Here is a 57,671-nt window from a genome sequence, read left to right on the forward strand (position 1 = left end):
TCACAATCTACAAGTACTTCAGTAAGTCAAAGTGATTCTACTTCAATTAGTAATAGTCAATCTATCAGTGCTTCTCAATCAACAAGTACTTCAGTAAGCCAGAGCGATTCTACTTCAATCAGCAATAGTCAATCAATCAGTGGATCACAATCAACAAGTACTTCAGTAAGTCAGAGCGATTCGACTTCAATTAGCAATAGTCAATCAATTAGTGCTTCACAATCTACAAGTACTTCAGTAAGTCAAAGTGATTCAACTTCAATTAGTAATAGTCAATCTATCAGTGCTTCTCAATCAACAAGTACTTCAGTAAGCCAGAGCGATTCTACTTCAATCAGCAACAGTCAATCAATCAGTGAATCACAATCAACAAGTACTTCTGTAAGCCAGAGTGATTCGACTTCAATTAGTAACAGTCAATCAACTAGTACATCAGCAAGTGAGAATGAATCTACTTCTGAATCAGTTAGTACAAGTGAAAGTACATCAGCATCTGCAAGTGATTCTGAATCTCTAAGTACTTCTGAATCAGAAAGCACATCAGCTTCATTGAGTGACAGTCAATCTGCAAGTACATCTGATTCATTGAATAGTAGTGAATCTACATCAAGCAGTGAAAGTGCTTCTACATCAGTAAGTTACGCAACTAGTGTTGCTACAAGCACTGCAGGTGGAGGAACAGCTTATCGTCAAGTTGTAGTTGATACTCGTGCTCCTTTACAAGTAGCTCCAAGAGTTAGTGAGGAAGAAGTTGTAGAGGATGATGTAACTCCTAAGGCTAAGGAAGAAACAATTGAAAAAGAAAAGATGCCTAAGTCAACATTGGATGTTGCTCATAGAGTATGGTGGTCTTGGATTCCAATCATTGGTGCTTTAATTTCTTCGAATGAGACTCGTAAGCGTCGTAAAGAAGAAAAAGAGAAGGAAAAAGAAGAAGAATCTAAAGATAAAAAGATGAAATAATGATAAAATAACAGTAACTAACTTTTAGTTGCTGTTATTTTTTTAGGAGTGGTGTTTATGAAGGAAAAGACGCATTTAGTTAGAAATCGATGTCTTTTTTCAATTGTTATTATTTTAATTTATTTTGTTTGTCATAGAATTCCATTGAATGGAATTGATATGAGTGCTTATGATAATTTAAGTTTGGATCTAGGTGCTGTATTGTCACTAGCTGTAAATGGTTCAAATAAACAATGTTATGTTATGAGTTTGGGTATTTCGCCTTATATTACAGCGAGTTTAATTGTAATGATTCTATTTGCGGTACGCTCAAAAGAGGCAAAGGCTCGAACGTCACCTAAGGCAATGAATTATTGGATTACGTCCATTACTTTTATTGTTGCGTTGGTTCAATCTATTTTTTATGCTCTTGGTTTAAAATATGTTGATCGTAATCTAATGAGTATTTTAGTAGTTATATTTGAACTGATGGCTGGTGCTAGTATTGCACAATATTTCTTAATGAAAAATCAAAAGTATGGTGTGGGTGGTTTTGCGCCGATTATCATTGTGAATATGACAGAAACTTTAGTTGGAATATTAATAAAATCTTCTCTTGACGCGTTAATGATTCCTCTAGCTATTTCTTTTGTGATGGTCATAATTATGATCTTTATGGAAATGCATGAGAAAAGAATACCTGTTCAAAGAGTGTCTGTGCATAATGTGCATGCCGAAAAGAATTATATGGCTATTAAATACAATCCAGTAGGATTTATGGCGTTAATGTTTGGTTCTGCAATTTTTATGATTCCACAATTGATTGTGGCTTTGATTCATCATTATCATAAATCTGAATTTATTAATTTTTTATTTAAGAATTTAAATATGTCTACCTTGTTTGGTATGCGTGTATATGTAGTCATGATGTTTGTGTTTACTATTCTATTAAGCTTATTATTTGTGAATCCAAAAGATTTATCGGATAACCTTCTACAAGTGGGGGATTGCATAGAGAATGTTCCTGCAGGTAAGCCTACACGTCGATATATTCGTAAATGGGTTTTAATATTGAGCTGTATTAGTGGTGGAATCATGTGTGGTTGTTTAAGTCTTTGTTTGTATTTACAGTATAAAGGTATTGTAGATGCATCAGTGGCTATGCTTCCAACTACGTTTATGATGCTTTCAGGATTTGTTTGTAGTATTTATTTAGAAATTCGTGCTTATCGTGACTTTGATTCATATAAGCCATTTATATAGGGGGTAGTATTTATGATGTATTTTGTACCTTCCTGGTATCATGGAAATGAATATAAAGAAAATGAACAATATTTTTATGTGCGTCGTGCAGTAACAGAATTTGATGATAGTGTTAAACAGATTCAGATGTTTAACCGAAATGACATTATGGATTATAAGATTTTGAATTTATCGTATAGTCCAAACTTTAGGCATTTCTTGCACCGCCAAAGTGTATTCCATGCACCTTATTGGTCTTGCTTTGATGCAGTACAAGAAATTAGACGTACAAAAGTAGATATTCTTTCCTATCATGATTTGATGTGGCCTGAACATACAGAATTTGTCTACACACCATTTTGTATTGTGGCGTATGTAAATAATAGGAAATATGCGGAAGTACATTTTGGTGAAGATGGAAATATGATTGAAGTGTTTTTATTTCAATCTGAAGTTATGATTCGTAAAAATGTATATGATGATCGTGGATTTTTATCTGTTACTATTATTTACGAGAATAATCAACCAATTTATGAACAGTATTTGGATGGAAAAGGGAATTGGAAAATGTGTCATTTCTTTGAGGATGGGCATATTGAAATCAATTCTGAGAATCCATTTTATTTGATAGATAATAAAAGACATAAGTTTAATTGCTTGAACTATGATTCCATGGAATCATTGATTGAAGAAGTATTTTCAACATATTTAGATGAAATGACTTCAACAGATGATATTTTCTGTTTGGCTATGCATGTACTACATCATGATATGTTAGAAAAATTATTTGAAAAACGTAAGACAATCTTATCTTTTTATCAAAATCGTTTGGAATTATTTGATGATGCTGAATTGAAGTCTTTGATTCAAAATACGAACTATTGTATTGTCGATTCTAAACATAAGATTTCTTTATTAGAAGATTATGCAGAAAAGAAACTTCCAATTGTAGATATTACGCCATTTGATACGCGTGCTGATTTTGGGATTAGTCAACAATTAACGGTTCAAAACATCTTGGTTCCAATTGATACGATTGAACAATCAAAATTTGAAGAATTGATTCTTTTATTCGCTAAGTATTTTGAAATAAATGAAACGGCTCGTGTTCATTTCTTTACTCGTAATGCGAATTGGGATCGTATAGATTCGGTTTTGAATTTTACTCGAGAAGTATTAAAAGTGAATGGACTAGATGAAAGATTAGCTCGTAAAGAAACGAATGATAAAGCGGAATTTGATTTAGACGAAGAAAAGAAAGTTCCAATTAAATTCTTCGTGGATCAATGTGTGGATGAATTAAGTATTTCTAAATGTATACGTGAACAGCGTATTATGGTGGATGTGACATCACGTCCAGATTTATATTTACAGATTTCATGTATTAGTAGTGCCATTCCACAAATTGTTTCTTTTAATACACAATATGTGCATGATGGAAAGAATGGCTTTATTGTCAAAGAAGTATCTGAAGTATTGAATGGTTTAAAATATTATTTGGATAATATTACGAATTGGAATAAGTGTATGATTTATTCTTATGAATTAGGTAAGGAATATAATACGGCAAGTTTAATTCGTAAGTGGAAGGGAGTTATGAAGCAAGTTGAACAAGATTAGTGTTTTACAAGTAGGAAATGAAGATTTAAGTTTAACACTTCATATTTCTGATAATGTAACTTGGAATTATGTAGACGATTTAAAAGAGGCTACAGAACGTGGTTATGATGTATGTGTTTTAAATCGTTGCGTCAATAAAGAAGAGGCATATATCTTATTAAAGAAGATTCGTGCATATACATTGTTTCTTTTGGATGATGTAGACGTAGACAAATGGACAAAATGGATTTGTACGTCAAGACGTGCGAAGGTGTTAAATATAGAAACTTTACAGGAATTTATTGATGAAGATATTCATTTATTTTATTCCTATACATATGGTGAGAAATTTGTTCCTCAAACACTATCTATTTCACAAAGCTTTAAAGGTAGTGTTTTCTGGAATGGATATTCAGGTGTTGAACTTGAAGGTGATTATGGGGATGATTTTTATCAAATCGCGTATTGGAGATATAATATCCCTCTATTTAAAGGCCAAACTTTAGATTTATGGTTAGAATATGAAAAGGATGAGTCTGTTTCGATTGAATTGAAAATCGAACAGTTTGAAGGTGGTTCACTTTCATCCTTACAGAATCGTTGGATCTATTCAGAAAAAGATTTAAGTTCAATTGTTCATTTAAGTAATGATAAGATAGACGGCCCTGTATTTATTTCTTTACTCGCAAAGGGTAAGGGGAAATTAAAAATAGTAGGTTTACATGATCGTCATTCACGTAAAGAATATGGATCATTTTTACCTGGAGGAATCCGTAAGGTTACATCCAAACGTGAAGAAGTCTTTATGTACTTTGATCCAGGAGATATGAAACCACCTTTGAATGTGTATTTTAGTGGTTATAAGACGCAAGAAGGTTTTGAAGGCTTCTATATGATGCGTAATATGGGAGCACCATTTTTGTTGATATCTGAAGCTCGATTAGAGGGTGGAGCCTTCTATTTGGGAGACAAAGAATATGAGAATCTTATTGTGTCTGGTATCCAAGATTGTTTGAAACAATTAGGTTTTGATAGGTCACAATTGATTTTGTCTGGACTTTCTATGGGAACCTTTGGCGCTTTATATAATGGTTGTAAATTAAGGCCACATGCGATTTTATTAGGTAAACCATTGGCTAGTTTAGGAGATATAGCTAGAAACGAGCGTATTTCTAGACCGGGAGGTTTCCCAACTTCTTTAGATGTGTTGTCAAAAAATTGTGGAGATATGAGTGAACAATCTATGGATGTATTGAATCATCGCTTTTGGGATTTGTTTGATCAAACGGATTGGTCTCAAACTAAATTTATCATTTCATATATGCTTGAAGATGATTATGATATGACGGCCTATGATCGTTTGATTTCACATATTGATGATATTGGTGTAGAAATTATTGGTAAGGGTGTTCATGGAAGACATAATGATGATACGTATAGTATTGTTGCGTGGTTTAAGAATCAATATGATGGTATTTTGAAGTCAGATTTTGGTAGAGGTGATTTAGATGAAGAATAAGGCTTGGAAAGTAGTATGGAATGAAGATACTTTTGGAACTTATCTTTATGGATCTAAAATCTGGTTTCATTCTCGTGAAGATATTGAATTTGAAAATGAATTAATGCCTCCAGGAACGGTTATTAAAGAGTGGTATTCCAAAGTAAATTATCAAATGATGCGTACAGAGCCATCTCTTCCAATTATTGATGGAGAGAGTTCTTATCATATTCAAGTGAATATGAGTGATTTTGAATCGTATTTAATACGAATGGTATTTTATGATCGTTATGAAAATGAGGCGGGTACACTAATTATTCGTGAACCGGAAATGGATTTTAAGTGTCCTTTAAAGACATATAGCTATCGTGTGCAGCTGATTAATGCGGGTGGTACTAAGATGCATTTTCATTCTTTTGTGATTACAGAAAAGGAAGGGTAAAATGAATAAAATTGATAAGAGATTACACTTTCTTTTGGGTAAAGTCAAAGAGGAGTGTAAAAAGGTTAAAGAACTTAGTAATTATGAATTGAAGAATAAAACGTTGGAATTCAAAGAACGTTTACATAATGGAGAAACAACAGATGATCTTCTTCCAGAAGCGTTTGCGGTGTGTTGTGAAGCCGATTATCGTGTATTAGGTATGTTTCCTTATGATGTACAGATTTTAGGTGGTATTGCACTTCATTTGTGCTATTTATGCGAAATGAATACGGGTGAAGGAAAAACTTTAACGGCAACAATGCCTATGTACTTAAATGGATTGACAGGAAAAAGTTCGATTTTGGTTACGGCAAATGAATATTTGGCCATTCGTGATGCCGAAGAGATGGGTCAGGTTTATAAGTTTTTAGGTTTGAGTGTAGAAGCGGGTGTAAAGCGTGATACAAATGAAAAGTTAGACAATGATTCAAAAAAGGATGTCTATAATGCGGATATTGTATATACAACGCATGGTGCACTTGGATTTGATTATTTATTAAATAACTTAGTACAGTCTAAAGAAGATCGTTTTATGCGAGACTTCTATTACGTAATTATTGATGAGGCGGATTCTGTATTATTAGATAGTGCAAGTATGCCTCTAGTTATTTCGGGTTCTCCTCGTGTTCAATCCAATTTATATGGTATTACTGATTTTTTTGTGACAACCTTAGTCGAAGATGTTCACTATGAAATTGAAGATAAAAAGGTATGGTTAACTAATAAAGGAATTGAATATGCGAAGCGTTATTTCCGTATTGAAAATTTATATAGTAAAGAAAATTTTGATGTTTTAAGACATGTTGTACTGGCATTAAGAGCTCATTTCTTAATGGAAAAAGATGTGGATTACGTCGCAACCGATGAGGGAGAAATTGTTCTTTTGGACAAGAGTACGGGGCGTAAAATGAAGGGTATGAAGCTTCGTGGAGGTTCTCATCAGGCTATTGAAGAAAAGGAACATTTGAAATTAAGTCAAGAACAGCGTTCGGTTGCTTCTATTACGTATCAAAACTTATTTAATTTATTTCCGAAGATGTCAGGTATGAGTGGTACAATCAAGGATGGTAAAGAGGAGCTTTTAGAAGTCTATAATAAAAGAGTGGTTGTGATTCCTCCGCGTAAGCCAATGATTCGTAAGGATATGCCGGACAAGTATTTTAAAACGAGTGAAGAACAGTTTGATGCGGTCATTCAGGAAACGGTTAAAAGACATAAAACTGGACAGCCTGTATTATTGATTGCTTCTTTAATTTCGGATACGGAAATGTTGTCAAAATTATTGGTTCAAGAAAATATTGAGCATAGTGTATTGAATGCGAATAATGCGTTCTGGGAAGCGGAAATCATTAAAGAGGCTGGTCAGAAAAATGTTGTGACAGTAGCTACTAGTATGGCTGGTCGTGGTACAGATATTCATTTGGGTCCGGGTGTTAAAGAACTTGGGGGCTTATGTGTATTAGGAATTGGTAGAATGAGTAATACACGTGATGAAAGACAGGCTAGAGGTCGTGCAGGACGTCAAGGAGAGCCAGGTGTATCCATTTTCTATACTTCATTAGAGGATGATGTATGTACGATTTTAGGTGAAGATTTCTTAGAGAAGTATATTGATAAAGGAAGATATATTTCTAAGCATCGAATCAAGAAATTAATAAATAAATCGCAAAAAATCAAGGATGAGTCGAGTGTTTCCCAAAGAAAAAGTTCAGTGGATTATGATAGTGTTATGAAGCGTCAAAGAACGATTATGTATAAGACAAGAAATGATTTGTTGGATGGAAAAAGTTTGGATGAGAATGTCTTGATTCAAATTTATAAACAGAATATCAATGAATATTTAAAAGAAAATAAGAAGATGGATGATTTTACAATGAACCGCTATATTTTGGATAATTTATCATATAGAATTAAAGAGCTTTCTGTTCCTTCAAAGAATCGAAAAGAGTATTTAAAAAATTATGCGGATATGGCATTTAAGGATAAGAAACAAGTATTGGGGAATCGTTTCTCTGAATATTGTCGTGTTTGTACATTAAAAGCTTTAGATGATGGTTGGATTGAAGAGGTTGACTACTTGCAGCAGTTGCAGGCAGCAATTTCTGGTCGTTCTACAGCGCAGCGTAATCTTTTATATGAATACCAAAGGGAGGCAAGACTTTCTTTTAGAGATATGGAAAAATCGATTAAAAAGGCGATGATTCGTAATATTTTATTGGGAGAAGTCTCATTTGGTAAAGACAATGAAATGATTATATTGTATCCTTAAAGAAAGGAGTTTTTGGGGTTATGATTTATAATTTTAATTTAGGCATTGGCTGGGCAAGTAGTGGTGTTGAATATGCCCAGATCTATCGTGCTCGGATGTTTCGTAATATTGGTGTCGATGCCAAGTTTGTGTTTACAGATATGTTTCCTTCTGAAAATATGGAACATATGACGAAGAATATTGGTTTTTTAGATTCGGAAGTTATTTGGCTATATACATTCTTTACGGATTTTAAAACAGCACCTGTTACATATACTTTAAGTGATTTAGAAAAGACATTTAGTAATACGGAATACACTAAATCTAGAGAAGGTAAGATTTGTCGTTATGTGTTTGGTGGAAGTAATAACTTTTATACAGCTTATATGGTCAATGATCATGATGATTTTGTGCATCGTGTTGAATTGGTTTCAAATGGATGTTTAATTCGTAAGGATTATTTTACCTATGGACGTGTATATTCAGAATATTATGCGCCATTAGATAATGCAGCACATTTATATCATCGTCGTTTCTTTAATGAAAATGGTAGTGTTGCCTATGAAGAAATCATTGATGATGATCGTGTGATGTATAAATTTAAAGATAAGATTCTTTGTTCAAAAGAGGAATTTGTAGGATATATGGTATCTCAATTACATTTAACGAAAGATGATGTCGTATTAATTGATCGTTCTACAGATATTGGTCAATCCATTCTAATGAATTGTAAGCCGGCAAGAGTGGGTACAGTCGTACATGCGGATCACTTTAGTGAAAAGGATACAAATGACGATTATATCTTATGGAATAATTTCTATGAATATGAATTTAATATGCATAAACATATTGATTTCTATATTTGTTCAACACAAGCACAGAGTGATTTGATGGTTCAACAATTTGAAAAATATTATGGTGTAACACCTTGTGTATATACCATTCCAGTAGGATCATTACCAGAATTAAAATATCCTAGTTCTACTCGTAAACCTTATTCATTAATTACGGCAAGTCGTTTGGCTAGTGAAAAACATGTGGATTGGATTTGTAAGGCTGTTATTCAAGCGCGCACTGAAGTGCCAGAATTATCGTTGGATATTTATGGTGAGGGTGGCGAAAAATCAAAGCTTGAAACGATTATTCGAGAAAATAATGCATCGAGTTATATTCATTTAATGGGGCAACATGATTTGAGTGAAGTGTATCAGAATTATGAGGCTTATGTTGCGGGAAGTACAAGTGAAGGTTTTGGACTGACTTTAATGGAAGCGGTTGGTGGAGGACTACCAATCATTGGTTTTGATGTTCGTTATGGAAATCCTACATTTGTTCGTGATGGCGAAAATGGATATTTAATACCTTTACCTGAAGAGGATAAGGATCGAATTGAAGCTTTAAGAAAGCGTATCGTTGATTTATTTAAACAAGACTTAGAGAAGTGTCATTCTGTATCTTATTTGGTAGCAAAGGATTTCTTAACTTCAAATGTACAGGAAAAATGGAGGGAAGCTGTATGTTAGAAACTCCAGTTTTATTATTAGAAAATTTTGACGAAGATAGTCAAATGTTGTATCAAAGCTTTAGAACTTCTGGCTTTGATGGTCCAGTTCTAACTTTTAGTGATGAAGGCTTTTTACCAGATGATGTGACAAGTATTTATACGTATTATTGTGGTAAAAAAGAAGGTGGTAAAGCTCGCTATTTCAATCAAATTGATGTACCGGATTATTGGGAAATCAAGGCGAGTAATTCCGGGGGTCAAGTCTTTGATTTGAATCATGAAAGAGGAAAGATTTTCTTCGCATCTCCTTTACATAAAAGACTTGTGAAGATTGTAGATTGGTATGATGATACGCATGTAGCTCGTGTTAGTGATCACTATAATAAATATGGTTTCATGTATGCCAAGACAATTTTTAATAAAAAAGGTCAATTGGTATCTCGTAGTTACTATGATGCTTCAGGCAATGAAAAAGTAGTAGAGAACTTTGTCACACATGACATTATTTTAAATCAGAACGATAAGGTATATATCTTTAAGAATAAAGTGGAATTTGCGAAACATTTATTTACTGAATTGGATATTTACCCAACTCGATTATTCTACAACTCCTTATCAAATCCGTTCTTTGTATCGGAAAGCTTAGAAGATCGAGAACATAGTGATGTCTTATTCTGGCAAGAAGGATATCGTGAAGATATTCCTGGTAATATGCAGGTTATCTTGGATGGGCATTCTAGAAGAACTTCAAAGATCTATGTTCAGAAAAAGGAAGCTTATGAAAAGCTTATTGAATTAGGGGCAAATAGGGATATTGTGAAACCACTTGGTTTTGTCTATAATTTTGAAAAAGAGAATGGACATTCTAATAATATCTTGATTTGTACAAATTCAGACCATATTGAAAAGTTGAATGAACTAGTTGTGGGTATGCCAAATATGAAATTTCATGTTTGTGCATTAACAGAAATGTCACAAAAGTTGATGTCTTTTGAAAAATATGATAATGTACATTTGTATCCAGGATGTAAGGCGAGTGAAATACTGAATTTGTTTAACACATGCGATTATTTTTTAGATATCAATTATGAAAATGAAATCGTAGATGCCACTAAAGAAGCATTCTTACATAACCTATTGATTCTTGGATTTAATCAAACGATTCATAATCGTAAGTATGTATTGCCAGATTTTGTCTTTGATGCGAATGATTATCAGAACATGATCCGTGTTATTCTTGATGCATCCCATCTAGATATGAATCTAGAAAGACAGCGTAATGTGGCAATGACACAAAATGTGCAAGATTATAAAAATGTTTAGAAGGGAAGAGATTTATGTTTAGTACATTTAACACATTGATGGTTATTATTGTTTTGGAGGTAATTTGTTGTCTATATAGCCTTGCGTTGGCTTATATGAGCGATAAAAAGTTTGGCAAGATCTTAAACTTCTTATTGGCTGCCATTTGGGCAATTGCAGCCATCTTAAACGTAGTTGGTTTTTAAGGCTTAGAATAAAATCTAAGCCTTTTTCTTGGGGAGAGTTATGCTAGATCAAATAATAAAAAAAATACAAAATAATCCTATCAGTTATGAAGGGTATCTTGAATATGGCAAATATTTAGAAAATGTGAATTTAAGACAAGCTTATTTAAGCTATGAGAATGCACTATTTTATTGCCATGATGAAATAATTCATAATAAAATCCAAAATAAATTAGATGAAATCACATATCGTCAAGGTAAAGTAGAACCAGCATCGATTGTGATTTTAAGTTACAACAACCGTCAATTAACTCAACAATGTATTGAAAGTATTCGAGAAACAACACCAGAATCGGCAAGAGAAATCGTAATTGTAGATAACAATTCACAAGATGATAGTGTTGAATATCTTAGACAACAAGATGATATTGTGTTAATTGAAAATGATTTTAATGCAGGATTTCCTGGTGGTTGTAACATTGGAATCAAAGCCTCTAAAAAAAAGAATGATATCTTCTTATTAAATAATGACACGATTTTATGTGCCAATAGTTTATATACTTTACGTATGGGACTTTATGAAAAAGAAAATTATGGATCTGCAGGTTCTGTGACAAACAATTGTGCAAATTTACAATCCGTATTTAAAAGTGATTCTATTGACGAATTAAAAGAATTTGGCTTAAAAAATAATGTTGTGAATAAAAGAAGCGAAATTAAGCTAATGTTGGTGGCTTTTGCGGTATTGATTAAACGACATGTACTAGAAAAAGTCGGTTATTTGGATGAAAGATTTTTCCCTGGTAATTTTGAAGATGATGATATATCGTTACGTATTTTAAAAGAAAATTATCAAAATGTATTAGTCTACAATTCATTTATAATTCATTTAGGCACTGTATCATTTAAAAAAGTGGATTATAACAGTATATTAATGAAAAATTATGACAAATTAGTAGATAAATATAATTTTAATGAGGATAATTGTTTTTTCTGTTTTACACATTCTGAATCAAACGAAGCTTTTTACTTGAATCGAATTAAAGAAGTAGAGAAAGAGAATGGTAAAATATTGGTCGTTAAAAGTGATCTAGGAGCGGCTATACTTCATGCTGCTTATTTATATCCTCAATTTGAATTTTATGGCTTAAATAATACAGTTTCATGTGCTACTATATCTACTCATTTAGAAGGAGTGAATATAGAACATTATTTTGATATCGAGAATAATCCGTTTAAATCTATTAAATTTGATTTTATTGTATTCGACAGTACTGTTATTCAAAAGGATGAATTTGAAAAATATATAACTGTATTAAAAAATATGATGAATGAGGATGGTAAAATGTTGATTAGGGCAAAAAATCAATCATTTTATATGAATTGGTATTCGATTTTAAAGGGTGAAACTGATTCTGGATTTAATCAAAATTCAATATATTGTAAAGATGTAAATTCTATGCTTTCAAAGCTAGATTTAAATGTTAAAACTTGGATCTTCTATTATGTAGATATACCAAATGAAATTAGGGAAGAAATTGATGCTATTCAAAATGTTGTTGGTATTCAAAATCGTATTGCTGTTGAAAATGTAGGCTACATTGTATATAAATGAGTTGTCTATATAGCCTTGCGTTGGCTTATATGAGCGATAAAAAGTTTGGTAAGATCTTAAACTTCTTATTGGCAGCTATTTGGGCAATTGCCGCTATCTTAAATGTAGTTGGATTCTAGTTTAACAAATGTGTCGTTCTTTCTGGTATGGAGAGAACGACTTTTTTAATAGAATAGAGTATAATAGTTTCAGGAGGATTTAATTATGATCTTAGTTATTGTTATTGTTGTTGTTTTAGTTTTATTAGTACTATTCTTTATGTCTAGCTACAATAAACTTGTTCGTTTATCTAATAGAGTGGATGAAGGCTTCTCTACAATGGATGTGTATCTAAAGAAGCGTTTTGATTTGATTCCTAACTTAGTTGAAACGGTAAAGGGATATGCGAAACATGAGGCTGAAACATTGAGTTCTGTTATTGCTCAAAGAAATATGGCAAAAACATCAAAGGATGTGATGGATAGTGAAAACAAAATCACAAATGCGATTCAGGGAATTTTTGCGGTGGCTGAACAATATCCGGATTTAAAGGCTAACACAAATTTTATGGATCTTCAAAACCAATTGAAGCATGTCGAAGAGGATATCGCAAATTCTCGTAAATACTACAATGCCTTAGTTCGTGAATATAATGATGTGATTATGAGTGTTCCTACAAATATTGTTGCAGGATTATTCCATTTTGAAAAGAAAACGATGTTTGAAGTGGCCAATGCTTCTGAAAGAGAAAATGTTCAAGTTAAATTTTAAGAGGGTCTTTGCCTTCTTATTCGCATTCATCCTTTGTTTTGGATGTATCGATGTATATGCTGATGATGGTGGGTATACGATTGATGACTATAAAGTAAATGCGATATATCATTCAAACAATACGATTGATGTAAAAGAAGTGATTAATGTTAATTTTTCAAGCAATCGTCATGGAATCTATCGTAATATTCCGGAAACGATGTATGTCAATCGGGATGAAAAGTATAAGTTAAGTATTAAGAATATTACGGTTCTAAATGATGAATATGAAGTGGATTATGATTCTGGAAATCGTGTGATTCAAATTGGGAGTGAAGACTATACGATCATTGGCCCACATACCTATACCTTGACTTATACGATTGTGATTCCAGAAGATTATCATTCCAATTTGGATTTTATTTATTATTCTGTGCTTGGAAATAATTGGGATACCACAATCAATCATTTTAGTTTTGATATTCAATTTGAAAAGGCTTTGACAGAAAAAGAGATGTCAAATATTCAAGTCTTTAGTGGAAACTTAGGAAATCAATCGAATGATTTAAATGTGACCCCAATCATTACTTCGACTTCTATTAGTGGTTCTGCCTATGATATTGGTCCTAAACAAGCCATTACAATCTTTAGCAAATTAAGAAAGAACTACTTTGTTGGGGCTAAACAAACCACTTCAAAAGTACCATTTGTCTTTTTAGGATTGGCCATTCTATTTGGTTTATATAGCTTAGTTCGTTGTCTTCTTTTAAAGAAAACGCATATTACTCCAATCGTGAATTTCTATCCACCAAAAGATATGGATCCTGCCATGGTTGGAACGATTGTCGATGAATCCGTGGATCAAGAGGATTTGATGGCATTGATTCCATATTGGGCTAGCAAGGGATATTTAACCATTTCTGAAACTTCGGATGATTTGATTCTAACGAAGGTAGAGGGTCATGAACCACCGGTTTTAAATCATCAGAAAAAGATTTATAAAGGCTTGTTCAAATATAAAGACAGTGTTAAATTGTCTAAGCTATCAAGTGATTTTGGGAAGGCTATAAATGATGCCAAGGAAGCCTTGAATAATGAGTTTAGTGGCGATAAGAAATTATCAAAAATTGATCATGGCTTTGTGACAACCATTCTAGCTATGATTTGTATGATTGTATGTATCTTATTTAATACTCGATATAGTATTGTTGATAATTTAATTGAAACCATTTTAGCAACATTTACCTTTGTGATTATGATGGTCATGAACTATTCTGCAGCCGCTTCTAGTGTATTTAATAAGAATAAACTAGGGATATTAAAGAAAGCATTGAGTGTGGCTCTAGTCTTGGTTGTTGTTTACTTTATCTATCGTCAGACACAATCCATTGTTTCTATAGTTTCCTTTGAATTTATGGTAATTGGAATTGTCGCAACAACATTGCCTATTCTATTTAGTTCAAAATTTAATGTGGTGAGTGACTACTTTAAAAGTGTAGCTGGCGATTTATTAGGCTTTAAAGACTTTATTGAAAAGGCTGAGGTACCACAATTGGAAAGATTATCAGAAGAGAATCCTTCGTATTATTATGATGTTATTCCCTATGCGATGGTTTTTGGATTATCTGAAATGTGGACAAAGAAATTTAGTACGATTCCTTTGGCACAACCAGATTGGTATGATTCATACTATTCAGATCCTTATACTTCTTATTTCTACTATAGAATGCTGACAAGAAGTATGTATGAACCAATCCATCAAAATTTATTGGATTATCAAACAGAACAAATGAAAAGTACAGCGGACAGCATGGGCTCTAGCTTTGGTGGCTTCTCTGGTGGAGGCGCCGGTGGCGGAGGCGGCGGAAGCTGGTAAGAGATGAACCGTGTATTGTGGTAAGTGTTATGCACCTACATTTTCTTGGTAACATGCAATTAGTTAGGATCACTAAAAGTTGGTTTTAAGAATTGTAGAGTTGAAAACTATGTGGGTGTTTAAAGGTTATCACTATCTCAGAGTCGAAATCCCTATGACTTTTAAAGTTTGATTTACTCTTGTCTAATTTTATATATTTGAAGAAAGTTACTAAATATTGGAATGTTGGAATGTAAACAAATTGATTAACTATATAGTAATCTAGGATATAATTTAAGGACAAGGTAGATACCTTAACAGTGGGTGTATCTCAGCCCAAAGTGAGAAATTTATTCAGTGAGCTTCTCTTAGCTCAAAATAAGAAATTTACAAGTGAGCGTTTCGCTGCTCTAAATGCGATCTTAACAAAAGCAGGGAATCTGAAATCCCTGCTATTTTTTTGTATATTAAGAAATTGGTTTCGGAGAAGATAAATTTTTAAAGTTAAAAATGACTGAATTATTTGGATTTAGACATTTATTGGTATGACAAAACAGACTATTGTAAATAGCCTCGTTTAGGATGGAACTCATATTGATTATAATTTTCTTTTATATATTCGCATCATTTCATCAATACATCTTTTTCTGTATGTTCTGTCATTCTTTGAGTTTTCTAAAGGATTGTATGTATAGGTATACTTAATTATAGATCCACATTTACATTGAATTGGGTCTTAGGTTAAAAGAATTAATCAAGTGTGTGCGGTATCTGAATTTATTGAGTTTGTTTTTAAGGCTTTAGTTCTTGTTTCACGAGAATAATCTTTATTCTTTTTGATTCCAAGAAGTGCATGAACTTTATCCAATGTTTTCTTAGAAGCATTGGCATAGAATCTATAATATCGAGTGGTTAAGAAATGGTAGTCTGGTATATGTATAATAAGGCGGTTAATAAAGTCGATCACATTATCTGTGACATCATATCTTTTCTCATCCTTATGATCATTGTAGAACCAGCTGACAGTCTTTGATTCTTTATTGTATTCTGTGATTCTGTTTTCAGCCATGGCAGGTCTAGCTGCATAGCGAATAAAGTAGTTTACACAAATAAACTCTTTAACAAAAAGATGCAATGATTTTAAACTTCTAGAAGAAAAATGTCGATTGTATAAGTAATTGATAAAAGTACATGAATTATTTATGAAAAGATAATAAAGTGTGAATTATTCATGGAAATATTAAAATTCGTAGAATGTTCCTAACTTAAAGGAAATCTACGAATTTTTCTTATCACCCATTGGCTGAAATCTTTATATAAGAAAAGCTCCTTTACTATATAGGTGACTAAACCAAAAAAGAAGGAGCCATTACTATGATATTCGTGTTGGATGCGTTTTGGAGTTTTTAATATACGAGATATAAGTGTCTTTGAAAAATCGTTCACCTTATACTAGTGTCGTATACGTCGTAAGTTTAAGGTGTAAATTTGCGAAAGGATTTATAAGCTTAGAATTACTTGGTATACAACATTTGAAAGTTGCAACAAATACGATGTAAGTTTGAGGTGAATTTAGCTTTGTGTTAAATCTGTCGTTTGACAATAAGGAAGTGATTCCAGTTAAATGTTTAAAATCATCTTTATTAAATTGAATTTCGAACATTTGATTGTCTTCGGTGGTAAGCTCAAAATAATGTCCGACCAATCGACTATATTTTCTCGTATCACTAACTCTCATATATATTTTAACTCCAAAAAATGGATACAACATTTGTATCCATTTCTATCTTCACTTAAACTGGTTTCATTCTGACTGCGCAGACTCGTTGTAAAAACAACAATCGGCTGGGTCTGTCAGGTAACCCATGACCTACGACTTTACTGGTTGTCGCCACCCTCGCTGTAATAACAGCACTAGGCTGAGCTTTTTGGACGGCTCAATATCCACAGTTTTTTAAGATGCCAGTTACATCTAAAGACATCACTGCCTTCACGTTCATTGTACCAATTTTTAAAAAATAAGCAACAAAGTGGGCTGAATAAAAAAGACTTGGAATTTATCCAAGCCTTATTGAGCATTCATCTTTTGACGATATAAGTTACGACGATCTAGAGCCGTTAAACCTTTTTTACGGATACGAATTGCATCTGGAGTAACCTCTACTAATTCATCATCGTTGATCCATTCTAGAGCTTCTTCCAAAGAGAAGATTTTAGGTGGAGTTAATAACATCGCTTCATCACGTCCACTTGAACGGATGGCAGTTAATTTTTTGTTCTTTAATGGGTTTACATCTAAGTCGATGTTTTTAGAACTTTGACCAATGATCATACCTTCATAAACTGGAGTTTGTGGAGAAATGAACAATTGGCCACGTTCTTGAAGGTTCCACAATGCATAAGTCATAGCTTCACCTGTTTCAGTTGAAATCATAGCACCTTCCATACGTTGTGCAATTTCACCTTTATATGGTTCATAACCACTAATACGACGTACTAATGTTCCTTCACCATGTGTATCATTGATAAATTCAGAACGGAAACCTAATAACCCACGAGTAGGTGCTGTATAAACGATCTTAACATATCCATTTTCTTCAGACATGTCTTGCATAACACCCTTACGAAGATTTAATTTGTTGATGATTGTTCCTGAATATTCTTCTGGAGCTAAACATACAACTTCTTCGATTGGCTCTACCTTGTGTCCGTTTTCGTCTTTGTGTAGGATAACCTCTGGCTTAGATACAGCTAGTTCATATCCTTCACGACGCATATTTTCAATCAATACAGAAATATGCAATTCACCACGACCACTTACCTTGAAGCAATCGGCTGAATCCGTTGGTTCAACCTTAAGACCTACGTTAACCTCTAATTCTTTTTCAAGTCTTTCTTTTAAGTTACGACTTGTTACATATTTACCACTTTGTCCGGCAAATGGACTTGAGTTAACGTGGAAGTTCATGGATAGAGTTGGCTCTTCAATTTCAATGTGTTCCATTGGTTCGATGTGATCTGCAGTACAGATTGTATCGCCAATACTGATATCTGGCATACCTGCAATAACAACGATATCACCTGAATGTGCTTCAGGGACACTTGTTCTAGATAATCCTTTGTATACGAATAATTTAGATAAGCTTTCTTTGGCATTTAATCCAGATTGGTTACAACGAATATATTGTTGTCCTTGTTTTAAAACACCTGAATATAAACGTCCAATTCCTAAACGACCAATGTATTCGTCATATGCCAAGGCAGATACCTGCATTTGAAGTGGTTCTTCATCCATATCTGGATAAACATCACAGTGTTTTAGGATTGTATCGAATAGTGGATCGATATTATCGCTTGGTGTTTTAAGGTCATATTGAACACGTCCTTCTCTAGCTACACCATATAGAATAGGGAAGTCTAATTGTTCGTCGTTGGCATTTAAGTCTAAGAATAATTCGTAAACTTCGTCTACAACTTCTTCGGCTCTTTGGTCTTTTTTATCGATTTTGTTGATTAATAGAATTGGTTTTAAACCAATTTCCAAAGCCTTTGATAATACGAAACGAGTTTGAGGCATTGGACCTTCACTGGCATCAACTAATAAGATAACTGTATCTACGGTACGGATAATACGTTCAACTTCACTTGAGAAGTCGGCGTGGCCTGGCGTATCTACAATATTAATTTTTACACCGTTATGAATAACGGAACAGTTTTTAGAATAAATCGTAATTCCACGTTCACGTTCTAGATCATTTGAATCCATGATACAGTTCACAACTTCTTCGTTATCACGGAAAACATCACTTTGTCTTAAAAACGCATCAACTAACGTACTTTTACCGGCATCAACGTGGGCGATAACGGCAATGTTAAGAATTTTTTCTTTATTGGACATGATGTCACTCTCTTTCTTGTCAAAAACAGTACAATTATAAAGCAAGAAGCCTTAAAACTCAATAAAATGTGATATAATAAAACAAAAATTTTCTGAAAGGGGTCTCACTATGCGGGTTCAATATATAAAAGAGTATTCAAATTGTTTAGATCGCGATATGGAATATAAAATATATGGGCAGTGCGGCAAATTATGTTTGGCCATACCAAGTCAAAATGGCCGTTTTTTCGAATGGGAAGATCGTGGCATGATTCATGAAGTTTCCAAATGGATCGAATCTAATCAATTAACGATTATTACGTGTGATACTTTGGATTTAGAAACATGGTCCTATCCGTATAATACAAAGGTGCGTATGTTGAAGCATGAATTGTGGTTTGAATACATCCTTTCTGAATTAATTCCTAGTGTGCAAAAAAAGATGGATAATCAAGATAAGTGGATGGTCACAGGCGCAAGTCTAGGAGCAACGCATGCCGCAAATTTAATCTTTCGTTTTCCAGAACAATTCGATACACTATTAGCTTTATCTGGTATTTATGATACAGAATTATTCTATGGAGACTACCATGATGAAAATACATACCATAATAATCCGTGTGCATATTTAAAAAATATGCCGTTGGATCATCCATATATGGAATTGTATAAACAATCTAAGTTCATTCTATGTGTTGGACAAGGCAATTGGGAACAAGAATGCGTAGAATCATTAAGACAATTTAGTTCGATTCTTTATGATAAACAAATTGATGCGTGGTGTGATTTTTGGGGTTATGATGTGTATCATGACTGGCCTTGGTGGAAGGTGCAGATTCAATATTTTCTAGAACAAATATTTAAGGAAGTATGACAAATATTAAGAATGAATTGGTTTCACTATGACATTACCATTTTTGGATCAGAAGGGCTCAATTAGTGCTTAATAATTTCCTTGCATTTTCACAGATGTGTGGTATATTACCAGTGACGAAGGTCGTCATCAGACGGCAAACTAGCGAATCACTATCGTAACCAATCGATAGGGCTCGCTTTTTATTTTTGAAAAGACTCAATATTCTTATATTTTTTGTGATTATAAAAATTTTGAATTGTTTTCCTTTATAGTTTGAAACATAAAATCTAAAATCCGTTTAGATTTTGAATTAACGCTATTTACATCCATATCAGCTTTTAAATCAGAAATCTCAATTTTAGAAAATTGGTCATCTAACAACTTTAAAGTGATGAATAATTTCGAATCTTCTATCTTTTTGTTTGTCATTTCTGAAATTAAAAAAGGCAACAAGGGTTCGTAGTGATTAATAATATTTCTCATTTGGCGTATTAGTTCTATATGCCCTGAAAAACTAATGATATCTTTATTGTCAATTTTTAATTTGTTGGAATTTTTCATGGCTGCAACTATTCTTTTTTGAGATACTGTATCCAACATCAAAAATAAAGTCTGAAGTTCCCCTAATGTAAGTGCATTTGGAACAATCCACAAGGGAACTTTTTTAGTTTCTTTTGATAAGTAATGCAAGACTAATTTGTTTTTACATTTTTCAATTTCATCTAGTTTTGAACCATTTACATGTTCTCCTTTACCTATTTGATAAATGTGCTCTAGCAAATCTCTCTTTCGCTCTAAATTATATGTGTCATTTTTCTTGTCGGTAGAATTTCGAACGATTTTTTCATAAATGTAAAAGTAATTCCCACAAAATCTAGGACACGTAACTCCATTTTCTAAAAACTCTTTAATTTCCTTTAAATAAATAGTACATGTTTTATCCTTTGAACAATCCTCACAGTTAACATATTTCAGACACATTTCGTTAAAAACCACTACCTTTAATTTCTTTTCAAATAGGCATATTTTTTCATACATTAACTTACTGAATTCATCATCAATTTTTATTATATTATAAGTTCTTTGAAGTTGTGTTCTTTTCGTATATTAATTTTCCTTTGTTGTTTCTGCCTGTTGAAAAAAATTGCTTGTAGGGGTTGATCATAGATATGTAATTTCTCTCAGAAAAGTAATGTTTATCTTCATCATCCACAATAATCTTTTTTGATTTATATAAATATTCAACCCTTTCATCAATTGATCTATATGTTTTGATTTCTCTTTTCTCATTCATCTGTAATACTCCATTTCTTCATTTTATGTATTATCATGGTGTCAAAATAAATACGATATTGCACTAAAAAAAGAGATGCACAATATATGCATCTCATAGATATTAAGCGTGTAACTACTCCTTTTGTGTTAGATGACTTTGTTTTTTAACCATTTATTGGATTTAAAACGAACTAAGAATATAAATGAGCGCACTGTCCAGTCAGCGCCCATACCAATCCATACGGCTAATGGTCCCATATGGAAAGTATGAACTAAAAAGATTGTGACAACCACTCGACAGATCCACATAGATAAAGTGGATGAGATCATACTAAATTTTACATCGCCAGCAGCTCTTAAGCCGTAGGATGGAAGGAAAGATGGTGTCCAGAAAATCATTTTATAGGCGAATACGATGCGTGTTAGCCAAATGGCTAGCTTTGCACTTTCAGGCTCCATTCCAGCAAGACTTGTGATTTGTTTGATTGGAATCATGATTAGAGCACAACATATAAAGCAGGCTATCCATGCATATTTTGTGAGTAAAATTGTATAATGTTTAGCTTGTTCGTATTCTTTAGCACCCACACATTTTCCTACGACAGTCATCATTCCCAGTCCTACACCAATACTGGCTTGACAGGCGAAACTTTCAAGCATGGCAACCATGGCTTGTGCGGCAATAGCCGTTGTTCCCATAGTGGATACAGTGGATTGAATGACCAGCTTTCCAAATTGAAACATACCATTTTCGATGCCGGTTGGAATACCAATCTTTAGAATTTGTTTAATGCCTTCAAATTCTGGGTGAATACTTAGGTAGGAATCAATATATAAATCTTGTTTGGGCTGTTTTAAAAGAATCAGGATAATAATTGCACTGATGATTCTAGATAATAGTGTGGATATGGCAGCTCCGGCTACGCCTAAATTTAGGGTAAAGATGAAAAAGATATTTCCAAGTATATTTAGAATGTTAGAACCAAACGCAATGGTCATGGGAAGTCTTGAGTTTTGGCTAGTTCGAAAGCTTGCAGCACCTGCATTGTACAGGGCAATAAATGGATAGGATAGTGCTGTGATGAACAGGTAGCTTAATGCATTGCCCATAACGCTTTTTTCTACGGATCCAAAGATCAAGGCTAATAGTGGTTTTCTAAAGAGAATACAGGGAATGGTAATAATGAGTGAAATAAGGGTTACGGAAAAAATCAATTGTTTCAAGGCTTGGTTGGCCTTGTCTTTTTGGTTGGATCCTAAGTATTGGGCGCAGATGATGGCACCACCTGTTGCCATGGCGGCAAATATATTGATAATCAAAATATTTAATGAATCGACAAGGGAAACGGCGGAAATAGCAGCCGAACCTATGTTGGTAACCATAATGGTGTCAACAGATCCCATAAGGGCATTTAAAACTTGTTCGAACATCAATGGAACTAATAATCTTCGTAATTGTTCTTTGGTGTACATAATCAAAACTCCTAAAAATAAAAAGATATCTTTCGATATCTTAACCTACAAGTACAACATCACGAATGTTTGGCACTTCTTCAAGCAATAAATCTTTAATTCCACTTGAGAAGTCTTCACTAGCCATCATACATCCTTGGCATGCACCTTTAAAAGATACATATACAACATTGAATTCATCAATTCCAAGTAATTCAATGTCGCCTCCATCATGTTGAATGTATGGGCGAATTTTGTCTAAGCAATCATTTACGCTTTTACTATCTACTACACTATCCATAATAACACTCCTAACTTATAAAAATAGTGGACACAAAATTAATGGGACAACTAATCCAACCACGAAGCCTCCAATAACTTCGACGAATTTATGACCAAGAACATTCTTTAATTTTTCCTGATAGATTGGATCATCAAATCGAAGTCCGGTCATCTCGCGTAGGTCTTTGACCAATTGCTGAGTAAGCTCAATATTTTTACCTGAATAATAACGTACGTGACATGCATCATACATAACGATAAAGGAAAAAATACAGGTTACGGCAAAAATGGCGGAGTCAAAGCCTTCCTGCATGCCGATTGAAAGGGATAAGGCAGTTACGGTTGAACTGTGACTGCTTGGAAATCCACCACTTGCGATGACCCAATGCAGGTCCCATTTGCCAGTTCTATAATAATATACGACCGTTTTTCCAACTTGTGCAAGTATATTGCTCAAAAGTGCAGTGACAAGTGGAAATAAAGACGATGGTATCATAAACTCACTCTCCTAACAAAATTCATTATAACACACAATGAAAAATCATGGTATAATCATCTTTGAAGATAGCTATGGAGGGAAAATAAAATGATGCAGTTAGATTTAAATCATGCTTTCTTAAAAGAAGATGTTAAAGCTTATCAAGAAACAGTAAATGCGATTGATGAGACTTTAAGAAATGGTACTTGTAAAGGTAACGACTTTATTGGATGGCTTAACTGGGCTAATGATTATGATAAAGAAGAATTTGCTCGTATTAAAGAAGTAGCCGCTAAGGTTCGTGAAAATACAGAGGTATTCGTTGTTTGTGGTATTGGAGGATCTTACTTAGGTGCTCGTGCTGCCATTGAAATGATGAATGGTTTATATGGTGACAACAAACCAGAAATTATTTATATGGGAAACACTTTCTCATCTACATATATTTCACAGGTTATGAATTATATTAAGGATAAGGAAGTAACAGTCAATGTTATTTCTAAATCTGGTACAACTACAGAAACATCTTTAGCTTTCCGTATTTTAAAACAATTCATGGAAGAAAAATATGGTGCAGAAGCTAAGAATCGTATTATTGCGACAACTGACAAGGCTAGAGGAACTTTGAAGGCTTTAGCTGATAAAGAAGGATATGAAACATTTGTCATTCCAGATGATATTGGTGGACGTTTCTCAGTCATCACTCCAGTAGGATTGTTACCAATCGCTGTTGCAGGTATTGATATTGATGCCTTGATGAAAGGTTTACATGATGGTATGGGTGAATATGGAGATGCAGATCTAGATAAAAACCCTGCTTATCGTTATGCAGTAGCTCGTCGTATTCTTCAAAACCAAGGATATGATGTGGAATTATTGGTAAACTATGAACCTCAAATGCAGATGGTTGCTGAATGGTGGAAACAGTTGTTTGGTGAAAGTGAAGGAAAAGACGGAAAGGGTATTTTACCGGATTCAGTATGCTTCTCAACAGACTTACACTCTTTAGGACAATTTGTTCAGGAAGGTAAAAAAGTATTGTTTGAAACAAACTTATATGTTGAAACACCAATGATCGACTTAACATTCCCTAATGATGATGCAAACGAAGATGGAATGAACTACTTAGCTGGTAAGAGTGTAGACTGGGCAAACAAAATGGCTGCCAAAGGTACATTGCAGGCTCATGAAGAAACTGGTGGAGTTCCAAACATCCTATTAACAATGCCAGGAATGACTTCTTATGACTTTGGTAATATGTGTATGTTCTTCTTCAAGGCTATCGCAATGACAACTTTGATGAATGATTCAAATCCATTCAACCAACCTGGTGTCGAAGTTTACAAAAAGAATATGTTCAAATTATTAGGTAAAGAATAATGATGAAAATGGAGATGTAAGCAAGTGTTTACGTCTCTTTTTTATACGCTTACAAATTAGACACAACTAACCCCTATAAGCAATTTAATCTTTAAAATTTGACATGAAGCTCGTATAATAAACTATGGTATTGAATATCTATAAAGGAGGAAATATTAATGCCTAGAGCAAAACAGTCTATGGATGGAAATACGGCTGCGGCTCACGTTGCGTATGCTTTTACAGACGTCGCTGCAATTTATCCTATTACTCCATCTAGTCCAATGGCAGACTCTATTGACCAATGGTCTGCAGCTGGACAAAAAAATATTTTTGGAAATCAAGTAGTTGTAAGTGAATTACAATCAGAAGCAGGTGCTGCTGGTGCTGTTCACGGATCATTAGCTGCTGGTGCATTGACTAATACATTCACTGCATCTCAAGGTTTATTATTGATGATTCCAAACATGTACAAGATCGCTGCTGAACAATTACCATGTGTATTCGATGTATCTGCACGTACAGTTGCAACTCACGCATTGAACATCTTTGGTGATCACTCAGACGTTTATGCTTGTCGTCAAACAGGTTTCGCTATGTTATGTGAAACTAACCCACAGGAAGTTATGGACTTATCTCCAGTAGCTCACTTAGCTGCTTTAGAAGGAAAAGTACCATTCATTAACTTCTTTGATGGATTCCGTACTTCTCACGAAATTCAAAAAATCGAAAAATGGGACTATGAAGATTTAAAAGAAATGTGTCCAATGGAAGCTGTTGAAGAATTCCGTAAACACGCTTTAAATCCAGAACGTCCAACTATGCGTGGTTCTCACGAAAATGGAGATATTTTCTTCCAGCACCGTGAAGCATGTAACACTGCATATGATGAATTACCTGCTGTAGTAGAAAAATACATGGGTAAAATCAATGAAAAATTAGGAACAAACTATGACTTGTTCAACTACTATGGAGATCCTGAAGCTGATCGTGTAATCATCGCTATGGGTTCTATCAATGACGTTGCTGAAGAAGTTATCGACTACTTAACTGCAAAAGGAGAAAAAGTTGGTTTAGTTAAGGTTCGTTTATATCGTCCTTGGTCAAGCAAACACTTATTAAAAGTTCTTCCTAAGACAGCTAAGAAAGTTGCAGTACTTGACCGTACTAAAGAACCAGGTGCTCTAGCTGACCCATTATACTTAGATGTAGCTACAACACTTCGCGAAGCAGGATTAAATGACATCACTCTTTGCGGTGGACGTTATGGTTTAGGATCTAAGGATACTCCACCTTCAAGTGTATTCGCTGTTTACACTGAATTGTTAAAAGACGAACCAAAACCTCGTTTTACAATTGGTATCGTGGATGACGTAACAAACTTATCATTGCCAGAAGTTAAACCAGCTCCTAATACTTCAACTCCAGGAACTGTTGAATGTAAATTCTGGGGTCTTGGAGGAGACGGTACTGTAGGTGCTAACAAGAACTCTACTAAGATCATCGGTGACCACACTGACAAATACATTCAGGCTTACTTCCAATATGACTCTAAGAAAACAGGTGGTATCACAATTTCTCACTTGCGTTTTGGAGACAAACCAATCCGTAGCCCATACTACATTAACCAGGCTGACTTCGTAGCTTGTCACAACCCTTCATATGTAGTAAATGGATACAAGATGGTTCAAGACGTTAAACCTGGTGGTGTATTCATGATCAACTGCCAATGGTCAGACGAAGAATTAGACAAACACATGCCTGCTGAATCTAAAAAATATATCGCAGACAACAATATTCAATTGTACACAATCAATGCCATTGATAAAGCTATCGAAATCGGTATGGGTAAACGTACAAACACAATCCTACAATCAGCATTCTTCAAATTAGCTAACATTATGCCAATTGATGAAGCTGTAGATTACATGAAAGCAGCTGCTAAGAAATCTTACTCTAAGAAGGGTGATGCAGTTGTAGAAATGAACTACAAAGCAATCGATGCTGGTGTAGGTGCAACTCACAAAGTTGAAATCCCTGCATCTTGGGCTAACCCAGAAGCTGATGCTCCAAAACCTGAATTGTCAGGACGTCCTGCAACAGTTAAGATGGTTAAAGACATCATGGAACCAGTTAACAAAATGGATGGAGATTCATTACCTGTATCTGCATTTACTGGAAACATCGATGGTCAATGGGAAACTGGTGCTAGTGCTTACGAAAAACGTGGTACAGCTGTTACAGTTCCTGAATGGGATCCTGAAAAATGTATCCAATGTAACCAATGTGCATTCGTATGTTCTCACGCTACAATTCGTCCATTCTTATTGAGCGAAGAAGAAGTGAAAGCTGCTCCTGCACAAATCAAATTAGCTGATGTTAAACCAAAAGCTACAGAATTTAAATATACAATGAGCGTATCTCCATTAGATTGTATGGGATGTGGTGAATGTATCACTGTATGTCCAACTCAAGCTATCAAGATGGTACCTCAAGAATCTCAAGCTGAACAACAACCAGTATTCGATTACTTAGTAGCTAATGTTTCTAAGAAAGATTCTGGATTCGCTGATGATACTGTTAAGGGATCTCAATACAACCAGCCATTGTTAGAGTTCTCTGGATCATGTGCTGGATGTGCTGAAACATCTTATGCTCGTTTAATTACTCAATTATTCGGTGAACACATGTATGTATCAAATGCGACTGGATGTTCTTCAATTTGGGGTGGTCCAGCATCTGTATCTCCATATACAGTAAACAAAGACAGCTTACAAGGACCAGCATGGGCTAACTCATTGTTCGAAGACAATGCTGAACACGGTTTCGGTATGCAATTAGGACAAAAAGTATTACGTGAACAAGCTATCGAAAAATTAGGCGCTATGAACGAAAGCGAAAAAGCAACTCCTGAATTCAAGGCTGCATTCGATAAGTTCATGGAAACTAAAGAAAATACTCGCACTAACACAGAAGCAACTAAGGCATTATTAGTAGAAGTAGAAAAAGCTGCTGAAGCTGGATGTCCAGATGCTAAGGCTGTATTAGACAAGAAAGAATACTTAGCTAAGAAATCTGTTTGGATCTTCGGTGGAGACGGATGGGCTTATGATATCGGATTCGGTGGATTAGACCACGTTCTTGCATCAGGTGAAAACGTAAACGTTATGGTATTCGATACAGAAATGTATTCAAACACTGGTGGACAGGCTTCTAAAGCATCTAACATCGGTGAAGTTTGTCAGTTCGCTGCAGCTGGTAAAGAAATGAAGAAAAAATCTTTAGCAGAAATCGCAATGAGCTACGGATACGTTTATGTAGCACAAATCGCTCTTGGAGCTAACCCTGCACAAGCAGTTAAATGTATTGCTGAAGCAGAAGCTTATCCAGGACCATCTTTAATCATCGGTTATGCACCATGTGAATTACACGGTATTGCTAAGGGTGGAATGAACCACTGTCAAGATGAAATGAAGAAAGCTGTTAAATCTGGATACTGGAACTTATTCTCATTTGATCCAGCTAAGAAAGAAGCAGGAAAGAACCCATTCACATTAACTTCTAAAGAAGGAGATGGAACTTACCAAGACTTCTTACACAACGAATCTCGTTACACTCGTTTAGTGAAACCATTCCCTGAAAGAGCAGAAAAATTATTTGCTAAGTCAGAAGAAGTAGCTAAAGAACGTTACGAACACTTACAACGTTTAGTTGAACTTTACAAGTAAGAAAATAAATGAAGGAGCTGATTAATTTCAGCTTCTTTTTTTGTGAAAAATTTTTAAATTCATTATAATAGTTTTAAGAGGTGTTTAATTATGGAAAAAGGCAAATTAAATCGAATTACAGATGTAGAAGGTGTACTTGTCGGACATAAGACAATCTGTTCAAAAACGCATCAAACAGGTGTGACATTTATTCGTACAGCTGAAGATGTATTTCATCAAAAGCTAGCTTGTGGATGTAGCATTCTAAATGGTTTTGGAAAGACGACTGGCTTACCACAAATTATGGAGTTGGGAACACTAGAAAGCTATATTTGTTTGACAAATACTTTAAATGTGGGTGTTGTTCAACAAGCCTTAGTCGATATCATGGTCAAAGAAAACGAAGATCTAACGAGTGTGAATGTCGTTGTTGGAGAATGTAATGACGGTTATTTAAATGCGATTCGCGATTGTGTTGTTACAAAGGAAGATGTTTATGATGCCTATAGGGATTGTAAAAAGGAGTTTGAACTCGGCAGTGTTGGAGCAGGGCGAGGCATGTCTTGTTTTGAAATGTCAGGTGGTATTGGATCAAGTTCAAGAGTTTTTGAAATTGATGGAAATACATATACTTTAGGTGTTTTGGTTTTATCAAATTTTGGTTTAAGAGAACAATATTTATTGGATAAAGTAGAGAGTAATGTTTTACCTTTAGAACAAGAAAAAGGTTCAATCATGATGATCATTGCGACTGATGCTCCATTAAGTGATCGTCAGCTTCATAGAGTTTGTAACAGAATGCCAGTTGGTTTAGCTTTAACAGGATCGCATATGGGCAATGGTTCAGGTGATATTGCGATTGCGTTTAGTACAGCAAATCGTTTTGGACCTGACGAAATTCATTCTTTAACACAAATCAATGACAATAAGATCAATGTTGTATTTGATGCAGCCATTGAATCTTGTAAAGAAGCTGTGCATTTATCGTTGATTGAAAATGAAGAAGTAACAGGTCAGTCTGGACATGTTCGTAAGTGTTTAAATCAAGTGAAGATTCAGTAGTCGAATCTTCACTTTTGTGTTATATTTCATCTGGTGATTATATGAAGAAATTAATGTTTGATTGTGATGATACACTTTATGATTTATCTTGGCCATTTCGCAAGTGTATGGAAGAATTCCTTTCGGATGTAGATGTGGATATGGATTTATTTTATGCGGATTATCGTAAGTTTGGGGATTTGATTTTTGATCAGCTTCAACAAGGAAAGATTACGATTGATGAATCTGGCGTTTATCGTATTGAAAAGGCTTGTGAAAAGTATGGGATTGAATTGAGTCATGAAAGTGCTGTAGAGTTTCAGTCTCGCTATAAATATTATCAGCATCATATTGAAATGGATGCACCATTGATTGATTATTTTTCAAATTGTGAAGATGAACTTGCGATTTTGACAAATGGAGAGGACGCGCATCAAAGAATGAAATTAGAAGTGCTTCATGTCTTTGATTATTTTAAACCTGAAAATGTATTTACGAGTGGTCAAATTGGTGTCGCAAAACCGGATGTGAAGGCATTTAAAAAGTGTATGGATGCAATGCAGGAAGATATTACTGAATGGTATTATGTGGGTGATAACTATATCAATGATATGCAGGGGGCTAAAAGTGCAGGCATGAAGACGATTCATTTTAATCGTCATCATCAGGCAAGTGGTCCTTGTGCAGATCATGTGGTATATTCGGCTGAAGAATTGGTTGAATTGATAAAAAAAGACTAGATTGAACTAGCCTTGTTAAGAATGTCGTAATGGCATTCTTTTTTTCTACAATTCTTCCTCACCAATGATTTCATCCGATCATATTTCTTCTTGCTCTGTGGGTTCATTGTAATCTTCAAATCTCTTATTAAGTGTTTGTTTGTTCATATAGTATCTTCTAATATAAGTATATATGAAATTAAGTCCGATTTAAATAGGAGGTTAAGTAGGCATAAAATCACATTTGTGGTAAAATAAATCTGTATGTTTTGATAAGGAGTAATTATGTTTATAACAACAATTCATTCTATTGATTCATTAGAAAAATTAAAAAGGGCAAAGGCCGATGCTGTAATTATTGGAGTTGAACATTATTCGATTCGTTCAAGTATTACGGTAAAAAAAGAGGATTTACAGTTTTGGAAGAAGAAGTGTAATAAGTTGGGCCTAAAACTATATATTAACTTTTTAAGACTTTGTATGGATGAAGATCTATCGGGTGTACGTGAATATTTTACTATTTTTAAGGATATAGATGTGGATGGTATTTACTATGCGGATGAAGGTCTATATTATGAGGCAAAACAATTGGGTATTGAATCGAAATTGATTTATCAACCCGAAACATTAGTGGCTTCAAGTGCAGATGTTGATTTCTATATGTCTTTAGGCATTCAGTCTGTATCTTTAGCGCATGAATTGAGTCTTGAAGAAGTGGTAAGTATTGGAAAGCATAATCCGAACATTGAAATCTTAGTACATGGGTATTTCTCAATTCTATATTCGAGAAGACCTTTGGTCACTAACTATTTAGAGGCTGTAAACAAGCCGGTTTGTTCACTACCGTGTCATTATGACTTGATTGAACAAACACGTGAGCAGCGTATGCCAATCGTACAAGATGAAACAGGTACACATATCTTTAGTGAAATGCCTATCAACTCTTTACAAGAGATGTGGGATTTTACGGATGTTGGAATGCACCGCTTCCGTATTGATTCTTTATTCTTTGATGATGATTGGACCGTAGAAATCTTAGATTTATATGATCTAGCGTTACAAGGGATTAAGATCACGGATGATGAATCTACAAATCGTTGGTATTTAGAAGAGACAATTAAGAAAAAGGAGGAGCAAGTAAATGAATAAGATTGAATTATTAGCTCCTGCTGGAAATTTAGAAAAGGCAAAGATTGCGATTTTATATGGTGCAGATGCCGTATATATTGGTGGAAAGCAATTTAGTTTACGTTCTCGTGCTAGTAACTTTTCCATTGATGAAATTGCTGAACTAGTTCAGTTTGCGAATGCACACAATTCTCATGTGCATGTAACTGTCAATATGCTTCCGCATGAGTCGGATTTAGATGGAATTGAAGACTATTTAAAAACGTTAGATTCGATTGGTGTACATGCGATTATTGTGGCAAGCCCATCGATTATGATGTTGGCAAAAAAGCTTGGATGTAAGTTTGAAGTGCATGTATCTACGCAGCATTCTTCAACCAATTCGAGTGCTGCAAGATTCTGGAAAGAAAAGGGTATGGATCGTGTCGTATTGGCTAGAGAATGTCAAATAGATGATATTCGTTCGATTTGTGAAGAGAATATTCTTCCAATTGAAGTCTTTATTCACGGAGGTATGTGTATTTCATTTTCAGGACGTTGTGTATTGAGTAATCATATGACGCTTCGTGATGCGAATCGTGGTGGATGTGCACAAAGCTGTCGTTGGAAATATCATTTAATGGAGGGCGAAACTGAATTAAGTGATCCGACAAATTTATTCTCCATGTCTTCAAAGGATCTACAGGCCGTAGATTATATTGAAGATTTCATTCATATGGGAGTAGCCTCATTGAAGATAGAGGGCCGTATGAAGAGCGCTTATTATTTAGCTACGGTGGTATCAAGTTATCGTATGTTGATTGACTATATATATGAGCATGGGCATGCGGACGTTAAAATTATTGAGCGTGTGAAAAAGGAAATCGCAAAGGCCGAAAATCGACCGACAGGACCGGGCTTCTATAATGGTCTTCCTGGATATAAGGTGCAGTTGTATCAAGATCATGATGAAACAGTGACACAGGAATATGTGGCCATTGTGCAGGATTATGATGCTGAAAGTCAAATTGCGACTTTACAGGTGAAGAATCATTTTATGCCAAATCAAGATTTAGAAATATTTGGACCACACATTCCAAGTACGATCGTACATGTAGATGATGTATATGATAGTGAAGAGAATGTGTTAGAGGTATGTAATAAGCCAATGCAGATTGTGCATACAAAATGGTCTGGGCCTATAGAAATAGATGCGATGATTCGTAAGATAAGATAGCAGGAGAGGTAAGTAAAGATGAAATTAAGTCAAAGTTTCTTTTATACATTAAGAGAAAATGCGAAAGATGAAGATAGCGTATCAAGTAATTTATTGGTGCGTGCAGGAATGATCAAAAAATGTTCAAATGGAATTTATATGATCATGCCTATGGGAAAGAAGGTTCTTTCTAAAGTAGAAAATATTATTCGTGAAGAAATGGATGCGAAAGATGCACAAGAATTGTTGATGCCTGCATTGATTCCAGAAGATGTATATGTACAATCTGGTCGTCGTGAAGCTTTTGGATCAAACATGTTTTCATTGAGTGATCGTTACAATAAGCGATATGTTTTGGGCCCAACACATGAAGAATTATTTGCGGTCGCAAGTAGTATGGATGGAAAATCTTACAAGGATTTCCCTTATAACTTGTATCAAATTCAGACAAAATATCGTGATGAAACACGTCCTCGTTATGGCTTGATTCGTGTTCGTGAATTTATTATGAAGGATGCGTATACATTTGATGTGGATGAAGCTGGATTAGATGTTGCCTACAACAAAATGTATGATGCGTATTGCCGTATCATGGATCGTTTAGGCTTGGAATATAAGATCGTTAAAGCGGATACTGGAGCTATGGGTGGTTTATTATCAGAAGAATATCAGGCTCTATCAAGTATTGGTGAAGACGTTGTTGTTGGATGTGAAGGTTGTGACTATTCTAGTAATCTAGAAATCACAGAAGTAGTAGACACAATGGAAGATTCTTGCGAAGAAGAATTAGCTATGGAAGTTGTTGATACGCCAAACGCAAAAACAATTGAAGAGGTGGCTGCTTTCTTTGGTAAAAAGGAAAGTGACTTTGTCAAAACATTACTATATAACGTGGATGGAAAGGTCATCGCATTCTGTATTCCTGGGGATCGTGAATTAAATGAAACAAAGGCATTGAAATTATTAGGTGCAAATGAAATGGAAATGGCAAGTTTTGAAGAAGTTGAAAAGGTAACACATGCTCGTGTTGGTTTTGCAGGTCCAGTTGGTATTGACTGCCCAGTATATATGGATCGTCAAATCAAACATATGAAAAACTTCATTGTAGGTGCTAACCAGTCGGATCGTCACATTAAGAATGTAAACTGTAAAGATTTTGAGCCTGTTGAAGTGGCAGATCTTTGTCAGGTTAAAGAAGGGGATATTTGTCCTAAGTGTGGTAAGAAGTTAACTTTCCAACATGGTATTGAAGTTGGTAACTTATTTAAATTGGGTACAAAATATTCTAAGAGTATGAATCTATACTATACAGATGCCAATAACCAGTTACAGCCAGTTTGGATGGGAAGCTATGGTATTGGTTTAGAAAGATGTATGGCTGCTGTTGCGGATCAGCATCATGATGATTTTGGTATTAAATGGCCAGTTGAAATTGCTCCATTTAGACTTGCGATCGTTCCTGTATCATTAAAGGATGAAGAACAAGTCAAGATTGCGAATGATCTATATGAATATTGTAAAGAACACAAATTCGAAGTTATTTTAGATGATCGTAATGAGCGTCCAGGTGTTAAATTTAAGGATATGGAATTAATTGGTGTTCCTTATCGTATTACTGTAGGTCGTGGTGTAAAAGAAGGCAAGCTTGAGTGGACAGATCGTTATACGGGTGAAAAGAGTGAAATTGCGATTGAGGATGTTTATTCTGAAATCGAAAAAGTTTTTGCCATGTAAACGCTTGTGCTTGAAATATAAACAAAAAATTTAGTTTCACATTTACTTTCATTAGGTTTTCATGTATATTAGTCGTAGTTAAAGGAGTGTAATTATGCAAAATAAAATTGAAATTTTTAACAATCAGGTTATTATTAACTACAATTTGGCGTATCCAAAAAGTCGTGAGGTTTTATTAAAATCTCATACATTCGCAAAATTCGTTCAATATTTTATTGAATATCAGGAAACGGATAATATTGAAATGTATGATTATTTAACTAAAAATAAAGAATTAAGTTCAAAAGAAGCAGCTTATGATTTCTGTCATTTCTTACGTTTATTGTCAATTTTTACTTGTGAAGAATTAAAAGATGAATATTATCTTTCAAATAAAGTTGCAACTTTAGGTGTTATTGAAGAAATGTATCGTACTTGGCGTTCTTTACAACGTTTTGGATATATGAAGAGCGATAATTCAACGGATTTTGGTATTAATACATTAGTTGCTTTTGATTCTGCAGCCAATGATTTATTACTTCGTACTTATCGTTTGTTCGAAGAAAAATTAATGGGACGTCCAAACCTAGTCTATCGTCAGGTTCAAGCTGGTACAAATGCATGTTTCTCTATTCATACTTTAGATAAGGTATGGTCTGATGAATATGCTGCATTGCAAGATATTCCGATGATCGATACAGTTATGTTAAGAACTCCAATGATTTTGCATCCAAAATCAAGTAAACGTACTGGTATGTTTACTGAAATAGATACACAGCCAATGACATATTTTAATAAGGGAGAATCAAACTGGTTCTGTTATCCTTGTAAGGTTGGAGCTTTATTATGTTTTGTATACTTCAACTCAAAATATATGTCTAGTGCATTGAGCATGGCTAATTTATTTGAATTGGCTACAAAAGAAGAAAGTGCTCAAAAACCAGATTTAGTTGTTATTTTTGGTAATGATGATGGAAATGATGCGACAAACTTCTATTATGATGATGCCAATGATATTTGGGTAGGATGTATCAGTGATAATCCTCGTATTGAATATTTTGGATATTTAAAGAAGATGTGTTTAACACTACACAACTTAGCACAAATGAAAAAAGGATGGTTACCAATCCATGGTGCTTTTGTCAACATCTATTTAAAGGATGGAACAAAGAAAGGTATCATGTTGATGGGTGATAGTGGTGCTGGTAAATCTGAGTCTATTGAAGCATTAAAAGCTGCTGCTGGAGATATGATTCGTGAAGTTGAAGTTGTATTTGATGATATGGGTACAATTCATTTAGAGGATGGTGTGCCATATGGTCAGGGAACTGAAATTGGTGCCTTCATTCGTTTAGATGACTTGGATCCAGGAACTCCATATCGTGACATGGACCGCTCAATTTTTATGGCTCCAGAAAACCCAAATGCACGTATGATTCAGCCAGCTGCTCCTTATCGTGTTGTTGTTCACAACCATAAGATTGATTTATTTGCATATGCAAACAACTACACAAATGAATTTGGTTTAAAGAAATTAACTGTACAAGAAGTAAAGGATACTTGTAAGTTAGGTAAACGTATGGCTTTGGGTACAACTCAAGAGGTTGGTATTTCAACAACTTACTTCGCAAACCCATTTGGACCTATGCAAAAACAAGAATTGTGTGAACCAATCATCGACACAATGTTCCAGGCTCTAGAAGACAATGGAGTATTTGTTGGTGAAATCTATACGCACTTAGGATTTGATAAATCAAACCGTAAAGGATTAAATATTGCAGCTCAGCAATTACTACAATTTATTCAGAAAAAGGACTAATATGTTTAACAACGATTCAATGAATTATTATTCAACAAGCACTTTAAAAAGTGCTTTGTTGAAGTCTTATGCATGGATGGCAATTGCGCTTGTCATCACGGCAATTGTATCTTATGGATTATATGCTACAAATGCCTTATTGATTTTATTAAGTGCAGCGCCATTTCTATTTATGTTGTTTGTGATTGCACCATTTATCTTATCCATTGCATTTGGTGTTTCGATGGCTAAATCAACATCAAGTACAGGAATGAAGATCATGTTGGTGATTTATGCTGCTTGCATGGGAGTATCTCTTACTTCCATTGGCTATGTATATGATGTAGCTACAATCGGTACAGCTTTTCTAGTCAGTGCAGTTTACTTTATTAGTTTAGCTGTCATTGGTACAACATCTAAAAAGGATTTTACAAGCTTTGGCTCATTATGCATGGTTGGACTTTTTGTCTTAATCATTACACAATGCTTTATGATGTTGTTTAGAGTGAATATGGATGTTCGATTGATTTCAATCATTGGACTTCTAATCTTTACAGGCATCACTGCTTGGGATGTACAAAGAATGAATCGTCTATTGATTCAATCGGACGGTTCTGTTATTGAACAAGAAAAAATTGCAATCTTCATGGCATTACAATTGTATTTGGATTTCTTGAATATCTTCTTAAGAATTCTACAATTGATTGGAATGGGAAATCGTAACAATAACTAAATTTAAAAAAGGAAATGTATTTTAATGATGCATTTCCTTTTTTCATGCTTAGAATGGATGAAATACGAGATTTGTTTGATGATATGTATGATAGGGTGAGAACCTATATAAAAGTATTTAAATCGTTTTAGTGTGTTAATCATGATGATTATGTCATAAGCTTTAGAATGCCTCTAGACTGCGTTAAATTGAGAGGAATGGTCTTGGTAGTAGAAATTATCAATATTATATAGAATGAATTGTTTCGTATCTTAAAGTAAACAGTAGCAAAAAAAGGAGTAGTTGATACTACTCCAAAGGTTTTTGATAGAAATTACCGTAGAAGTTAACAGTGTTGTAAGTATTGATCAATACTTTAGGATCGACCTTTCTTACGTTATCTATGACGTCTCTTAATTCATATGTAGAAATAACGGCTTTACATACATAATACTTGCGATGACTGTAAGCTCCATAACATTCAAATACGCTCATACCATGTCTGCATGAGGCCATAAAAGCATCAATGAGTGGGTCTGGATCATTTGTTGTAAATTCAACGGTGATTTGTGCATAGCGTTGATATAAAGATGAGATTGTCTTTGTAGAAAGGAATTGGAATAAGATAGAGTATCCTGCATAGATCCATCCACATAAATAACCAAAGGTTATAATCATAGCACAGTTATAAAAGAATACGTAATCCCAGATTCCTCTATGAATCTTACTTGAAACGTATTGGGCAATAAAATCGGTTCCTCCTGTAGATCCGCCAGCTCTTAAGGCTAGGGAAATGGAGAATCCCCATAAGAAGCCACCAAATAAAACGTTAAGAATTTGATCTTTAAAGAAGGGTTCAAAATGGAAGATGGAAATAAAGAAGGATACTAGAAAGAATTGTGCGCAGCTCAAAAATGTGAATCTTGGTGAGATGTGTTTGTAACAAAGAATGGCAGCAGGAACATTTAATACGATGATTCCAACTTGAGTAGGAAAGTTAATGTTCCATAGAGCACAAACTTTATTGATCAATAGGGCAAGTCCAGTAAATCCTCCAGAGATTAAGTTACACGGCGCCATAAACACATTCATTATATAACATTGCATAAATGCACTGAATATAATCATAATGGTCGACGTCAATAGTCTTAGCTTCTTTTCTTTTTGAAGCTCATGAATAATGTGTTGCATATATATAATACCTCTTGTACACTAGCCATATTATCATAGGCTATTTCATAAATAAGTTCAACCAAAAAGGCAAAATGTATTATTTTTTAAAAAATGTAAAAAAAATTAATTTTTTTCTTGCTTTTTGTTTTGTGTTGAGGTATTATATATGGGCAGTCAACGAAATGGTTCCGTAGCCAAGTGGTAAGGCAATAGACTGCAACTCTGTGATCATCAGTCCAAATCTGATCGGAACCTCCAATCACATGGGGTCGTGGCGGAATAGGCAGACGCAACGGACTTAAAATCCGTTGGGAGAAATCCCGTGTGGGTTCAAGTCCCACCGTCCCCACCATCGTTTATTAAAATCAGCAAGTTACGGTTCCGTAGCCAAGTGGTAAGGCAATAGACTGCAACTCTGTGATCATCAGTTCAAATCTGAGCGGAACCTCCAATCACATGGGGTCGTGGCGGAATAGGCAGACGCAACGGACTTAAAATCCGTTGGGAGAAATCCCGTGTGGGTTCAAGTCCCACCGTCCCCACCATTTTTTGGAAAAGATAGCTAGAAACATTTGTTTCTAGCTTTTTTTGTGCTTATTTGGACAACTCAAAGACCAAGTTTACCATATATAATTATATCTTAACTTGAATTGCTAAAATATAATTAAAGTGAGGTACGTATTATGGGTTGGATTGATAGAACAACTAAAAAGCGAATAGCTGAATTGGATGAACATCCAGAATTGAATTCGCATGATTTTGCGAAAAAGCACAAAGAAATAATGAAAAATATTAAATTCTATGTGATTCTAATCCTTGCAGCTATATTCGTTTTGGCGCTTTGGTATGATTGGAATCATCCAGAAATTAATATATTCCCGATTCTATTTCCAATATTAGTGTAATGAGGAGGAACAACTATGAGCTGGCTTGATAAAATAGTTAAGAAAAGACTGGAAGAGCTCGATGCACATCCTGAATTGAATTCAGATAAATTTGGGGAAAAAATGAGTACGCTGTATTTTGCTATTGTTTTGTTGATTGTTACTGTTCTTATTCTTTTGCTTTGGTATGATCTGGAACATTATGAAATCTGGATCTTTCCGCGAAGATGAAAAAAATAGCCACAATAGTGGCTATAATAACATAAATCCAATTCCTACGATAACTCCCGTTATAAATAGAATGGAAATGGTTCTTAAAATGTCTTTCTTTCTTGCTTCATAACGAATCATTACAATTAGGCCTAGACCTGCATTTGTGACAAGCCCTGCAAGTAAGGATCCAAATGAAAGTTCTCCAGCTGTATAAAGCTGTGTAAGAACGACCGTAGCTGCGCAGTTAGGAATAAAGCCAAATAGAGCAGCAATAATAGGTTGGAATAGATTATTTTGAAGAAGAATCATAGAAAGCGTCTTTTCGCCAATCCATTCCATTAATAGTGTTAATACAAAGCTTGTGATAAAGATAAATACATAGATTTTTAAAGATCTTAACAGGGCACTGATCCATAGTGGATACTCAGGATAGCAACATGGACAGCTTGAACCTGAGCTTTCTTCTTCCTCGTATTCATCCTCATCATAATCCTCTTCTTCCATATCTTCGAAGCGGAGGATTTTTTGGTTACGGAATAATACGAGATCGGTGAATAATCCTACGACAATCGCAATGATGAGTTTTAATCCTAATATACCAAGTAAAGATGAATACATTTTAGGATTACTAATCAGAATCGGAATGGCTTCATCGCTTGTCGCAATCATAACACTGACTAATGTTCCTAGCGTAATGTTGTTTTGAACAAACAACATAGCAGCTAAAATACTAAAGCCACATTGCGGAATTAGGCCAACTAAAGCACCAAGTATGGGGCCTAGTCTTTGTAGCCCGAAGAAAAGTTTATCATCTTGTGTATTTTTTCTTTCAAAAACTTCTAAAACACAATATGTGACATACAACAAAGGAAGCATAGCCCACGTATCGTGTATTGTATCTAAAATAATATCTATAAAATTCAAAGGTAGTTCCTCCTAACTTTATTAAGTATACACATTTTTTCAAAAATTGCACGTAAAAAGCAGGTCTATTAGTCAATAGTACCTGCTTTGTCGTTTACTATGATTTTTTTATGTCTTAATCGAACGGTAATATAATCGTGAATACCTGCATAAATTAAGGCAAAGATTGGAACACCTAAGAACATTCCAACAACACCAAATAATGCACCACCAACGGTAACGGAGAATAAGATCCAGAAGCCAGACATACCTAGCTTATCACCAAGAACGATTGGCTTAATGATATTTCCATCGATTTGTTGGATGATAAATATCACAATCGCAAATATTAAGGCAGATAATGGATCAATCAAACAAAGAATAATAATTACGGGGATGGCACCTAAGAAAGGTCCAAATACAGGAATAACATTTGTCACACCTATAATTAAAGCAATCATATTTGTATATGGGATTTTAAGGAATAAAATCACCACATAACATAAAACACCTACAATAAATGAGTCAATGATGTTTCCAACGATGTATTGTTCAAATACGGTTTTCGCATCATTCGTCCATAGTGTTAAATAGTTCGCAAAGTTTTTATCAAATACCGAATAATTCAGTTTTTTGATTCCTTTTACCAAGGTTTCACGGTCTAGTAAAATATAGAATGCGGAAACGAAAGCTAGAATTAAATTGATAAATCCCTTCACAAAGCTATAAGAATAAGAAGCGATTTTAGGAATGGATTCCGTTACTATACTAGTGATTTTTTTTGTGATGTCAAAGTTGATCAACATTTGTTCTACTTGTTTTTCTGAAATATTCATTCGATACGCAAAATCTTTTGTATAACTAATGAATGTATCTGAATAAACCGCAATATTTGTTGAGAATTGGCGTACAGAATCAACTGTATTTGGAATGATGATAGAGAAGAATAAAATCAAAAATCCGATGGCCAAAATAAATACGATTAATGTAGCTAAAATTCTTTTGTGATTCTTTTGTAGAGGTACATTCTTTAAAAGTTTATTTTCAACCCATTTTTCTGGATTGTTTAAGATAAAGGCTATTCCAATACCAAGTAAGAAGGGGAAAAGAATCGTTATTATAAATTGGATGGCTTGTTTGATATCTTTAAATTTATTCAATATCGTGAAAAAGAGTATTGCGATAATTAAAGATGTGGAATAAACAATGATTTTTTGTTTCATTTCCTGAGTGATTTTAAAATGCATGTATGTCAAGGCTCCTTCCATACCATATATAATACCATCTAGAAAAAAATTAAGAAAGACATTATAATAAACCTATGGAAAAAATATTTGAAGGGGCCATTTCCTGCAAAGCCCTATTGGAAGCAGGTACAAGAAATTGTATAAAATTATATATTGATAAGAAGAAAAATACTAAGGATACTAAATATTTAGTGAGTCTTGCCAAGAATAAAAGTTGTGAAGTTATCTTTTGTTCGCGTGAACAAATCAATGATATGGCAACAGGTAAAACACATGGTGGTATCTTACTTTTAGCTGAAGAAAAAGTGATTCCTCAGCTTACGGATATAAAGGCACATGGATTTTTATGTTACATTGATGGAGTGGAAGATCCATATAATCTAGGAAGTATTTCTAGAACACTATATGCATCAGGCTGTGATGCGATGATCCTACCTAAAAGAGACTGGAGCTTTGCCGAACAAACAATATTAAAGGCAAGTGCTGGAGCCTATGAGAAGCTTCCTATATATTTTGTGGATAGTGATGAAGAATTAGTGGATTATTGTGCTAAAAATCAACTTCCAATTCTATGTGCACACAGAAAAGATGCCGTAGGATTATATGATTATAGTTTTGAATCTGATTTCTGTTTATGCTTAGGCGGAGCTTTAAGAGGATTAAGCTCAACCATTACTTCGGCTTCGAAACAAAATATTGTCGTAGAATATGGAAGAGATTTTAGAAACGCTCTAGATTCAGCCAGTGCTGCAGCCGTATTTAGTTTTGAAATATTAAGACAAGAAAAAAAGAAGAAATTTTAATATAAAGTGTTTCTTCTTTTTAATTTGTTGAATAAATTTTATGTGCTAATTCTTTGTCGGCAAAATCAACAATGATGATTCCATAATTTTTCTTTATCCACTTATAATTCATAAGATATTCGTTTGTTTTCATTGCGCATTTCTTTGGATGACCAATCTTGCCTTTGCCACTAGTAGAAGTGAAATTTAAATAGAATGTAGAATCATCTGCCTTTGCGTTTTCCAAACCATATTCAATCGCATCTATTTTATCTTCTATATCATAATTAAAACGATCCTGTATATAGAGCGCTTCATTATTGTTGATACTTGATTTTGTGACAGGAACTTTTAATATTGTACGATCTCCTTGTTCTTCCCAGTTAAAATAAAGACCTTCTTCACTTTCAAATCGAGTGGCTAATATGATTTTATTTCGAACTTCACCAAGCGTAGGAATGCGATTTTCTAAATACCAGTAAGATGAATTGGAGTGAATTTTATTGGTTAGAAGTTGTTTCAAAACATCTAAATTATCTTTACTGTTTTCTTTCTTTACACAAAAGATGACTGCTTCAGAAGGGTGTTTGTCAAGAAATGTATAAATGTCCTTTAAGACATCATCTAAGGATAATGGTTTAGAAAAAAATGAATTATTGTTCTTACACTTCGCAAAGTTGTGTTTTAAAATCAAATCTTGACCATCAATCACAAGGCGGATATCTAAATAGCGATAGCCATTTTCTAATTGTGTTTTGATGGCTGTGTCTTGACATTGAAAGATTGAATTTAAACTTACATATTGTGTGGCTGAATCATGTGTACCTGGAATCGATAATGCACTCAGCTTTGTTTCATCACGGATTCTTTCCATCCAGTTTGATGATGAGTTTTCATTTGCCTGAATCGGTGAAATAAGCATGGAAAAGAGGATTATAAAAATCCCAAGTGTTCTTTGAATTGTTTTCATATTATTATTTTCCTTTAAGTATGTGTATGCCTAAGAATAGTGTAACGTATTTTACAAAGATTTAATTTCAGTTTGTATGTTCATTAATAAATCTTTTGCAATCTTATAATTGTGAACAAGAAAAAAAGCACTATTGAAAATTTTAGATACAAAAGTTATTTATCCTGTGTTTCAATTCCTGAATAGTAGGATAATTGTGGTATAATATAGGTATAAAAAGGAGATAATAATATGCCACAAATAATACCGATTAAAGAATTAAAAAATACTTCTGAAATATCAGATTTATGTCACAAAACTGATGAACCTATTTATGTAACAAAAAACGGATATGGAGATATGGTAATCATGAGTATTGAAAATTATGAATCAACTCTGAAAAAACTTGAAATGTACCAAGATATTGCGATTTCTGAATACCAAATTGATATTGGAGAGACGAAAGATGCAAAACTAGCCATTCAAGAAATGAGAAAGAAGTATGGCCTATAATTTGATTATTACCAAACGAGCAGAGGAATTATTGGATGATCTCATTTATCAATTAATAAATAAATATAAGTGTGAAGATACTGCTAAACGATTATTGAATCACATAGGATGTATTAATGATCGTTTAATTGACAATCCATACCAGTTTCCGTTAATAAGAGATAGATATCTTTCTATGAAAGGGTATCGTATTGCGATAATTCCAAAGACGAAATATATCTTTGTATTTGATATAAGAGAAGATACTGTTTTTGTGTTAGGAATATTTCATCAATTAGAAAATTATTGGATAAAAGTATAACAGCACCGTTTATTTGGTGCTTTTACTAGTTTTTAATGGCCTTTCGAATGATTAGAATACCATTGATAAAGAATAATAAGGATGTACAAATATTCAACACTTGGTTGTTGAAACAGATGAGAATAACAGCAATAATGTTTAATATTCCTTTAATTAGATATAAATATACTAAAATAAATATAAATGTCAAAACTGTATTAATGTTATAATAGATACATGCTGATTAATGTATATGTAGAATATAATCGTTTACGCAATACCTTTACATATTCCTGTGATAGTCATGTTGAAGTGGGATGTCGAGTTCGCGTTGAATTCAACAATCGAACGCTTATCGGATTTGTAGAGGAAGTGGATGTAGAAAGCGATTTTAAAAATATTAAACCTATTATTGAAGTCATAGATGAAAAGCCATTATTGAATTGTGAATTAAAATTATTGGCAGACTATATGGCTGATTTTTATGCGAGCTCTAAGGTGACCTGTTATAAAACGATGCTGCCACCTGCACTTCGTCCTTCTAGTAATCATTCTAAAGTTATCTATGAAGAGTATGCTGTGTTAAAGGAATCCAATTTGCCATTAACATCAAGACAAAAAGAAGTGCTTACTAGCTTTACTTATCCATGTAAAATGAGTGAGATAAGAAAAGTCAGTTCATCGATTGCGAAAGCTTTATTGGATAAAGGTTATATTGTGATTGAAAAAAGAATTAAGGATTCCAATACGCACGTATCTTCTATTTTGGACGTTCAACATGAACTTACCTTTGAACAAGAACATGCGATTGAAACCATACAAAGTACAGATAAAACGGTTTCCTTACTTCATGGAGTAACTGGGTCTGGTAAAACAGAAGTCTTTTTGCGTCTAGCTGAAAATGTACTGGCTTGTGGAAAACAAGTTTTATTTTTAGTGCCAGAAATCGGATTGACACCCATGATGATTCAAAGGGTGCAGGCGCGCTTCCAACAGAAAATCGCAATCTATCATTCGGGGTTGAATGCGCAGGAAAAACTAGAACAATATAATTTAGTAAAAGAAAATAAAGTAGATATTGTGGTAGGAACTCGCAGTGCCTGCTTCATGCCTTTTTCTTCCTTAGGCTTGATTTTAATGGACGAAGAACACGATTCAAGCTATAAACAAGATAATACACCAAGATATCATACGCGCGATATTGTTTTATTTCGTGCTGCTTACCATAAATGTAAGGTTGTTCTAGCTAGTGCTACACCATCCTTGGAATCATATGCACGTGCCTATAAGAATGTATATGAGTTAATTGAATTAAAGCATCGTATTCATGAAATGCCAGAAATTCAATTGGTGGATATGAAAAAGGAAAGAGTCACAAATGGTTTGTCACAAACATTGCTGCAAGCGATTTATGAGCGTCTTTCTAGAAAAGAACAGGTTATCTTACTTTTAAATCGAAGAGGCTACTTGCCAGTTGTTAGATGCAGCGACTGTGGACATGTACGTATTTGTCCGGATTGTGGCATTGCCTTAACGTATCATAAAAACCAAAATGCGCTGGTTTGTCATTGCTGCGGAAGACAATTTCCATTTCATGAAGAATGTCCAAGCTGTCATTCAAAAAATTATTTTAAGGCAGGTATGGGAACAGAAAGATTAGAAGAACAAATTCTAGAGATATTTAAGGATTATCATGTCGTTCGTATGGATGCCGATAGCACACGAAGAAAGAATGCACATGAAAAGTTATTAAAGGAATTTGAAGAATCAGGAGATCTTTTGATTGGTACGCAGATGGTGGCCAAGGGCTTAGACTTTGAAAGAGTGACCTTAGTCGGTATTTTAAATGCGGATGCCACGCTTTGTCGAAATGACTATCGTGCCAGTGAAACAGCGTATGAAATGTTAGAGCAGGCAAGTGGAAGAAGTGGAAGAGGTACATTAAAGGGTGAGGTTCTCATTCAAACCTTTGATCCGGATCATTTTGTGATGCAATGTGTGAAGCTGCATGATTATAAATTGTTTTTTAATCAAGAAATGAAATATCGCCATTTGGGTATGTATCCACCTTATGTATATTTATGTACATTGGTATTTACTCATTTCGATATTAACGAAGCCTACAAACAAGCCAATGAGGCGAAGGCTTATTTTCAATCAATTCGAGTCTTAGGTCCAATTGAAATTCGTATGCAACAAAAGAAGCGTCGTGTGCGTTTGATTTTAAAGTCAAAGGATGATAAATTGTTGCATACACTCGTTAAGAATTATTTAGATACAACAAAACAAATTGTGGATGTGAATATGCATCCTGTGATGATGGAGGAATAAAATGCGAAAGTGGTTATGGAAAGCTTTAGATGAGGTAGTCAATAAAGAGGTATACTCCAATTTATATTTAAGAAATCATTTACATGAAGTAAGCGAAAGGGATCGTGCCTTAGCAACAAGAATTTTTTATGGAACCATTCAAAATTATCGTTATTGCAGAGCATGCTGGTCTAAATTTGTAGAGAATAAAGTAAATGACAAAATGGATGTTTTACTAACAATGAGCACATATCAATTGTTGTTTTTAGATAAAGTGCCAAGCTATGCGATTGTGAATGATGCGGTAAATATTGCCAAAAGAATAAATGTGAAATATGCAGGATTGACCAATGCGGTTTTACACAAAGTAAAACACATTGAAACAAAGGATGTAGCTTTAAAATATTCCTTGCCAGATTGGCTTTATAAAATGTGGGTGAGTCAATATGGACAAGAACAAGCCTTAATTATGGCTAAGGCAAGTGTAAATATTTTACCTTTATATGTCAGAAGAAACGTGTTAAAGACAGAGGTTGAGGATTTTTCCTCTTCTGAGTTTATTTGCGTTAAGGACCCTCTTTATATCTATACACAGAATGATTACTTTCATCATCCATACTATCAAAAGGGATATATGAGTGCACAAGATGAGGGGAGTTTTGCGATTGCCAAGTTCGTAGATCCAAAGGAAAATGAAAAAATTTTAGATTGTTGTGCGGCGCCAGGAACAAAAACAATGGCCATGGCTGAAATGATGTACAATAAGGGGCATATTGATTCATTTGATTTACATGCACATCGTAAGGATTTAATTGAAAGTGATGCCAAGAGATTAGGTATCGATATTGTCCATGCAGGTGTTCAGGATGCGACTAAATTTAAAAGCTCAGTTTTGTATGATCGTATTTTATGTGATGTGCCATGCTCTGGTTATGGGGTGTTATCAAGAAAGCCGGATATAAAATTGCGTATGTTGCCAGAGGATATGGATACATTGATTCCTTTGCAGTATGCCATATTAAATAATGTATGTCAGTATGTTAAGGAGGGTGGATTTATTGTATATTCCACTTGCACGATGAATAAAAAAGAGAATGAAAAACAGATTCAGAGATTTTTAAAGGAACATGATATGTTCCGTTTGGTTGATGAAGTAAACATTTTCAGCGATTCTAAGCAGGATGGCTTCTATATGGCAAAACTGGTACGTAAATGATATAATGAAAGATAGAAATTGAGGTGCTATTTTGGAAAGTTTATACAATTTAAATTATGATCAAATGTGTGAATATGCATTGGATCACGGATGGAAATCGTATCGAGGACATCAAATTTTTCAATGGTTATATCGTAACCGTGTATTTGATATTGATGAAATGACGAATGTATCAAAGGAAACAAGAGAAATCTTAAAGAAAGATTTTATTGTGAATCCTTTAGAATTAATAAAAAAACAAGTTTCACATGATGGAACTACAAAATTCTTGTTTAAAACAAGTGATGGTGCACTACTTGAAAGTGTTATGATGGTTTTTGATTATGGTAGAAGTGTATGTGTATCTAGCCAGGTCGGCTGTAACATGGGATGCGCTTTTTGTGCGAGTGGTTTGACGAAGAAAAAAAGAGACTTAACAAGTGGTGAAATGGTCGCTCAGGTTATGTATGTTCAAAAGGAATTGGATAAGGATAATTTGCGACTTTCACATATCGTTGTTATGGGGACTGGAGAGCCATTTGATAACTATGACAATGTTATGAATTTCTTGGCGACTGTAAACCATGATCGTGGCTTAGGTATTGGTTCTAGACATATCACGATTTCAACATGTGGTATTGTTCCTAGAATTTATGATTTTGCGAATGAACATACACAATATAATTTGGCAATTTCTTTACATGCACCAAATGACGAGCTGCGTGATAAATTAATGCCAGTCAACCATGCTTATCCATTAAAGGAATTAATGGAGGCTGTAAAATATTATGGTCAGGAAAACAATCGTCGTTTGACTTTTGAATATATTTTATTAAATGGTGTAAATGACCATCCGGAGCATGCCAAACAATTATCGAAGCTTTTACATGGAATGAATGCCTATGTGAATTTAATTCCATATAATGCCGTCGATGAAAAAGGCTTTAAATCCGTGAGCCATGACGAAGCCATGGTTTTCTATGATTTGTTGATGAAGAATCATGTGCGTTGTACGATTCGAAAGGAACATGGAAACGATATTGATGCAGCGTGTGGTCAGTTAAGAATAAAGGAAATTAAAAAGGAAGGAATTTAGGCAGATGAAAGTTTTTGGGAATACAAATGTAGGTCTTGTAAGAAAATTAAATGAAGATGATTATTGTATTGCTCATAATGCCAATGATGAATGGATGTTGATCGTTTGTGACGGAATTGGTGGGGCAAAGGCAGGAGAAGTGGCTAGTCATGTGGCTGTCATGACGATGTATGAAGCGTTTATGAAATCTCCTGAATTTAAAAAAGATCGACAAGTGGATAACTGGATTCGTGAGAATTTAAATCAGGCCAATGATTTTATTTATTCCAAAAGCTTAAAAAACCCTAATGAAAGAGGCATGGGAACAACGGCTGTCGGTGTTATTGTTGCCCATATTGGAACCTTCATTTTTAATGTTGGAGACTCAAGAATCTATGCAGATTATAATAATGAATTGATTCAAATGAGTGAGGATCATAGTGTGGTTGCCCAGCTTTTAAAGGAGGGAAAAATCACACTTGAAGAAGCAAAAACACATCCTAAAAAGAATACTTTGAATAATGCTCTTGGAGTTTGGCATGTGTTCCGTATTGACATCAATAAAATTGAAAATACTTATAAATATTTATTGGTTTCAAGTGACGGATTACATGGATATGTTGAGAAAAGAGTGATTTCGGATATTGTTCATGATGATACGCTTTCTTTAAAGGAAAAAACAGAAACACTGATCGCAAGAGCTAATCAATCAGGTGGATATGATAATTGCACGGTGATTTTAATGGAAAATAGTGGAGAATAGTATGATGATGGAACAAATAGCGAACCGCTATGAAATTTTATCTTTGATTGGACAAGGTGGAATGGCGGATGTCTATAAGGCAAGAGATACGATATTAAATCGTGTTGTCGCAATAAAGGTTCTACGTGCAAAATTAAGTGATGATGCGATGGCACTTGTGCGTTTTCAACGCGAGGCAAGTGCTGCAAGTCGCTTATCACATCCTAATGTTGTCGACATATATGATGTAGGCGAATATGAAGGTATGCACTATATTGTCATGGAATTTATTCGTGGAAGAACTTTAAAGGAATTGATTGCGCAACGCGGTGCCCTTGATGTAGATGAAGCCATTGGTGTTATGAAACAATTGGTGAGTGCCATCAATCATGCACATGAGCATAAAATTATTCATCGTGATATCAAACCGCAGAATGTTTTAGTTAAAGATGATGGAACAATCAAGATTACTGATTTTGGGATTGCGGTTGCGAATGGAAGTGTACAGCTGACCTATAATAATACGGTTATGGGTTCTGCACACTATTTAGCGCCTGAAACAACACAGGGAAAGGAACCCAATGAACAAGTTGATATCTATTCATTAGGAATCGTATTCTATGAATTATTAACGGGGCATGTCCCTTTTACAGGAAAAACACCAACGGAGATTGCGATTAAGCATTTACGCAAACCCATACCATATGTGCGTGATTTTAATCCGAATATTCCTCAGTCGGTTGAGAATATTGTTTTAAAGGCAACCGCAAAGAATTTAGAGGATCGTTATGTTTCTTGTAAGGAAATGCTTTATGATTTGATTCATTGTTTAGATCCTGAATACAAAAACATGAGTCGTATTCGTGTGGATGTAACTCCAAGCAAGGATTTAATGAAATGTGAGGATGGTCATATTGAGTTTGTGGATGAATCCGATAAAGAAGATAAAAAGTCAAGAAATTGGATTGCCGCATTAATGATTAGTGCAGCTATAATTATTTCGATTATTGTGCTTGTCTTGATTGCCAGTATTACAGGCTTGATTAAAATCGATGGCTTTTTAGGTTATCAAACAATGCCAGATGTGAAGGATTTAACACAGGAAGAAGCTATTGATACGCTTCAGGCTGCTCATTTTAATACTTCAAAGGTCAAATATGAATATAAGGTCAGCGATAAGTATGATGAGGGCAAGGTCATTAAGTCTAACTATAAAGAGGGAGAAGTCATTTTAAATGATTCAAAGATTGTATTAACGATTTCAAAGGGCGCTACATATTTAGTACCTGACTTTACAGATAGTTCTTATGCGGATGCTCAGTATCAGTTGTCACAGAATGCCCCTAATGTCGAAATAAATGTTGAATTTAAGGGTACAAAGGATCGCGATACAGGTATAATTCTAGAACAGAAGGGTTTAAAGCCTGGAAAGCGAATTGATCCAGATAGCAGTGAGAAAATTTACTTTGTAGTAAGTACTTATCCTTCGATTGTGATTCCGTCCGATTTAATTGGGCAAGACGTATTGAGTGCGAAGGATGAATTAAATGATTTAGGAATTGCGGTTGTTGTCACAAAGATTGACGGAGGACAAGGGACAAACAAGGTTGTCAGTGTTTCTCCAGATGTAGGAACCGAATATGTACAGGAAGGAACAAACAGTGTAGTTACATTGTTTTATGATTAATATGCAGCAGGGAAGAATTGTAAAAATTATTTCGAATCAGTATACGATTCAAATTGAAACGGAAGAGATCATCGCTAAGCCAAGAGGCAAGATGCGTCAACAAGAGGCTCCTGTTGTCGGTGATTTTGTGGAATATGAAAAGATTGAAGACGCATATCGTATCCACAAGATTCTTCCACGTACGAATCGTTTACTACGTCCGGCCATTGCGAATGTGGATCAGGCTTTAATCGTAACAAGCTTAAAGGATCCAGATTATTCATGTCATTTGTTGAATCGTTTGATTTTTTTAGTCAGCTTAGCACATGTAAAGCCAGTTATTTGTGTGACAAAGCAGGATTTATTAGAGGATTCTCAAGCTATTTTGGCAGATTTAGGAAAATATAAAAAGGCCGGATATGAGGTTGTGTTCTCAAATCCAGGAAGTGATGATGTAGAGCTTAAACAAATTTTAAAGGGCAAGGTATCTGTACTTTGTGGTCAATCTGGAGCTGGTAAGAGTTCTTTATTAAATCGTTTAAATCCAGATTTTGAATTACAGACACAAGCCATTTCGAAAGCTTTAGGTAGAGGAAAACATACAACGCGCTATTGTCAGCTTCATGAAGTTTGCGATGGCTTAGTTGCGGATACACCTGGTTTTTCGAGCTTAGATTTTACACGATTAGATACAAGTCATCTTGATGAATGTATCCTTGATTTTAAACCTTATATTCATTCTTGTCGCTTCTCCGATTGTAAGCATTTGAATGAACCAGACTGCAAGATTAAGGAAGCAGTCAAACAAGGCTTGATCAACGAAACGATTTATGAGGATTATAAAAATATTATGGAACAGAGAGGTAAGTTTTAATGAATGAAATCGTAATTGCACCTTCTATTTTATCGTTGGACTATTCCAATGTGAGTGTACAATTAGAAGAATTAAAGGCGTCTAAGGCAAAATGGTTACATTTTGACGTGATGGATGGTCATTTTGTACCGAACCTTACTTTTGGTCCGGATATTTTAAAAGGATTCAAAAAGGCATGTCCACTTTTTATGGATGTACATTTGATGGTTACAAATCCAGAAAAATATGCGCCGATCTTTATTCAAAATGGAGCGGATTTAGTTAGCTTTCATACTGAAGCCTTAGATAATGATTTGACTCGTATTCAAGGCTTGTTAGATGAAATTCATCGTTTAGGTGCAAAGGGTGGAATTGTTGTAAAACCAAATACGCCTATTGAACCTTTTGAAGAAGTATTAGAGGCATGTGATCTTGTACTAGTTATGAGTGTGGAGCCAGGTTTTGGTGGTCAGAAATTTATGCAAGATATGCTGAAAAAAGTAGAGTGGTTAAAAGAAAAGCGTGAAGCATTAAAGCTTTCATATCGTATTGAAATTGATGGAGGAATCAATCAGGATACATATAAATTAGCACTTGATGCTGGGTGCGATACTTTAGTTGCGGGTAGCTACGTATTTAAGAATGATATTGCCAAGACTATAGAAGGTATGTTGAAGTAAGATGACTTGTGCTGTTTTAATTACACCACTTGTTGATGTTGTGCCAGTAATTCAGGATTGTGATTATATCGGTGTGGATGCAGGTGCCTTAAAAATTATTGATCAGGGATTTCCTATTAAAATGGCTGTAGGTGATTTTGACTCATTAAAGGAAGAGGACCTAAAAAGAATTACGTGTCCGATTGAAAGACATCCTATTATGAAGGATGAAACGGATTCCGAATTGGCAATCCGCCTTTGTAAGGATTATGACACAATCTATCTATATGGAGGTATGCAAGGAAGAATCGATCATACGATTGCGAATATTCGTTTGGCGATGTATCGTTTCGATAATCTTGTCTTAATAGATGATCATCAAAAAATATCAGTTATGAATGTAGGAATTCATGAAATTGATGACAGCTATCATCATATCTCTTTTTATCCTATCCAAGAGGGTGTGCTCTCTTTAGAGGGATTTTTGTATCCGTTACAAAAAAGACGGATTTATATTGAGGAAATTTATACGACAAGTAACTCGCTTGTAGCTAATAAAGGGATCATTCGGGTGGATGAAGGCAAATTTTTGTGTGTGCAGTCAAACTGGAGGTAGTCTATGTTCTATGATGTAGCTATGAATTTTGTGATTGGAACACTTTTAATCATAGCCGGAACCATTATGGTCTGGATTCCGAATCGTGTCTTTGCGTGGATCTTAAGCGTTTCAATTTTATTTCTATTGATTAATGGATGTGTTCTGTTGTTTCGTTTTGTGAAACAAAAAAAGAATAAAGATTTTTTCTTTTCCATATTATCCTTTGCGTTTATGTTCTTTTTGATGAACTTTCGTTATCTTCCACAATGGATCTTACGCGTAAATTTTGGGGGATATTGTATTTTATGTGGAACGGCCTGCTTCATTCAGCTAGTTATTGATAAAATCAATCATTTGAAGGGAAAATTCTTGAACTCTATTTTTACCTTTATTTACATTTTCTTTGGCTTTTATCTATTGTTGAATCCAGACTTTCATACAGACCTATTAATGCGAGCTTTTGGAATTTACTTCATTATTTTAGGATCTCGCTATCTTGGCGATGGATATGAAGGTATCAATCCATTAACGAAATATAAGTGGAAGCGCAAGGTAAGAATTACTTTACCTGCCTTTCTTTGCGCTTTAGTGCCAGATGCAGCTTTAACAAGTATCAACCGATATTTGGAAGATGGAAAGCCAGAAGATTTAAACACCTATAAAAAGGATGAAATTGTTCGTTTAAAGGTAATTGTGCATGTGGGTCCTAAGGGTTTTCAAAAGGTTGGTCACATTTGTTTCGCATTTGATAATATAGTTTATAGCTTTGGGAATTATGACAGTGATTCCTTTCGGTTAAATCAAACTATAGGGGATGGAACCTATTTTACAGTTCCTTTAGAGAAATATATTCCGAATATGATTACGGCCGAAAATAATTCGATATTCGAATATGGTATTTATACAACACCGGACCAAAATGAAGCGATTGAAAAACAGATTCAAAAAATTAAGGAGAATGGATATCGCTGGTATAGCCGAATCGAGAAGGCAGATGGGTATGATCGTTTCAATGAATTTGAGATGGATTATCCAAGTCGTCTGCACTATCGTACGGGAGCTAAGCTTTATAAGGTAAAGCGAGGCAAATTCCATATTTATTGGGCTTTAGGTGATAATTGTGCTTCCTTTACAGATTTAGTGCTTGGTACCTTAGGAGCTGATGTATTGAGTATGCGTGGTATTATTTCGCCAGGAACTTATTTGGACTGGCTTCAAAAGGAATATTTAAAAAAGAATAGTCCAATCGTATTCCGTCAAATCTATACAAAGGATACGATTTCGATTTAGAAATGGATAAAAGAATGAATGGATATTTTTATGTACTGACATCAATCGATATATTTGTCCTTGGCTTTATGTGTGTTTTGACTAAATTAAGCGAGTCACTGAACCAAAAACAGAAGCGTGGTTTCCTTTTTGCGTTTGGATTGATTGCGTTTATTTCTTTATTAGAAGTTGTAACATTAAAGGTAGATGGTTTACCAATAAAGTATCGTTGGTTAAATATTATATCGAACTATCTAGGCTTTGGACTAACACCCTCTGTATGTATATGTTTAGTATATGTGCTAGATAAAAAGATGAAATTGAAATGGGAATTAAAGATTGCCATTTTATGTGAAATCATATATCTTTTGATTCTTGGATTTTCTATTCCATTCGGCTGGGTGTTTTCTGTGAGTCAAAGTAATATATATTCGCGAGGTCCTTATTTCTTTATTTATATTTTTGCGTATTTCTTGAGTATATTATATTTATCTTTATCAACAATTATATTTTCAAAACAGTTTCAAAATCGAAGCAAGGCATTGGTTTATCCGCTAGTGATTTTCTTAGGCGCAGAAACAATCATACAAATAATCGTTCCAAATCTTCATGTGAGTTGGATGTGTGTGACGTTACTTTCAGTTTTATATTTTATATATTGTAGTGAAATGTGGCATCAATTAGATGCATTGACTGGATTATTAAATCAGAATAGTTTCTTGAATCGTAGTGAAGAGATGCATTATACAAATGGGATGTTGATTGTGTTTGATGTGGATGATTTTAAGCATGTCAACGATGTATATGGGCATGTTAAAGGAGATTTGTGTTTAAGTGTCATTGCGAATTGTATCAAGGGGGCTTATGCCCAGTATGGATATTGTTACAGAATTGGTGGAGATGAATTCTGTGTACTCTTAAAAAATAATCGGAATGAGGATGCGTGTTCATTAAAATTTGAACATTTAATGGAAGTAAAGCGTAGAAAGCTTGCATATTTACCAAAGGTTTCATATGGATCGGCTTTATTATTGACAGGAGATATTGTGAGTGTCAAGGACTTGGAAGATCAAAATATGTACATGCATAAACATCAGAAGAAAGAAAAGGAACAGTGATTTCGCTGTTCCTTTTAAGATAGAAGCCAAGTTAGAATTTCACTGATGACATCTAAAATGGTAACTCCTTTTTTGATTTCATCATTCTTTTTCTTGATATTAATGATTTCGGTTTTTGTATATCCTTTTTTAGAAAGCTTTTTAATATCTTTTTCACTTATACAAAGTTCGAGTAATTCATTCATATCTTTTTGATTCATTGTTTTGAATGATCCTTTCTATATTGTAATGGGGAAATACAGGTTGCTTTTTTGAATGCTTGGGCAAAGTAGGATTGACTCGTAAAGCCAACGATAATAGCAATTTCTGAAATTTGTAGATTGGTTGTTGAAAGGAGAAGCTTGGCTTCTTCAATTCTTTTTTGAATCATATAATTAATGGGAGAAATTCCTTTATATTGTTTGAAGACATGTACAATATGATATTTATTTAAAAATGTAACTTCACTTAATTTATCAAGTGTGACATCCTCTTTAAAGTGAGCATCAATATATTTTTCAATGAAGACACAATCCTTATTGGCTTTATTGACAGGTGTGGTTTTTAGACTAATATGAGCACGACGCATTAGGTTGATCAGTAAAACTTCTAAGAGATTTTGACAAAGAGACTGGTATTCCATGTCTTTTGTCTTCACCTCAAGTAATATGGTTTTTAAATAGAATAAGACTTCATGTTTATAGTCATAATAGTTGGCAATGCTGCAGCCTTGTTCTTCATCTTGTTCCTTTGAGAAATAAGTAATACCTTCAATTCCCATAACGATATATTCAAAATTAACATTCTCAATCCCGCGTTCTGTATGTGAAACTAGGGGATTCACAATAACTAAATCGTCTTCCTTTACAGGATAGGCTTTATTATCTAAACATAGAAGACCATTTCCTTTTGTCACATAAAACATTTCGGTATATAAGTGTGTGTGCAGCATGGAATTCCATTCGTGATCAAATTTCGATTCCGTAATATATAGTAGCTTAGATCTAGATTGATTGAAGTTGACTTGGTCGATTTGAAAGCGTTGTGTACTCATAAAACACCTCTTTTTTATTATTATATATTCTTTTTTACTGTTTATCAATTTTGTTTTTTGAAATCATAAATCGCAATATATCTAAAAAGAAGGACCATATATTTATGATAAAGCGCTTACAAATAAGATATACTTAGCGTGTAAGAAAAAGGAGTTCATACGAATTATATAGGAGGTAAAGTATGAAAAAATTTATTACTGCTGGATTATCATTTGCCATGGCAGCTTCAATGTTGGCAGGATGCTCAAGCAAACCAGCTGATGATTCTGATTCTGGAGATAAACGTGTTCTTAAATTCGATTCATTCTCTGGTGGAAATGGTGAAGAAGTATTCACAAAATTGGCTAAGGCTTTTGAAAAGGCAAATCCAGATGTAGATGTTCAATTGCGTTTTGAAAAAGAATTGCCAGATGTATTAAATAAAGAAAATGCGAAGGGTGAATATTCTGATGTTGTTTATTATAATTTAGGTCAACCTTCTGGATATACAGAAACGCAATTAAATACACATGAAGTATTAGACATTTCAGATGTTGTTGAAGAAGTAGGTATGGATGAAAACTATGCGAATAGTAGTATCGTACAATATTATGGAGATGGAAAATCTTATTTGATGCCACTTAAGACTACACCTGCTGGATTCTTCTATAATACTGAATTAGTTGGTGAAGGCAAGAAATACGAACTTCCAACAACTTGGGAAGAATTCTGGGCATTAGGTGATCAAGCTAAGAAAGATGGTATAGCATTATTCACATATCCAACAAATGGTTACTTTGATAATACATTAAATGCATTGTTGAAGGAAACTGGTGGAGAAGAATTATTAACAAATGTATTAAATTATGACAAGGATGCTTGGAATACAGATGGTGCTAAACAAACTATCGATATTTTAGCTAAATTAGTAAGTCCTGATTATTTATATGGAGATACAGTAGCGAATGCGAATGCGAAAGATGGATTCACAATGAACCAACAGGCTGTTATTGATGGAAAAGCATTATTTATGCCAAATGGTGACTGGGTAGTGAATGAAATGGCAGATACAACTCCTGAAGATTATCACTGGGGATTACTTCCATTGCCTGCTCTTGAAAAAGATGGTGAACGTTTCGTAGGTTCTATGACTGAACAAGTATGGATTCCTGCTCAAGCTAAAAACGTTGATGATGCGAAAGCATTCTTGAAGTTTATCTATTCTGAAGAAGGCGTTAAGATCATGGCTGAAGGTGGAAATATTGTTCCAACAAAAACTATGTCTGATACAATCGCAGCTATGGAAGATGGATATACAAAAGAATTCTTCTCAGTATATGACAATGCTTCTGCAGCATTAGGTGCATTTGCTCCTTATAACACAGATAATTTACCTGATTTCGACCGTGCAGCTACAGTATTTGGCTCAATCGA

At 34.3% G+C, this 57,671-nt stretch carries 51 protein-coding genes, 4 tRNA genes and 1 pseudogene (1 of these 56 cut by a window edge); 42 read left to right on the forward strand and 14 right to left on the reverse strand.

Annotation, left to right across the window (positions count from 1 at the left end):
* The 12 genes and pseudogenes from DWY01_RS11470 to DWY01_RS01710 all read left to right on the forward strand — a co-directional run.
* Positions 1-963 (forward strand): annotated as a pseudogene (locus DWY01_RS11470) (serine-rich repeat glycoprotein adhesin SasA); the annotation flags it as partial.
* 57 nt (positions 964-1,020) lie between these two features.
* Positions 1,021-2,205, forward strand: coding sequence for a hypothetical protein (locus tag DWY01_RS01665; protein WP_117992606.1), 1,185 nt, complete (start codon positions 1,021-1,023; stop codon positions 2,203-2,205).
* A 12-nt stretch (positions 2,206-2,217) separates the two neighbouring features.
* Positions 2,218-3,804: an accessory Sec system protein Asp1 gene (gene asp1, locus DWY01_RS01670; RefSeq protein WP_117992607.1), complete on the forward strand. Its 1,587-nt coding sequence runs from the start codon at positions 2,218-2,220 to the stop codon at positions 3,802-3,804.
* Entirely contained in the window at positions 3,791-5,302 is a 1,512-nt protein-coding gene (asp2, locus tag DWY01_RS01675; protein ID WP_117992608.1) for an accessory Sec system protein Asp2, read from the forward strand. The genes asp1 and asp2 overlap by 14 nt, the downstream gene beginning before the upstream one ends.
* Positions 5,292-5,723: an accessory Sec system protein Asp3 gene (gene asp3, locus DWY01_RS01680; RefSeq protein ID WP_117992609.1), complete on the forward strand. Its 432-nt coding sequence runs from the start codon at positions 5,292-5,294 to the stop codon at positions 5,721-5,723. Before asp2 ends, asp3 begins: the two co-directional genes overlap by 11 nt.
* A gap of 1 nt (position 5,724) precedes the next feature.
* Complete coding sequence (gene secA2, locus DWY01_RS01685; protein ID WP_117992610.1) at positions 5,725-8,034, forward strand: accessory Sec system translocase SecA2; 2,310 nt, start codon at positions 5,725-5,727, stop codon at positions 8,032-8,034.
* 20 nt (positions 8,035-8,054) lie between these two features.
* Positions 8,055-9,536, forward strand: coding sequence for an accessory Sec system glycosyltransferase GtfA (gtfA, locus tag DWY01_RS01690; protein WP_117992611.1), 1,482 nt, complete (start codon positions 8,055-8,057; stop codon positions 9,534-9,536).
* Complete coding sequence (gene gtfB, locus DWY01_RS01695) at positions 9,530-10,840, forward strand: accessory Sec system glycosylation chaperone GtfB (RefSeq protein WP_117992612.1); 1,311 nt, start codon at positions 9,530-9,532, stop codon at positions 10,838-10,840. The genes gtfA and gtfB overlap by 7 nt, the downstream gene beginning before the upstream one ends.
* A gap of 14 nt (positions 10,841-10,854) precedes the next feature.
* Positions 10,855-11,025 (forward strand): hypothetical protein, encoded by a 171-nt coding sequence (locus DWY01_RS11475; RefSeq protein WP_158553633.1) that lies wholly within the window; start codon positions 10,855-10,857, stop codon positions 11,023-11,025.
* 40 nt (positions 11,026-11,065) lie between these two features.
* Positions 11,066-12,619: a glycosyltransferase family 2 protein gene (locus DWY01_RS01700; RefSeq protein WP_117992613.1), complete on the forward strand. Its 1,554-nt coding sequence runs from the start codon at positions 11,066-11,068 to the stop codon at positions 12,617-12,619.
* 204 nt (positions 12,620-12,823) lie between these two features.
* Positions 12,824-13,369 carry a LemA family protein gene (locus DWY01_RS01705; RefSeq protein WP_117992614.1) on the forward strand — a complete coding sequence of 182 codons (546 nt, stop codon included), beginning with the start codon at positions 12,824-12,826 and terminating at the stop codon, positions 13,367-13,369.
* On the forward strand, positions 13,350-15,224 hold the full coding sequence (locus DWY01_RS01710) for a DUF2207 domain-containing protein (protein WP_158553634.1): 1,875 nt from the start codon (positions 13,350-13,352) through the stop codon (positions 15,222-15,224). The genes DWY01_RS01705 and DWY01_RS01710 overlap by 20 nt, the downstream gene beginning before the upstream one ends.
* Before the next feature lie 733 nt (positions 15,225-15,957).
* Here the strand turns inward: DWY01_RS01710 and DWY01_RS01715 are convergent.
* The 3 genes from DWY01_RS01715 to typA all read right to left on the reverse strand — a co-directional run bounded on the left by DWY01_RS01715 (position 15,958) and on the right by typA (position 19,101).
* Positions 15,958-16,338: a transposase gene (locus DWY01_RS01715; RefSeq protein WP_199519827.1), complete on the reverse strand. Its 381-nt coding sequence runs from the start codon at positions 16,336-16,338 to the stop codon at positions 15,958-15,960.
* Between the two features lie 312 nt (positions 16,339-16,650).
* Complete coding sequence (locus DWY01_RS11935) at positions 16,651-16,974, reverse strand: PBECR4 domain-containing protein (RefSeq protein ID WP_371412810.1); 324 nt, start codon at positions 16,972-16,974, stop codon at positions 16,651-16,653.
* A gap of 297 nt (positions 16,975-17,271) precedes the next feature.
* Positions 17,272-19,101 carry a translational GTPase TypA gene (gene typA / locus DWY01_RS01725; protein WP_117992617.1) on the reverse strand — a complete coding sequence of 610 codons (1,830 nt, stop codon included), beginning with the start codon at positions 19,099-19,101 and terminating at the stop codon, positions 17,272-17,274.
* A gap of 109 nt (positions 19,102-19,210) precedes the next feature.
* Here typA and DWY01_RS01730 point away from each other — a divergent pair, with 109 nt between their 5' ends.
* Positions 19,211-19,954, forward strand: a complete 744-nt coding sequence (locus tag DWY01_RS01730; RefSeq protein ID WP_117992618.1) for an esterase family protein — start codon at positions 19,211-19,213, stop codon at positions 19,952-19,954.
* A gap of 222 nt (positions 19,955-20,176) precedes the next feature.
* Here the strand turns inward: DWY01_RS01730 and DWY01_RS01735 are convergent, their stop codons facing one another.
* The 5 genes from DWY01_RS01735 to DWY01_RS01755 all read right to left on the reverse strand — a co-directional run bounded on the left by DWY01_RS01735 (position 20,177) and on the right by DWY01_RS01755 (position 23,441).
* Entirely contained in the window at positions 20,177-21,007 is an 831-nt protein-coding gene (locus tag DWY01_RS01735; protein ID WP_117992619.1) for an Abi family protein, read from the reverse strand.
* Between the two features lies 1 nt (position 21,008).
* The gene (locus tag DWY01_RS01740) at positions 21,009-21,230 is read right to left on the reverse strand and encodes a hypothetical protein (protein ID WP_117992620.1); all 222 of its coding nucleotides are present in this window, start codon (positions 21,228-21,230) and stop codon (positions 21,009-21,011) included.
* Between the two features lie 128 nt (positions 21,231-21,358).
* Entirely contained in the window at positions 21,359-22,684 is a 1,326-nt protein-coding gene (locus tag DWY01_RS01745; RefSeq protein WP_117992621.1) for an MATE family efflux transporter, read from the reverse strand.
* A gap of 40 nt (positions 22,685-22,724) precedes the next feature.
* Entirely contained in the window at positions 22,725-22,964 is a 240-nt protein-coding gene (locus DWY01_RS01750; RefSeq protein ID WP_117992622.1) for a NifU family protein, read from the reverse strand.
* Positions 22,965-22,979: 15 nt separating this feature from the next.
* Entirely contained in the window at positions 22,980-23,441 is a 462-nt protein-coding gene (locus tag DWY01_RS01755) for a divergent PAP2 family protein (RefSeq protein ID WP_117992623.1), read from the reverse strand.
* Between the two features lie 90 nt (positions 23,442-23,531).
* On the opposite strand from DWY01_RS01755, the gene DWY01_RS01760 reads away from it, so the two are divergent.
* The 9 genes from DWY01_RS01760 (at position 23,532) to DWY01_RS01800 (ending at position 36,816) form a co-directional block, all read left to right on the forward strand.
* On the forward strand, positions 23,532-24,803 hold the full coding sequence (locus tag DWY01_RS01760; protein ID WP_117992624.1) for a glucose-6-phosphate isomerase: 1,272 nt from the start codon (positions 23,532-23,534) through the stop codon (positions 24,801-24,803).
* A gap of 158 nt (positions 24,804-24,961) precedes the next feature.
* Positions 24,962-28,510, forward strand: coding sequence for a pyruvate:ferredoxin (flavodoxin) oxidoreductase (gene nifJ, locus DWY01_RS01765; protein WP_117992625.1), 3,549 nt, complete (start codon positions 24,962-24,964; stop codon positions 28,508-28,510).
* A gap of 90 nt (positions 28,511-28,600) precedes the next feature.
* On the forward strand, positions 28,601-29,551 hold the full coding sequence (locus tag DWY01_RS01770; protein ID WP_117992626.1) for a P1 family peptidase: 951 nt from the start codon (positions 28,601-28,603) through the stop codon (positions 29,549-29,551).
* Between the two features lie 41 nt (positions 29,552-29,592).
* Entirely contained in the window at positions 29,593-30,270 is a 678-nt protein-coding gene (locus tag DWY01_RS01775; protein ID WP_147332146.1) for an HAD family hydrolase, read from the forward strand.
* 264 nt (positions 30,271-30,534) lie between these two features.
* Positions 30,535-31,398, forward strand: coding sequence for a peptidase U32 family protein (locus DWY01_RS01780; protein WP_117992628.1), 864 nt, complete (start codon positions 30,535-30,537; stop codon positions 31,396-31,398).
* A complete protein-coding gene (locus tag DWY01_RS01785) occupies positions 31,391-32,593 on the forward strand; it encodes a U32 family peptidase (protein WP_117992629.1) in 1,203 nt (400 codons plus the stop codon). The genes DWY01_RS01780 and DWY01_RS01785 overlap by 8 nt, the downstream gene beginning before the upstream one ends.
* An 18-nt stretch (positions 32,594-32,611) precedes the next feature.
* On the forward strand, positions 32,612-34,306 hold the full coding sequence (locus tag DWY01_RS01790) for a proline--tRNA ligase (RefSeq protein WP_117992630.1): 1,695 nt from the start codon (positions 32,612-32,614) through the stop codon (positions 34,304-34,306).
* Positions 34,307-34,400: 94 nt separating this feature from the next.
* Positions 34,401-36,104, forward strand: coding sequence for a hypothetical protein (locus tag DWY01_RS01795; RefSeq protein WP_117992631.1), 1,704 nt, complete (start codon positions 34,401-34,403; stop codon positions 36,102-36,104).
* A 1-nt stretch (position 36,105) separates the two neighbouring features.
* Positions 36,106-36,816, forward strand: a complete 711-nt coding sequence (locus DWY01_RS01800) for a Bax inhibitor-1/YccA family protein (protein WP_117992632.1) — start codon at positions 36,106-36,108, stop codon at positions 36,814-36,816.
* A 288-nt stretch (positions 36,817-37,104) separates the two neighbouring features.
* Here DWY01_RS01800 and DWY01_RS01805 read toward each other — a convergent pair whose 3' ends face one another.
* Positions 37,105-37,986 carry a YitT family protein gene (locus DWY01_RS01805; RefSeq protein ID WP_117992633.1) on the reverse strand — a complete coding sequence of 294 codons (882 nt, stop codon included), beginning with the start codon at positions 37,984-37,986 and terminating at the stop codon, positions 37,105-37,107.
* 166 nt (positions 37,987-38,152) lie between these two features.
* Here DWY01_RS01805 and DWY01_RS01810 point away from each other — a divergent pair.
* The 6 genes from DWY01_RS01810 (at position 38,153) to DWY01_RS01835 (ending at position 39,083) form a co-directional block, all read left to right on the forward strand.
* Positions 38,153-38,226: transfer RNA gene (locus DWY01_RS01810), tRNA-Cys, on the forward strand.
* Between the two features lie 7 nt (positions 38,227-38,233).
* A tRNA-Leu gene (locus DWY01_RS01815) sits at positions 38,234-38,320 on the forward strand.
* Positions 38,321-38,345: 25 nt separating this feature from the next.
* A tRNA-Cys gene (locus DWY01_RS01820) sits at positions 38,346-38,419 on the forward strand.
* A gap of 7 nt (positions 38,420-38,426) precedes the next feature.
* Positions 38,427-38,513, forward strand: a tRNA-Leu gene (locus tag DWY01_RS01825).
* Between the two features lie 138 nt (positions 38,514-38,651).
* Positions 38,652-38,873, forward strand: a complete 222-nt coding sequence (locus DWY01_RS01830) for a hypothetical protein (RefSeq protein ID WP_117992634.1) — start codon at positions 38,652-38,654, stop codon at positions 38,871-38,873.
* A 15-nt stretch (positions 38,874-38,888) separates the two neighbouring features.
* Positions 38,889-39,083 carry a hypothetical protein gene (locus DWY01_RS01835; RefSeq protein WP_117992635.1) on the forward strand — a complete coding sequence of 65 codons (195 nt, stop codon included), beginning with the start codon at positions 38,889-38,891 and terminating at the stop codon, positions 39,081-39,083.
* 21 nt (positions 39,084-39,104) lie between these two features.
* On the opposite strand, the gene DWY01_RS01840 is transcribed toward DWY01_RS01835, so the two are convergent.
* Positions 39,105-39,989 (reverse strand): putative manganese transporter, encoded by an 885-nt coding sequence (locus DWY01_RS01840; protein ID WP_117992636.1) that lies wholly within the window; start codon positions 39,987-39,989, stop codon positions 39,105-39,107.
* 68 nt (positions 39,990-40,057) lie between these two features.
* Positions 40,058-41,215 carry an AI-2E family transporter gene (locus tag DWY01_RS01845; RefSeq protein WP_158553635.1) on the reverse strand — a complete coding sequence of 386 codons (1,158 nt, stop codon included), beginning with the start codon at positions 41,213-41,215 and terminating at the stop codon, positions 40,058-40,060.
* A gap of 74 nt (positions 41,216-41,289) precedes the next feature.
* Between DWY01_RS01845 and DWY01_RS01850 the strand changes: the two genes are divergently transcribed.
* Positions 41,290-42,018: a TrmH family RNA methyltransferase gene (locus tag DWY01_RS01850; protein ID WP_117992638.1), complete on the forward strand. Its 729-nt coding sequence runs from the start codon at positions 41,290-41,292 to the stop codon at positions 42,016-42,018.
* A 19-nt stretch (positions 42,019-42,037) separates the two neighbouring features.
* Here DWY01_RS01850 and DWY01_RS01855 read toward each other — a convergent pair whose 3' ends face one another.
* The gene (locus tag DWY01_RS01855) at positions 42,038-42,967 is read right to left on the reverse strand and encodes a phosphatidylinositol-specific phospholipase C (protein ID WP_117992639.1); all 930 of its coding nucleotides are present in this window, start codon (positions 42,965-42,967) and stop codon (positions 42,038-42,040) included.
* 231 nt (positions 42,968-43,198) lie between these two features.
* On the opposite strand from DWY01_RS01855, the gene DWY01_RS01860 reads away from it, so the two are divergent.
* The 12 genes from DWY01_RS01860 to DWY01_RS01915 all read left to right on the forward strand — a co-directional run bounded on the left by DWY01_RS01860 (position 43,199) and on the right by DWY01_RS01915 (position 55,224).
* Entirely contained in the window at positions 43,199-43,459 is a 261-nt protein-coding gene (locus tag DWY01_RS01860) for a type II toxin-antitoxin system Phd/YefM family antitoxin (RefSeq protein ID WP_117992640.1), read from the forward strand.
* The gene (locus DWY01_RS01865; RefSeq protein WP_117992641.1) at positions 43,449-43,760 is read left to right on the forward strand and encodes a type II toxin-antitoxin system RelE/ParE family toxin; all 312 of its coding nucleotides are present in this window, start codon (positions 43,449-43,451) and stop codon (positions 43,758-43,760) included. The genes DWY01_RS01860 and DWY01_RS01865 overlap by 11 nt, the downstream gene beginning before the upstream one ends.
* A gap of 216 nt (positions 43,761-43,976) precedes the next feature.
* Positions 43,977-46,070 (forward strand): primosomal protein N', encoded by a 2,094-nt coding sequence (gene priA, locus DWY01_RS01870; protein WP_117992642.1) that lies wholly within the window; start codon positions 43,977-43,979, stop codon positions 46,068-46,070.
* A gap of 1 nt (position 46,071) precedes the next feature.
* Positions 46,072-47,265 carry a 16S rRNA (cytosine(967)-C(5))-methyltransferase RsmB gene (rsmB, locus tag DWY01_RS01875; RefSeq protein ID WP_117992643.1) on the forward strand — a complete coding sequence of 398 codons (1,194 nt, stop codon included), beginning with the start codon at positions 46,072-46,074 and terminating at the stop codon, positions 47,263-47,265.
* 31 nt (positions 47,266-47,296) lie between these two features.
* Positions 47,297-48,340 carry a 23S rRNA (adenine(2503)-C(2))-methyltransferase RlmN gene (gene rlmN / locus DWY01_RS01880; protein ID WP_117992644.1) on the forward strand — a complete coding sequence of 348 codons (1,044 nt, stop codon included), beginning with the start codon at positions 47,297-47,299 and terminating at the stop codon, positions 48,338-48,340.
* Between the two features lie 4 nt (positions 48,341-48,344).
* Positions 48,345-49,082: a Stp1/IreP family PP2C-type Ser/Thr phosphatase gene (locus tag DWY01_RS01885; RefSeq protein WP_117992645.1), complete on the forward strand. Its 738-nt coding sequence runs from the start codon at positions 48,345-48,347 to the stop codon at positions 49,080-49,082.
* A gap of 1 nt (position 49,083) precedes the next feature.
* Entirely contained in the window at positions 49,084-50,748 is a 1,665-nt protein-coding gene (pknB, locus tag DWY01_RS01890) for a Stk1 family PASTA domain-containing Ser/Thr kinase (protein ID WP_117992646.1), read from the forward strand.
* Complete coding sequence (rsgA, locus tag DWY01_RS01895) at positions 50,741-51,601, forward strand: ribosome small subunit-dependent GTPase A (protein WP_117992647.1); 861 nt, start codon at positions 50,741-50,743, stop codon at positions 51,599-51,601. The genes pknB and rsgA overlap by 8 nt, the downstream gene beginning before the upstream one ends.
* Positions 51,601-52,260: a ribulose-phosphate 3-epimerase gene (gene rpe / locus DWY01_RS01900; RefSeq protein ID WP_117992648.1), complete on the forward strand. Its 660-nt coding sequence runs from the start codon at positions 51,601-51,603 to the stop codon at positions 52,258-52,260. The genes rsgA and rpe overlap by 1 nt, the downstream gene beginning before the upstream one ends.
* A gap of 1 nt (position 52,261) precedes the next feature.
* Positions 52,262-52,855: a thiamine diphosphokinase gene (locus tag DWY01_RS01905; RefSeq protein ID WP_117992649.1), complete on the forward strand. Its 594-nt coding sequence runs from the start codon at positions 52,262-52,264 to the stop codon at positions 52,853-52,855.
* A 3-nt stretch (positions 52,856-52,858) separates the two neighbouring features.
* Positions 52,859-54,127 (forward strand): hypothetical protein, encoded by a 1,269-nt coding sequence (locus tag DWY01_RS01910; RefSeq protein WP_117992650.1) that lies wholly within the window; start codon positions 52,859-52,861, stop codon positions 54,125-54,127.
* A 14-nt stretch (positions 54,128-54,141) separates the two neighbouring features.
* Positions 54,142-55,224 (forward strand): GGDEF domain-containing protein, encoded by a 1,083-nt coding sequence (locus DWY01_RS01915; RefSeq protein ID WP_117992690.1) that lies wholly within the window; start codon positions 54,142-54,144, stop codon positions 55,222-55,224.
* Positions 55,225-55,238: 14 nt separating this feature from the next.
* Here DWY01_RS01915 and DWY01_RS01920 read toward each other — a convergent pair whose 3' ends face one another.
* Positions 55,239-55,424 carry a hypothetical protein gene (locus tag DWY01_RS01920; RefSeq protein WP_117992651.1) on the reverse strand — a complete coding sequence of 62 codons (186 nt, stop codon included), beginning with the start codon at positions 55,422-55,424 and terminating at the stop codon, positions 55,239-55,241.
* Positions 55,421-56,257, reverse strand: a complete 837-nt coding sequence (locus DWY01_RS01925; RefSeq protein WP_117992652.1) for an AraC family transcriptional regulator — start codon at positions 56,255-56,257, stop codon at positions 55,421-55,423. Before DWY01_RS01925 ends, DWY01_RS01920 begins: the two co-directional genes overlap by 4 nt.
* Positions 56,258-56,439: 182 nt before the next feature.
* On the opposite strand from DWY01_RS01925, the gene DWY01_RS01930 reads away from it, so the two are divergent.
* Positions 56,440-57,671, forward strand: partial view of a carbohydrate ABC transporter substrate-binding protein gene (locus tag DWY01_RS01930; protein ID WP_117992653.1) — the 5' portion only. The gene runs 97 nt beyond the window's last position; only the first 1,232 of its 1,329 coding nucleotides appear in the window; its start codon is at positions 56,440-56,442; its stop codon lies off the right edge, out of view.

The organism is Eubacterium sp. AF22-8LB (genome assembly GCF_003458715.1).
In the GTDB taxonomy this organism is placed as follows: domain Bacteria; phylum Bacillota_I; class Bacilli_A; order Erysipelotrichales; family Erysipelotrichaceae; genus Holdemanella.

What these genes read in the sequence shown, in the direction of transcription:
- DWY01_RS01790 (WP_117992630.1), top strand. Translation starts at nt 32,612, where the DNA reads ATGAAATTAAGTCAAAGTTTCTTTTATACATTAAGAGAAAATGCGAAA.
- pknB (WP_117992646.1), top strand. Translation starts at nt 49,084, where the DNA reads ATGATGATGGAACAAATAGCGAACCGCTATGAAATTTTATCTTTGATT.
- DWY01_RS01770 (WP_117992626.1), top strand. Translation starts at nt 28,601, where the DNA reads ATGGAAAAAGGCAAATTAAATCGAATTACAGATGTAGAAGGTGTACTT.
- gtfB (WP_117992612.1), top strand. Translation starts at nt 9,530, where the DNA reads ATGTTAGAAACTCCAGTTTTATTATTAGAAAATTTTGACGAAGATAGT.
- DWY01_RS01705 (WP_117992614.1), top strand. Translation starts at nt 12,824, where the DNA reads ATGATCTTAGTTATTGTTATTGTTGTTGTTTTAGTTTTATTAGTACTA.
- DWY01_RS01865 (WP_117992641.1), top strand. Translation starts at nt 43,449, where the DNA reads ATGGCCTATAATTTGATTATTACCAAACGAGCAGAGGAATTATTGGAT.
- DWY01_RS01745 (WP_117992621.1), bottom strand. Translation starts at nt 22,684, where the DNA reads ATGTACACCAAAGAACAATTACGAAGATTATTAGTTCCATTGATGTTC.
- DWY01_RS01830 (WP_117992634.1), top strand. Translation starts at nt 38,652, where the DNA reads ATGGGTTGGATTGATAGAACAACTAAAAAGCGAATAGCTGAATTGGAT.
- DWY01_RS01730 (WP_117992618.1), top strand. Translation starts at nt 19,211, where the DNA reads ATGCGGGTTCAATATATAAAAGAGTATTCAAATTGTTTAGATCGCGAT.
- DWY01_RS01710 (WP_158553634.1), top strand. Translation starts at nt 13,350, where the DNA reads ATGTTCAAGTTAAATTTTAAGAGGGTCTTTGCCTTCTTATTCGCATTC.
- DWY01_RS01755 (WP_117992623.1), bottom strand. Translation starts at nt 23,441, where the DNA reads ATGATACCATCGTCTTTATTTCCACTTGTCACTGCACTTTTGAGCAAT.
- DWY01_RS01885 (WP_117992645.1), top strand. Translation starts at nt 48,345, where the DNA reads ATGAAAGTTTTTGGGAATACAAATGTAGGTCTTGTAAGAAAATTAAAT.
- DWY01_RS01925 (WP_117992652.1), bottom strand. Translation starts at nt 56,257, where the DNA reads ATGAGTACACAACGCTTTCAAATCGACCAAGTCAACTTCAATCAATCT.
- DWY01_RS01780 (WP_117992628.1), top strand. Translation starts at nt 30,535, where the DNA reads ATGTTTATAACAACAATTCATTCTATTGATTCATTAGAAAAATTAAAA.
- DWY01_RS01750 (WP_117992622.1), bottom strand. Translation starts at nt 22,964, where the DNA reads ATGGATAGTGTAGTAGATAGTAAAAGCGTAAATGATTGCTTAGACAAA.
- DWY01_RS01855 (WP_117992639.1), bottom strand. Translation starts at nt 42,967, where the DNA reads ATGAAAACAATTCAAAGAACACTTGGGATTTTTATAATCCTCTTTTCC.
- asp1 (WP_117992607.1), top strand. Translation starts at nt 2,218, where the DNA reads ATGATGTATTTTGTACCTTCCTGGTATCATGGAAATGAATATAAAGAA.
- DWY01_RS01860 (WP_117992640.1), top strand. Translation starts at nt 43,199, where the DNA reads ATGCCACAAATAATACCGATTAAAGAATTAAAAAATACTTCTGAAATA.
- secA2 (WP_117992610.1), top strand. Translation starts at nt 5,725, where the DNA reads ATGAATAAAATTGATAAGAGATTACACTTTCTTTTGGGTAAAGTCAAA.
- DWY01_RS01910 (WP_117992650.1), top strand. Translation starts at nt 52,859, where the DNA reads ATGTTCTATGATGTAGCTATGAATTTTGTGATTGGAACACTTTTAATC.
- DWY01_RS01850 (WP_117992638.1), top strand. Translation starts at nt 41,290, where the DNA reads ATGGAAAAAATATTTGAAGGGGCCATTTCCTGCAAAGCCCTATTGGAA.
- DWY01_RS11935 (WP_371412810.1), bottom strand. Translation starts at nt 16,974, where the DNA reads ATGTTGTATCCATTTTTTGGAGTTAAAATATATATGAGAGTTAGTGAT.
- DWY01_RS01915 (WP_117992690.1), top strand. Translation starts at nt 54,142, where the DNA reads ATGAATGGATATTTTTATGTACTGACATCAATCGATATATTTGTCCTT.
- DWY01_RS01740 (WP_117992620.1), bottom strand. Translation starts at nt 21,230, where the DNA reads ATGAATGAGAAAAGAGAAATCAAAACATATAGATCAATTGATGAAAGG.
- rpe (WP_117992648.1), top strand. Translation starts at nt 51,601, where the DNA reads ATGAATGAAATCGTAATTGCACCTTCTATTTTATCGTTGGACTATTCC.
- DWY01_RS01785 (WP_117992629.1), top strand. Translation starts at nt 31,391, where the DNA reads ATGAATAAGATTGAATTATTAGCTCCTGCTGGAAATTTAGAAAAGGCA.
- DWY01_RS01805 (WP_117992633.1), bottom strand. Translation starts at nt 37,986, where the DNA reads ATGCAACACATTATTCATGAGCTTCAAAAAGAAAAGAAGCTAAGACTA.
- DWY01_RS01905 (WP_117992649.1), top strand. Translation starts at nt 52,262, where the DNA reads ATGACTTGTGCTGTTTTAATTACACCACTTGTTGATGTTGTGCCAGTA.
- DWY01_RS01835 (WP_117992635.1), top strand. Translation starts at nt 38,889, where the DNA reads ATGAGCTGGCTTGATAAAATAGTTAAGAAAAGACTGGAAGAGCTCGAT.
- asp3 (WP_117992609.1), top strand. Translation starts at nt 5,292, where the DNA reads ATGAAGAATAAGGCTTGGAAAGTAGTATGGAATGAAGATACTTTTGGA.
- rsmB (WP_117992643.1), top strand. Translation starts at nt 46,072, where the DNA reads ATGCGAAAGTGGTTATGGAAAGCTTTAGATGAGGTAGTCAATAAAGAG.
- DWY01_RS01700 (WP_117992613.1), top strand. Translation starts at nt 11,066, where the DNA reads ATGCTAGATCAAATAATAAAAAAAATACAAAATAATCCTATCAGTTAT.
- gtfA (WP_117992611.1), top strand. Translation starts at nt 8,055, where the DNA reads ATGATTTATAATTTTAATTTAGGCATTGGCTGGGCAAGTAGTGGTGTT.
- DWY01_RS01845 (WP_158553635.1), bottom strand. Translation starts at nt 41,215, where the DNA reads ATGCATTTTAAAATCACTCAGGAAATGAAACAAAAAATCATTGTTTAT.
- priA (WP_117992642.1), top strand. Translation starts at nt 43,977, where the DNA reads ATGCTGATTAATGTATATGTAGAATATAATCGTTTACGCAATACCTTT.
- DWY01_RS01775 (WP_147332146.1), top strand. Translation starts at nt 29,593, where the DNA reads ATGAAGAAATTAATGTTTGATTGTGATGATACACTTTATGATTTATCT.
- DWY01_RS01665 (WP_117992606.1), top strand. Translation starts at nt 1,021, where the DNA reads ATGAAGGAAAAGACGCATTTAGTTAGAAATCGATGTCTTTTTTCAATT.
- DWY01_RS01920 (WP_117992651.1), bottom strand. Translation starts at nt 55,424, where the DNA reads ATGAATCAAAAAGATATGAATGAATTACTCGAACTTTGTATAAGTGAA.
- typA (WP_117992617.1), bottom strand. Translation starts at nt 19,101, where the DNA reads ATGTCCAATAAAGAAAAAATTCTTAACATTGCCGTTATCGCCCACGTT.
- nifJ (WP_117992625.1), top strand. Translation starts at nt 24,962, where the DNA reads ATGCCTAGAGCAAAACAGTCTATGGATGGAAATACGGCTGCGGCTCAC.
- DWY01_RS11475 (WP_158553633.1), top strand. Translation starts at nt 10,855, where the DNA reads ATGTTTAGTACATTTAACACATTGATGGTTATTATTGTTTTGGAGGTA.
- DWY01_RS01800 (WP_117992632.1), top strand. Translation starts at nt 36,106, where the DNA reads ATGTTTAACAACGATTCAATGAATTATTATTCAACAAGCACTTTAAAA.
- DWY01_RS01760 (WP_117992624.1), top strand. Translation starts at nt 23,532, where the DNA reads ATGATGCAGTTAGATTTAAATCATGCTTTCTTAAAAGAAGATGTTAAA.
- rsgA (WP_117992647.1), top strand. Translation starts at nt 50,741, where the DNA reads ATGATTAATATGCAGCAGGGAAGAATTGTAAAAATTATTTCGAATCAG.
- DWY01_RS01795 (WP_117992631.1), top strand. Translation starts at nt 34,401, where the DNA reads ATGCAAAATAAAATTGAAATTTTTAACAATCAGGTTATTATTAACTAC.